Source organism: Arthrobacter sp. CG_A4 (assembly GCF_035985125.1).
Classification (GTDB): domain Bacteria; phylum Actinomycetota; class Actinomycetes; order Actinomycetales; family Micrococcaceae; genus Arthrobacter.
Map to the genome: position 1 here is coordinate 1 of NZ_JAXCID010000031.1, position 51,132 is coordinate 51,132.

48 protein-coding genes and 1 tRNA gene are annotated in these 51,132 nt (G+C 66.4%); 11 read left to right on the plus strand and 38 right to left on the minus strand.

Annotated features, from left to right (window positions below):
• Positions 1-246: 246 nt before the first annotated feature.
• From RCH07_RS13255 to RCH07_RS13380, 26 genes are all read right to left on the minus strand, one after another.
• On the minus strand, positions 247-1,599 hold the full coding sequence (locus RCH07_RS13255) for an ABC transporter substrate-binding protein (RefSeq protein ID WP_326967944.1): 1,353 nt from the start codon (positions 1,597-1,599) through the stop codon (positions 247-249).
• Positions 1,600-1,789: 190 nt separating this feature from the next.
• Positions 1,790-2,203, minus strand: a complete 414-nt coding sequence (locus RCH07_RS13260) for an MmyB family transcriptional regulator (protein ID WP_326967945.1) — start codon at positions 2,201-2,203, stop codon at positions 1,790-1,792.
• Positions 2,204-2,330: 127 nt separating this feature from the next.
• Positions 2,331-3,140 carry a hypothetical protein gene (locus tag RCH07_RS13265; protein ID WP_326967946.1) on the minus strand — a complete coding sequence of 270 codons (810 nt, stop codon included), beginning with the start codon at positions 3,138-3,140 and terminating at the stop codon, positions 2,331-2,333.
• Positions 3,141-3,704: 564 nt separating this feature from the next.
• Positions 3,705-3,781 (minus strand) — tRNA-Leu (locus RCH07_RS13270).
• Positions 3,772-4,773, minus strand: a complete 1,002-nt coding sequence (locus tag RCH07_RS13275) for an N-acetyltransferase (RefSeq protein ID WP_326967947.1) — start codon at positions 4,771-4,773, stop codon at positions 3,772-3,774. Before RCH07_RS13275 ends, RCH07_RS13270 begins: the two co-directional genes overlap by 10 nt.
• Before the next feature lie 135 nt (positions 4,774-4,908).
• A complete protein-coding gene (locus tag RCH07_RS13280; protein WP_326967948.1) occupies positions 4,909-6,378 on the minus strand; it encodes an NAD(P)/FAD-dependent oxidoreductase in 1,470 nt (489 codons plus the stop codon).
• Positions 6,379-6,416: 38 nt separating this feature from the next.
• Positions 6,417-7,841 (minus strand): S8 family serine peptidase, encoded by a 1,425-nt coding sequence (locus tag RCH07_RS13285; protein ID WP_326967949.1) that lies wholly within the window; start codon positions 7,839-7,841, stop codon positions 6,417-6,419.
• A gap of 116 nt (positions 7,842-7,957) precedes the next feature.
• Complete coding sequence (locus tag RCH07_RS13290; RefSeq protein ID WP_326967950.1) at positions 7,958-8,902, minus strand: Ppx/GppA phosphatase family protein; 945 nt, start codon at positions 8,900-8,902, stop codon at positions 7,958-7,960.
• On the minus strand, positions 8,899-9,678 hold the full coding sequence (locus tag RCH07_RS13295; protein ID WP_442784830.1) for a DUF501 domain-containing protein: 780 nt from the start codon (positions 9,676-9,678) through the stop codon (positions 8,899-8,901). The genes RCH07_RS13290 and RCH07_RS13295 overlap by 4 nt, the downstream gene beginning before the upstream one ends.
• A 95-nt stretch (positions 9,679-9,773) precedes the next feature.
• Entirely contained in the window at positions 9,774-10,463 is a 690-nt protein-coding gene (locus RCH07_RS13300) for an FtsB family cell division protein (protein WP_326967951.1), read from the minus strand.
• 178 nt (positions 10,464-10,641) lie between these two features.
• Positions 10,642-11,922: a phosphopyruvate hydratase gene (eno, locus tag RCH07_RS13305; protein ID WP_326967952.1), complete on the minus strand. Its 1,281-nt coding sequence runs from the start codon at positions 11,920-11,922 to the stop codon at positions 10,642-10,644.
• A gap of 118 nt (positions 11,923-12,040) precedes the next feature.
• Positions 12,041-12,706, minus strand: coding sequence for a MazG nucleotide pyrophosphohydrolase domain-containing protein (locus RCH07_RS13310; protein WP_326967986.1), 666 nt, complete (start codon positions 12,704-12,706; stop codon positions 12,041-12,043).
• Positions 12,707-12,785: 79 nt separating this feature from the next.
• Positions 12,786-13,952 (minus strand): adenosine deaminase, encoded by a 1,167-nt coding sequence (locus RCH07_RS13315; protein WP_326967953.1) that lies wholly within the window; start codon positions 13,950-13,952, stop codon positions 12,786-12,788.
• 76 nt (positions 13,953-14,028) lie between these two features.
• On the minus strand, positions 14,029-14,808 hold the full coding sequence (locus tag RCH07_RS13320; protein ID WP_326967954.1) for a DedA family protein: 780 nt from the start codon (positions 14,806-14,808) through the stop codon (positions 14,029-14,031).
• Positions 14,809-14,905: 97 nt separating this feature from the next.
• Complete coding sequence (locus tag RCH07_RS13325) at positions 14,906-15,538, minus strand: DedA family protein (RefSeq protein ID WP_326967955.1); 633 nt, start codon at positions 15,536-15,538, stop codon at positions 14,906-14,908.
• Positions 15,539-15,670: 132 nt separating this feature from the next.
• On the minus strand, positions 15,671-16,993 hold the full coding sequence (locus RCH07_RS13330) for a thymidine phosphorylase (protein ID WP_326967956.1): 1,323 nt from the start codon (positions 16,991-16,993) through the stop codon (positions 15,671-15,673).
• Entirely contained in the window at positions 16,990-17,421 is a 432-nt protein-coding gene (locus RCH07_RS13335; protein WP_326967957.1) for a cytidine deaminase, read from the minus strand. Before RCH07_RS13335 ends, RCH07_RS13330 begins: the two co-directional genes overlap by 4 nt.
• Positions 17,418-18,761 carry an ABC transporter permease gene (locus tag RCH07_RS13340; protein WP_326967958.1) on the minus strand — a complete coding sequence of 448 codons (1,344 nt, stop codon included), beginning with the start codon at positions 18,759-18,761 and terminating at the stop codon, positions 17,418-17,420. Before RCH07_RS13340 ends, RCH07_RS13335 begins: the two co-directional genes overlap by 4 nt.
• Complete coding sequence (locus RCH07_RS13345; RefSeq protein WP_326967959.1) at positions 18,758-20,161, minus strand: ABC transporter permease; 1,404 nt, start codon at positions 20,159-20,161, stop codon at positions 18,758-18,760. Before RCH07_RS13345 ends, RCH07_RS13340 begins: the two co-directional genes overlap by 4 nt.
• Positions 20,154-21,773, minus strand: coding sequence for an ABC transporter ATP-binding protein (locus tag RCH07_RS13350; protein ID WP_326967960.1), 1,620 nt, complete (start codon positions 21,771-21,773; stop codon positions 20,154-20,156). The genes RCH07_RS13345 and RCH07_RS13350 overlap by 8 nt, the downstream gene beginning before the upstream one ends.
• Before the next feature lie 168 nt (positions 21,774-21,941).
• Positions 21,942-23,051, minus strand: a complete 1,110-nt coding sequence (locus tag RCH07_RS13355; protein ID WP_442784829.1) for a BMP family lipoprotein — start codon at positions 23,049-23,051, stop codon at positions 21,942-21,944.
• 361 nt (positions 23,052-23,412) lie between these two features.
• Complete coding sequence (locus tag RCH07_RS13360) at positions 23,413-24,447, minus strand: NADP-dependent oxidoreductase (RefSeq protein ID WP_326967961.1); 1,035 nt, start codon at positions 24,445-24,447, stop codon at positions 23,413-23,415.
• A complete protein-coding gene (locus RCH07_RS13365) occupies positions 24,444-24,875 on the minus strand; it encodes an organic hydroperoxide resistance protein (protein WP_326967962.1) in 432 nt (143 codons plus the stop codon). The genes RCH07_RS13360 and RCH07_RS13365 overlap by 4 nt, the downstream gene beginning before the upstream one ends.
• 186 nt (positions 24,876-25,061) lie before the next feature.
• A complete protein-coding gene (locus RCH07_RS13370) occupies positions 25,062-25,511 on the minus strand; it encodes a MarR family winged helix-turn-helix transcriptional regulator (protein WP_326967963.1) in 450 nt (149 codons plus the stop codon).
• Positions 25,512-25,966: 455 nt separating this feature from the next.
• A complete protein-coding gene (locus tag RCH07_RS13375; RefSeq protein WP_326967964.1) occupies positions 25,967-27,166 on the minus strand; it encodes an amidohydrolase in 1,200 nt (399 codons plus the stop codon).
• Positions 27,167-27,276: 110 nt separating this feature from the next.
• Positions 27,277-28,410, minus strand: a complete 1,134-nt coding sequence (locus RCH07_RS13380; protein WP_326967965.1) for a mannose-1-phosphate guanylyltransferase — start codon at positions 28,408-28,410, stop codon at positions 27,277-27,279.
• Positions 28,411-28,676: 266 nt separating this feature from the next.
• Between RCH07_RS13380 and sdhC the strand changes: the two genes are divergently transcribed.
• The 4 genes from sdhC (at position 28,677) to RCH07_RS13400 (ending at position 32,307) form a co-directional block, all read left to right on the plus strand.
• The gene (sdhC, locus tag RCH07_RS13385; protein WP_082576094.1) at positions 28,677-29,057 is read left to right on the plus strand and encodes a succinate dehydrogenase, cytochrome b556 subunit; all 381 of its coding nucleotides are present in this window, start codon (positions 28,677-28,679) and stop codon (positions 29,055-29,057) included.
• Between the two features lie 3 nt (positions 29,058-29,060).
• Positions 29,061-29,549 (plus strand): succinate dehydrogenase hydrophobic membrane anchor subunit, encoded by a 489-nt coding sequence (locus RCH07_RS13390; protein ID WP_326967966.1) that lies wholly within the window; start codon positions 29,061-29,063, stop codon positions 29,547-29,549.
• 165 nt (positions 29,550-29,714) lie between these two features.
• A complete protein-coding gene (sdhA, locus tag RCH07_RS13395; protein WP_326967967.1) occupies positions 29,715-31,523 on the plus strand; it encodes a succinate dehydrogenase flavoprotein subunit in 1,809 nt (602 codons plus the stop codon).
• 1 nt (position 31,524) lies between these two features.
• Positions 31,525-32,307 carry a succinate dehydrogenase iron-sulfur subunit gene (locus RCH07_RS13400; RefSeq protein WP_326967968.1) on the plus strand — a complete coding sequence of 261 codons (783 nt, stop codon included), beginning with the start codon at positions 31,525-31,527 and terminating at the stop codon, positions 32,305-32,307.
• Between the two features lie 90 nt (positions 32,308-32,397).
• Here the strand turns inward: RCH07_RS13400 and RCH07_RS13405 are convergent, their stop codons facing one another.
• The 11 genes from RCH07_RS13405 to glyA all read right to left on the minus strand — a co-directional run bounded on the left by RCH07_RS13405 (position 32,398) and on the right by glyA (position 42,634).
• Positions 32,398-33,579: a YihY/virulence factor BrkB family protein gene (locus tag RCH07_RS13405; RefSeq protein ID WP_442784831.1), complete on the minus strand. Its 1,182-nt coding sequence runs from the start codon at positions 33,577-33,579 to the stop codon at positions 32,398-32,400.
• Positions 33,509-34,186 (minus strand): 2'-5' RNA ligase family protein, encoded by a 678-nt coding sequence (locus RCH07_RS13410; RefSeq protein ID WP_326967969.1) that lies wholly within the window; start codon positions 34,184-34,186, stop codon positions 33,509-33,511. The genes RCH07_RS13405 and RCH07_RS13410 overlap by 71 nt, the downstream gene beginning before the upstream one ends.
• Positions 34,187-34,190: 4 nt before the next feature.
• Complete coding sequence (trpS, locus tag RCH07_RS13415) at positions 34,191-35,234, minus strand: tryptophan--tRNA ligase (protein WP_326967970.1); 1,044 nt, start codon at positions 35,232-35,234, stop codon at positions 34,191-34,193.
• 21 nt (positions 35,235-35,255) lie between these two features.
• Positions 35,256-36,089, minus strand: a complete 834-nt coding sequence (locus RCH07_RS13420) for an exodeoxyribonuclease III (RefSeq protein ID WP_326967971.1) — start codon at positions 36,087-36,089, stop codon at positions 35,256-35,258.
• A gap of 10 nt (positions 36,090-36,099) precedes the next feature.
• Positions 36,100-36,666 carry a hypothetical protein gene (locus tag RCH07_RS13425; RefSeq protein WP_326967972.1) on the minus strand — a complete coding sequence of 189 codons (567 nt, stop codon included), beginning with the start codon at positions 36,664-36,666 and terminating at the stop codon, positions 36,100-36,102.
• A gap of 418 nt (positions 36,667-37,084) precedes the next feature.
• Complete coding sequence (locus RCH07_RS13430; protein ID WP_326967973.1) at positions 37,085-37,441, minus strand: VOC family protein; 357 nt, start codon at positions 37,439-37,441, stop codon at positions 37,085-37,087.
• 23 nt (positions 37,442-37,464) lie between these two features.
• Positions 37,465-38,310 carry an ABC transporter permease gene (locus RCH07_RS13435; protein ID WP_326967974.1) on the minus strand — a complete coding sequence of 282 codons (846 nt, stop codon included), beginning with the start codon at positions 38,308-38,310 and terminating at the stop codon, positions 37,465-37,467.
• Entirely contained in the window at positions 38,310-39,125 is an 816-nt protein-coding gene (locus RCH07_RS13440) for an ABC transporter permease (protein ID WP_326967990.1), read from the minus strand. Before RCH07_RS13440 ends, RCH07_RS13435 begins: the two co-directional genes overlap by 1 nt.
• Before the next feature lie 109 nt (positions 39,126-39,234).
• Complete coding sequence (locus RCH07_RS13445) at positions 39,235-40,185, minus strand: ABC transporter ATP-binding protein (protein WP_326967991.1); 951 nt, start codon at positions 40,183-40,185, stop codon at positions 39,235-39,237.
• A gap of 192 nt (positions 40,186-40,377) precedes the next feature.
• Entirely contained in the window at positions 40,378-41,322 is a 945-nt protein-coding gene (locus tag RCH07_RS13450) for a bifunctional methylenetetrahydrofolate dehydrogenase/methenyltetrahydrofolate cyclohydrolase (RefSeq protein WP_326967975.1), read from the minus strand.
• Positions 41,323-41,326: 4 nt separating this feature from the next.
• Positions 41,327-42,634, minus strand: coding sequence for a serine hydroxymethyltransferase (glyA, locus tag RCH07_RS13455; protein ID WP_326967976.1), 1,308 nt, complete (start codon positions 42,632-42,634; stop codon positions 41,327-41,329).
• A 314-nt stretch (positions 42,635-42,948) separates the two neighbouring features.
• On the opposite strand from glyA, the gene purU reads away from it, so the two are divergent.
• The 7 genes from purU to RCH07_RS13490 all read left to right on the plus strand — a co-directional run bounded on the left by purU (position 42,949) and on the right by RCH07_RS13490 (position 50,419).
• Entirely contained in the window at positions 42,949-43,809 is an 861-nt protein-coding gene (gene purU / locus RCH07_RS13460; protein WP_326967977.1) for a formyltetrahydrofolate deformylase, read from the plus strand.
• Between the two features lie 21 nt (positions 43,810-43,830).
• Positions 43,831-44,292, plus strand: a complete 462-nt coding sequence (locus tag RCH07_RS13465; RefSeq protein WP_326967978.1) for a class I SAM-dependent methyltransferase — start codon at positions 43,831-43,833, stop codon at positions 44,290-44,292.
• A gap of 99 nt (positions 44,293-44,391) precedes the next feature.
• Positions 44,392-44,910, plus strand: coding sequence for a gamma carbonic anhydrase family protein (locus RCH07_RS13470; RefSeq protein WP_326967979.1), 519 nt, complete (start codon positions 44,392-44,394; stop codon positions 44,908-44,910).
• Between the two features lie 128 nt (positions 44,911-45,038).
• The gene (locus RCH07_RS13475) at positions 45,039-46,229 is read left to right on the plus strand and encodes an ROK family transcriptional regulator (protein WP_326967980.1); all 1,191 of its coding nucleotides are present in this window, start codon (positions 45,039-45,041) and stop codon (positions 46,227-46,229) included.
• Positions 46,230-46,361: 132 nt separating this feature from the next.
• A complete protein-coding gene (gene mmsA, locus RCH07_RS13480; protein ID WP_326967981.1) occupies positions 46,362-47,918 on the plus strand; it encodes a multiple monosaccharide ABC transporter ATP-binding protein in 1,557 nt (518 codons plus the stop codon).
• A gap of 55 nt (positions 47,919-47,973) precedes the next feature.
• On the plus strand, positions 47,974-49,242 hold the full coding sequence (mmsB, locus tag RCH07_RS13485; RefSeq protein WP_326967982.1) for a multiple monosaccharide ABC transporter permease: 1,269 nt from the start codon (positions 47,974-47,976) through the stop codon (positions 49,240-49,242).
• 79 nt (positions 49,243-49,321) lie between these two features.
• On the plus strand, positions 49,322-50,419 hold the full coding sequence (locus RCH07_RS13490; RefSeq protein WP_326967983.1) for a sugar-binding protein: 1,098 nt from the start codon (positions 49,322-49,324) through the stop codon (positions 50,417-50,419).
• A gap of 121 nt (positions 50,420-50,540) precedes the next feature.
• Here the strand turns inward: RCH07_RS13490 and RCH07_RS13495 are convergent, their stop codons facing one another.
• The gene (locus RCH07_RS13495) at positions 50,541-50,969 is read right to left on the minus strand and encodes a hypothetical protein (protein WP_326967984.1); all 429 of its coding nucleotides are present in this window, start codon (positions 50,967-50,969) and stop codon (positions 50,541-50,543) included.
• Positions 50,970-51,132 lie beyond the last annotated feature (163 nt).

Genomic DNA, 51,132 nt, shown 5'->3' on the forward strand with positions numbered 1-51,132 from the left:
TGCCACAACCTGCTCAAACTCTTCAGCTACCGGACCCAAACCGCCTGACCACCCCGGGGACGCGGCCACGGGATCGAAGCGGCAGGACCCGAACCCCACCCCACAGGGGCCTTCCAGGCTTCCTATCGCGAAAATGCCAGGAGGCCGGGCCCCCTTCCAGAAAGGAGACCCGGCCTCCGCGCCGTCACGACGCAAACCTGCGGAACCGGCGAACCGCTACCGACCCACGCACCTAGGAAACCGGCTCTACAGCTTGCCGAATTCTTCCTTGACCGCCTTGTAGGTGTTGTCATCCTGGAACTCGTAGATGCCGACGTAGGCTTCCGTGGGGTCCCCGGCGTCGGAGAACGTTACGGGGCCGGACTGGCCGTCGTAGTCGATGTCCTTGCCGTTGCGGAGCAGGGTGACGCAGGACGGGAAGGTGTTGCACTTCTCGCCGACTTCGGAGACCGCCTTGAGCTGCTTGGCGATGTCCACACCCTTGGTGCTCTTGGCAGCCTCGGAGGCCAGTGCGATCAGGTTCACGGCGTCGTAGGACTCGCCGGAGTAGCTGTAGTCCTTCAGCGCGGGATCGATCGCCAGCAGCTTCTTCTTGAAGTCATCCTTGGCGAAGGTGCCCGGGATGGTGCCCTGGGCGCCCTTCAGGGTTCCTGCCGTGAAGTCCTTGCTGTAATCGGACATGTTGCCGTCCACGAGGAAGAGCTGCGTGGGCTTGATGCCCTTGCCCGTCATCAGCGGAACGATGCTCTTGGCCTGGTCGAAGGTGATCAGGGCAATGGCGTCCGGCTTGGCCGCAATGACCTTGTCAACCTGGCTGCTGAACTGGGAATCACCTTCGTTGAAGAGTTCCTCTGCGACAACCTTGCCGCCTGCTGACTCAAACGCCGACTTCACGTTCTTTGCAAGGCCGGTTCCGTAGGCGTCGTTCAGGACGATCATGCCAACGGTCTGGGCGCCACAGGTAGCCATGTAGTTTCCGAGGACCTTGCCCTGAAGAACGTCCGAGGGTGCGGTGCGCCAGTAGAGGCCCTTGTCGTCCCAGGCGGTAAAGTCCGGCGAGGTGTTGGCCGGGGAGAACTGGATGACGCCGGCGCCGGTGATCTGGCTGATCACGGTCTTGGAGACGCCCGATGAGGCGGCACCCACGATTGCGCTGACACCTGAGCCAAGCAGTGCCGTGGTGGACTGGGTGGCGATATCGGTCTTGGTGTCACCGGAGTCGCGGTGCGTGACCTCAACAGGCTTGCCCAGCACGCCGCCGGCATCATTGACTTCCTTGATGCCAAGGTTGACGCCAGCGATTTCGGGCGGGCCGAGGAAGGCAAGCGACCCGGTGGTCGGCAGAAGCGAGCCGATCTTCAGCGCGGTGGGGGTGGTTGTGGTGGCGGCCGGGACAGGACCGGCGTTGCCGGCGGCCTGGGTGCTGGCTCCGGCGCCGGCACCGGGGGCCGGGCAGGCGATGCCCGCTGCCTTGACGGTGGCGGATCCTGTCGACGTCGGGGTGGACGTGCCACCACAAGCCGTAGCCAGAAGGGCGACGCCGATGCTAAGCGCTGTCAGCTTAGCGATGCGGGGCGCCACCTGGGGGAATGAAGTCATTGACAATCTCCTCGATCTAAAGGTGCGAACGGCCTTTGATGCGAATGATCAGGTGTTCCTGAGTTACCTTCAAGCTATTGCAAATCCGCCCCGAACGTAAGTGACTACGGTCACATCCTTATAACAGTCGTTGCATAGAGGAAATCTAGTCGGCGCGGTTGGGGGTCGACGACGGCGCCTGCCCTCGGGGTCAGGTCCCGTCGGTGTCGGGCTGGACAAGTGGCGGGCTCGACAACAGGCGGAGCCCGCCGGTGATCGAGTTGTGAAAGTGCTTCACGCCGGTGACGTGCTGGCGCACGTTGTGTTCTGCTCTCCGGGTGCGGACCTCGTGGCTGCGGATGGATTCACCGACCAGCCCTGTCAGGGCACGGTTGTTGGGGTTCCGGCCGGCTCCAGTGCGCAGGATCGCGGCGGTGCCATGGGCTGCCCGGGCCCAGTTTGCAGCGAACAGGCGGGGCGGTGCTCGGACTGGATGAACCGGGGCGTGGTGGGCCGGACGTGCCGGGTTGGCGTACATGTCGAGTGCGAGGCGTAGCCGAGCCGCTGGGGCGGGGGCTTCGGCGGGGTGTCTGCGGGACGTGGCCCTGTCCGGACGCAGGTCCATACTCTGGTGCTGCCGCAGGACAGAGTAAAGGCCCCCGATTCCCCTGGAGCTAAGGGAGAATCGGGGGCCTCTCCTCGTGTGCTGTGAGGTGTGGCATTTCATTGAGTCATATTCGCTCCGAAGCCTCTCACTTGGCGCCGGAGCTGTCTGTCGCAACCTCGGCATTGGGGGTCCTGGCGTAGTCGGTGCTGACCTGGTACGCGTGCTGGTCGAGTATCAGTGCCTGCTGGTTGATGTCCCTCAGCTGGGCGTCGGAGAGTTTTTCCGCCTTGACAAGATCCAAGGTCTCCTGTTTGTCGCCGCCCACGGCCGTCACTTTCACCAGACCCGTGCCTGCCGAATAGAACTTCTGCTGGTGGCCTACCGCCGGTTCCAGCGGATTGTGCTCATCAATAACCAGCACATCGTCGTAGCACCCGGTGGGAACACACACCCGCTGATTCTCCTGAACCGCGCCCCCGCAGTCCAGGAAATTCACCGCAGGCGCATGAGCCTGCACGTAACTCGGCGTGCCGGCCCGGGGGGCGGCCGGCATCGCTATCCCCGCCTGGGCTCCGGACAAGCCGCTGAGAAAGGTGGCAGGCGCGCCGGTGAATTCGCCGTTTTCGAATTCTTCAGGATATTCCCCGAAGAGCCAGACGACTCCACGATCCGTCTGGGCGAAAAAAGCCAATTCGGATTCCACCAGCTCTCCATCGGCGTAGTCGCGGTCCCACATCACCTGGGTTTTGACGCCGTCTATCAACTTGGTAAGTCCGGTCACAGAGTGGGTCACGGTGCGCGCAGTAGTGCCTTCCGCGCCGATCACCGTGCCCGTCGTCGTGTACTGCATGCCGGGCGTCAGCGGAAACCACTTGTTGTCTATCGTCGGTGACGCCGGGAAGGCGCTGCGGTCGAAGGTGAGGGCGGTCCCTGGCCCGCAGAGCCCTGCGAGCACCGGCGCCACCGTTGGCGTGGGCGTGGGCGTCGGTGTGGCAGTGGCAGTGGCCGGGGGCGGGGCCGGTGTGGCAGTGGCCGGGGCCGCGTTTGGTGCGGTACAGGACGCCACCGTGGACATTGTCAGTCCCAGTATGAGAGCGGAACCCAGCGCGTTTAGTCGTTCGTGTGAGCGGAACATCTAAGTAGCCTTTCGCTGTTGGAATGTTGTGGCTTCCAGCGGCTGACCCGGCAACGTTATGGAGCCGATCTGCAGGGCAACGCTGGCGAACCGCACCTCTGCCGAGCTGAACGAAATCACTCGAACGGCACGCGGATTGCGATCTCACGGGGTGATCACCGGGGAAAGGATATGAAGGTGGGTTCAGCCTCCTCCCCTCAACATGAGACCGCTGCCAATTCCGGACCGGCTTAGCCTGAATGATGGCCTTCTTCCGGCCGTTTGAGAAGCCCGCTGCCGCGAAAGTTTGGCCAGAGCCGGACCCTATCGGCCTGACGGGCCGCCGGCCTGTCCACATTGAGACGCCGACAAGGGTATGGCCGTCACGGAATCCGTGACGGCCGTTGGTGCCCCAGGTGGGACTCGAACCCACAACACGCGGATTTTAAGTCCGCTGCCTCTGCCAATTGGGCTACTGGGGCGCCCGGTCAATGCTATCCCGTCGCGCTGCCCCGTCCGCCACAACCGGCGGCGTGCCGAACGGCCCGGCGTAGCGGAAGGTCCCGCTCACGCCGCCGGGCCAGACGGCCAGCGGAAGCAGCTGGAAGTGTGGACCCCAGGCAGGGTCCGGGGCCTCGACGCCGAGCGAGGTGGACGCCACGAAGCCGAAGCGCGCGTAGTACTCCGGACTGCCCAGCAGCCCGATCCCCCGCTCCCGCGCGGCGTTGGCCCGGCCAATCATTTCCTTCATAAGTGCGGATCCAATGCCGTGGCGCTGCAGCCGCGGCACCACTCCGAGGGGGCCGAGCCCCAGCAGCGCCAGCTCGCCCGCCCAGCCGCGGGTGCTGATCACGTGCCCGACAATCTCGCCGTCGAGTTCCGCCACGAGGCTGAGCCCGGGCAGGTAGTCCCCGCACTCGAAAAGCCGGGCGAGGAGCTCAACCTCCTCCGGCTGGCCCTCGACGGGCAGTCCGGTGACAGGCGAGACGGCAAACGCCGCGGCGGTCAGGGCCAGGATGGCGGGCCGGTCCGCGGGCTGTTCGTTGCGCAGCACGAGCTCCGGTGCCGGCGTGTGCCCGCCACTGGCGCCTACCAGTTCGTGCAGCACCTCCAGCGCGCGGTCGGCATCAACCACGGGAACCAGCAGGTGGTCGTGGTGAAAGCCGGCCAGGACGTTGCAGCTGATCCTGGCCTCGGTCAGGGCGCCGCTGACCGCAGCGGTCAGGCCCACCGCTTCGAGGGAGGAATGCGCCTGGAGGGTGATCCAGGCCCCGACGAAGTCATAGGACAGCCCCAGGCTGTCCGCTTCGTCCCGCGGCAGCACGACCGTGAGCCCCTCGGCCTCACGGACGGCGGCTTCGATGGCTCCGGTCAGGGGTCTGCCGGCCGGCCACACGACATAGACGAATTCGCCGTCGCGGAGCTCGGGTCGCATACTGGCCAGCAGAGTGTGGAGGTCCTTTTCAGCTGTCATGGAGCCAGTCTATTCGCGGACCCGACGCCGGGCGCCGGACTCCCCGGGAACGACGCCGGGCGTCCGACTTCCCGGGAACGACGACGGCGGCCGTTCCCCCGGAAGGGAACGGCCGCCGTCGAATACTGTTGCGGGCTACTTGGAGTCGGCCGGGACAGCTTCTTTGGTCTCAGCCCTGGCAGCCTCGGCGGCCGGCCTCGGAGCCGGAGAGGCGGCCGGAACCGCGGCCGGCTTCGGAGCCGGAGTCGCGGCGGAGACGAACGCACCGCGCGGGTTGTCCAGGTCGATCAGCTGGGTGGTGTCGCGTCCCAGGAAAAGGGCCCAGAACCAGCCGGACACAACGCGGATCTTCCGCTCAAAGGTGGGCATGGCCAGGCCGTGGTAGCCGCGGTGCGCGAGCCAGGCGAGGGGACCCTTGAGGCCGATGCGGCCGATCAGGCTGATGTTGGCCACCCCCTTCCATTCGCCGAAGCCTGCGACGGCGCCCAGGTTCTTGTGCTTGTAGTCCTTGAGCGGCTTGTCCCAGCGGGAGGCCCACAGGTTCTTGGCGAGGCGCTTGGACTGGCGCAGGGCATGCTGGGCGTTCGGGACGCAGGTACCGTCCGGCAGGCCGCTGCCCGTGATATCCGGTACGGCCGCAATGTCTCCGGCGGCCCAAGCGTTCTCGACGATGCCTTCGTCCCCGGCGATGCGCAGGTCCGGGAGGACCCGGACCCGTCCGCGGGGCTCGAGCGGGAAGTCGGTGGAGCGGATCATCGGGTTCGCCTGCACGCCGGCGGTCCAGACCAGCGTGTCCGCCTCGAATTCCTGCGCCGGGGTCTTGTCCGGCAGGTTGATCAGCTTCAGGGACCCTTCGGCGTTGTCCAGCGAGGTGTTGAGCAGAACCTCGATGCCGCGGCTGCGGAGGTGCTCCACCACCCATTCGGCCTGCGCAGCGGTGACCTCGGGCATGATCCGGCCCATGGCCTCGACCAGGACGAAGCGGACTTCCTCCTGCTGGATGCGCGGGTTCTTCTTGACCGCGGCCCGGGCCAGGTCTTCCATTTCAGTGATGCACTCGATGCCGGCGAAGCCGCCGCCGACGACGACGAATGTCAAGGCGCGGGCGCGGGCCACCGGGTCCGCCATAAGCGAGCCGGCTTCAATCCGCTCGAGGACACCGTTGCGCAGGGCGACGGCTTCCTCAATGGTCTTGAGGCCGATGCCCTTGTCCGCGAGTCCCTTGATCGGGAAGGTGCGGGTGATCGCGCCAGCGGCCACCACGACGTCGAAATACGGAACTTCAAAGTTCTCGCCGCCGTCGGCCGGGGCAACCACGGCCGTGCGGTTGGCGTGGTCGATCGAGGTAACGCGGCCCTGGATGAGTTCCGTCTGCGTGAGGTGCTTGCGGTGCGATACGACAGCGTGGCGCGCCTCGATGTTGCCGCCGGCAACTTCGGGAAGGAAAGGCTGGTACGTCATGTAGGGCAGGGGATCCACGACGGTGACGATGCCGCCGGCGTTCGCGATCTTCTTCTGCAGTTTGAGGGCCACGTACAGGCCGACGTACCCGCCGCCGACGACGAGTACCCTGGGACGGTCCTGGAGCTGGGGTGAGGATGCCATCCCCCAAGAATACCGTAGTTTGTGAAAAACTTCACTAACTAGGGTTTGCCGTCTGGGTCCACCGCATCCAGGACTCCTGTTTCGGGCCCGCCGGGGCCGTCCGGCCCCCCCGTCGGTGGCGTCCGGCCGGCCCGCCGAAGCTGGAAACCGGCAGTCCCCAGGATGCCCAGGAACAGCCCGCCGAAACCCAGGACGACCATCGCCGGGACGGCGCTGTCCAGCTGCGAGGGCGGCTCTGCCACCGGCACGGTGGCCTCCGGCAGCGCCGGCGCGGCACTGGACGGGGTGGCCGCGGGTGCGGCCGGCGGCGTCACCGGGTTTCCGCGCCGGTGGACCCGGACCCAGTCCGAAATCGAGCCCAGCGGGTTGGCCTTGGTGTCAGGGACATCGGCCTTGAGGGCTGCCTCGGCGTTGAGGATCCCGAAGCCGTACAGCGGGTCCTTCCCCGGCGCCCCGGCGTCCCTTGTGGTGCTGACAATCCGGTTGATGACCTGGCTCGCCGTCATCTCCGGCCATTTGGAGCGGATCAGGGCGGCAACGCCGGCGACGATCGGCGTGGCTCCCGAGGTGCCGGCCCATTCGGCGTAGCCGCCGGCGGGCATGCCCCCGATGAGGTTTTCCGCGGGGGCCGCCACGCCGATGCTGATGCCCTGGGAGGACGAGTCGATGCTGGCAGCCCCCTTGCGGTCCAGCCCGGCGACGGTCAGCACACCGGGAATGGTGGCCGGCGCCCCCACCTGCACATTGCCGCCCACCCGGTTTCCCGCGGCGGCGACAATCACCACGTCCTTCTGTTCGGCGTACAGGAAGGCCGCGTCCCAGCTCTGCGGCCACTCCGGGGAGGTGCTGCCGAGCGAGATGTTAATGACGCGGGCACCATTGTCCACGGCCCAGCGGACCGCCTGCGGAATCTGGTCCTGATCGCTCTTGCCGCCGGGGTTGGCCGAACCGAGCCAGGTGGAGACGGACAGCAGTTGGGCCTCCGGCGCCACGCCTACGATCCCGTCCGGGCCGACGGCGGGACCGGGGGCGGCGCTGGGGGTGGCACTGGGGGTGGCACCGGGGCCGGGACTGGCGGTAGGACTGGGGCTGGGGGGCTGGTGGCCGCGGCCGGCAAGCATTGTGGCCACCAGGGTCCCGTGCTCGGGTCTGGCGCCGATGCTTTTCTGGCCGTCCGGGCTGCCGGCTCCCGAGATGTCGACTCCCCCGGCCATCACACCGGCCAGGTCAGGGTGTTTGCCGTCCACTCCGCTGTCGATCACGGCGACCTTGACGTTGGCTCCCTTGGAGACTTCCCAGGCCTTGGCGATGCCATACTCGGCCAGCCAGTATTCTTTGTCGCGCCAGCCGTCCGCGTGGGCGGCGGGGGCAGCAGTCAGCGCTGCCGAAAGGCTGCCTGCAGCCAGGGCTAAGGCCATCATCGCGGAGGCGGTCCGGCGGGGCCGGGCTGTTGCTCTGGTCATTCGGGTCCTATCGGCGGTATGGCTGGTGGGCTGGCGCCGCGGTGGGGCAGCGGCAAGGATGGTTGGTTCCGCTCGATCGAGCTGATGCTGCTGGTTGATGCGGCTGGCTGGTGCTGCTAGCTAATACTCAGGGCAATGCCGTCCAGAATATCGTGTTCGCTGGTGACTGCCGTGGTGATCCTGCCTTCCGTGACCTCGGCCAGTCGTTCCAGCACGCGCCGCCAGACGAGTCCTCCTGCCCCGATCACGTCCACACGGCCCGGGTGCATGTAGGGCAGGGCCGCCCGTTCTGCGCGGGACATTTCGAGCAGCTCGGTGCAGGCGCGCCGTACGTGTTCCAGCGGCAGCTCCGTGCCGTGAATGGCCTGCGGCAAGTATTCCGGCAGGTCCAGGGCGTGCGCGGTGATGGTGGTGACGGAGCCTGCCACACCAACGACGGCGGTGGTCCGGTCCAGGGGGACGGTCTTCGCCGCCTCGCTGATGGCGGCGTCGACGTCGGCCTCCGCCGCGGCGATCTGCGCCGCCGTCGGCGGGTCGTCGCGCAGGTGCCGTTCGGTCATCCGGACGCAGCCGACATCGACGGAGAAGGCGGCCGTAACACCGTCGGCGTTGCCCAGGACGAATTCGGTGCTGCCGCCGCCGAGGTCCACCACGAGCACCGGGTCCTGTCCGCGGGACGGCAGCACGCTGCCCGCGCCGGCGAAGGACAGGGCTGCTTCCTCGTCCCCGGTGATGACCTCGGGTTCGACGCCGAGAAGTTCGCGGACGCCGTCAATGAAGACCTGCCGGTTGCGCGCGTCCCGGGTGGCCGAGGTAGCCACGAAGCGGACCTTGCGGGCGCCGTGTCGGCGGATCAGCTCCGCGAAGTCGGCCGTCGCCGCCAGGGTGCGGTCCAGGGCCTCCTGCGCGAACTCTCCGGTGGCATCGACGCCCTGGCCAAGCCGGACCACCCGCATTTCGCGGACGATGTCCGTCAGCCGCGGCGTTGCCCCGGGCTGGACGTCGGCGATCAGCAGCCTGATGGAGTTGGTGCCGCAGTCGATCGCGGCCACACGGCTCATTGGCCGGCTCCGGCGGCTTCGGTTTTGGCGGTCGCGGTTTTGGCGGTCGCGGTTTTGGGGGTCGTGCTTCCGGCGTCCATGCCGTCGGCGGCCGCGGTGCGGGACGTCCGGACCGGGGCCGGCCGGCCCACGATCTCCGGCAGGCCCTGCGGTCCGTGCCTGCTGAGGTCCTGCGAGGGAACGTTTCCGCCGGTGTCCCAGGCGCCGTCGCAATAACAGCGGTCCCTGGTCCACCATTCGCTGATGGCCTCGAGGGCCTCGTCGCCGAGCGGGTTGACGCCGGGTCCGGCCGCGAGGGTGTGGCCCACCAGAACGTGCAGGCATTTGACGCGGGTGGGCATTCCGCCGGCGGAGATGCCGTCGATCTCCGGCACGGCGCCGATCCCGGAGCGGGCGCCGATTTCGGCGCGGGACGCCAGGTAGGCCCCGTGCGCGGCGCGGTAATCGTCGGCCAGCGCGTCATCGCCGCCGAGCCGGACGTTCATCTCGTTCATCAGGCCTGCAGCCTCCAGCCGGGATACGGCGGAGGTGATGACCGGGTGGGTCAGGTAAAACACCGTGGGGAAGGGTGTCCCGTTGCCGAGCCGCGGCGAGGTGGCCGCCACCAGCGGGTTGCCGCAGAGGCAGCGGGCCGGGATCTCGACGACGTCGCGCACCGGTCGGCCGAGCTGTCGGCTCAGGACGTCGAGGTCGTGCGGCGAGGGCCGGCGGGACTCCGCCGGCGTCCCTGCCGTGCCCGCTGCCGCGGGATCCCCTGCGGCTGGGCTCTCGTCCACTGGGTTCTCGTGCACTGGGTTCTCGTCCACTGGCGCGGCGCCTTCCTGCCCTGTATGGAGTGTCCGGCGGACAGTCCTGCGGCGGGCGCCGCGTCTTAGTCTGTTGCCGAACGCCGGATGGAGTCCCAGAGGGAGTCCACCCACGGCAGCTCGGCCGGGTCCTGTGCGGACCCAGCCCCGGCCGCGCCATCGGGCTGTCCGGCGGGAAGATCGCTGCCGAAGACCCAATAGCCCGTCTCTCCGGGCATAACCATGTTAATCCGGTCGCGGGCCTGCTGCTTCACGTAGTTCGGATCCTGCCAGCGGGAGACCTGGCGTAACAAGTCTGTCTGCTTCGACTGTTCAGCGGAGATATCCGCCTGCAGCCCGGCGATTTCGGCGCGCTTCTCGAAGAAAATCTTCACCGTGGGGGCCAGCATGATGGTGATGGCAATCATGACGACGAGCAGGGCCAGCATGCGGCCCGAGAACGCCTTGGCGGGGACAGGACCGAGGTTTTCTTCCGCCCCGGCGGAGTCCTTGGCCCGGGTGGCGGTGCCGGGCAGGGACGTGCCCTGCCTGGACGTGCCGGGCTTGCCCGGTGCCGCCTTGCCGGCGGCATGGGAGTCGGCGGAGGCTGTGCCGGCCGCGGTCGTGGCCGGACCCAGCCGGGCTCCGGCCGGGGTGCCCGGCGTGCCACGCGGGACGCCGAAGTCAGCCAGGATGACGTCGCCGCCGTCGCCCGTGCCGGAATGCTTCCGGGCCGCTGGCGTCGCCCGGGGAACCTTGGGTCGGCGGGTAGCCATGTCACTCCTGTCATGCCCGGCCCCTGCCGGGCTGGCGTGCTGCTTTCCTGCTGACAACCGCGGCCTTGACCGGCGTTACCGGCCGGGGTCAACCGTCGCCAGCTGCGGAGGGGCCGCAAACGGAACCGGCGGCCATGGTCCTTCAACCATAGCCACCGGTTCGTCGTTTGTGCGGCTGCTAGCCCTTGAAACGCGGGAAAGCGCTCCGGCCGGCGTAGCGTGCGGCGTCGTCGAGTTCCTCTTCGATGCGCAGCAGCTGGTTGTACTTGGCGACGCGCTCGGAACGGGCCGGGGCGCCGGTCTTGATCTGGCCGGCGTTGGTGGCAACGGCGATGTCGGCGATCGTGGTGTCCTCGGTCTCGCCGGAGCGGTGCGAAGTGATGGTCGTGTAGCCGGCGCGCTGGGCGAGGGACACGGCGTCCAGGGTCTCGGTCAGGGAACCGATCTGGTTGACCTTCACGAGCAGCGAGTTGGCGGTGCGGGAGTCGATGCCGGTCTGGAGCCGCTCCGGATTCGTCACGAAGAGGTCGTCGCCGACGATCTGGACCTTGTCGCCGATGGCGTCGGTGAGGGTCTTCCAGCCGTCCCAGTCGTTCTCGTCCAGCGGGTCCTCAATGGACACCAGCGGGTAGTCGGCGACCAGCTCGGCGTAGTAGGCGCTCATCTCGGCGGAGCTGAGGGCCTTGCCTTCGAACTGGTAGGCGCCGTCGGTGAAGAACTCCGATGAGGCAACGTCCAGGGCCAGGGCGATGTCCTTGCCCGGGGTGTAGCCGGCATTCCTGATGGCTTCCTGGATGAGGTCCAGGGCCGCCCGGTTGGACGGCAGGTTCGGCGCGAAGCCGCCCTCGTCGCCGAGACCGGTGGACAAGCCCTTGGCCTGCAGCACCGCCTTGAGCGCGTGGTAGACCTCTACGCCCCAGCGCAGGCCCTCGGAGAAGGTCTCGGCGCCGAGCGGGACAACCATGAACTCCTGGATGTCGACGTCGGAGTCGGCGTGCGAGCCGCCGTTGAGGATGTTCATCAGGGGCACCGGCAGGACATGAGCGTTCGGGCCGCCCAGGTACTTGTAGAGCGGCAGGTCGGCGGAGGCCGCTGCGGCGTTGGCGACGGCCAGGGACACGCCCAGGATCGCGTTGGCGCCGAGCTTGCTCTTGTTGGCGGTGCCGTCCAGATCGATCATCGACTGGTCGATGCTGCGCTGGTCCGTGGCGTCGAAGCCGATGAGCGCCGGGGCAATCTGGTCAATGACGGCGTCGACGGCTTTCTGGACCCCCTTGCCAAGGTAGCGGCCCTTGTCGCCGTCGCGGAGTTCAACGGCCTCGTGCTCGCCGGTGGAGGCTCCGGAGGGAACTGCCGCCCGGCCGATCTGGCCGTCCGAGAGCAGGACTTCAACTTCTACGGTGGGGTTGCCACGGGAATCGAGGATCTCGCGGGCGTGGATGGCATCGATAAGCGCCATGGATAGGCTCCTTTTAGGTGAAGCGATCTGCTGGGAATCTGAATGGAAATCAAGCTGGGAATCAAGCTGAAAAACCGACGTCCTCGTCGCTACCCAGCCTAGTCGAGAGTGGGATCAGTTACAGAAACCTATCCGGTACACGGACGTCACCGTCGCCGGATATACCGGACGACGGCGTAGGCGGGCTTTCCTGGAAGCGGCGGATCGCACCGCGCAGGGCGCGTTCGGCGTCGAGCCCGTCCTCCCGGGCTGCTGCGGCGATGCCGAAGAGAAAATTGCCGAGTTCCTCTTCGGTAGACGGTATCCCGACGGCGGTTTCCCTGCCGGCCGCCGGGAGGCCGGCGCGTTCTGCCCGGTCCAGGAGTTTCTGGGCCCGGGCCAGGGCGGGCAGCGCCGCAGGAACGCCCTCAAAGGTGTCACCGCGGTGGCCGGTTCCGGCGTGGGGCGCCCCGGAGTGCAGGACCTTCTCGGCGCGCTTGACAGCGTCCCAGGTCCGGACGATCTCCTCGACCGTCGCCGGGAAGGAATCCTGCAGCGTTCCGTCGGGGCGGAAGACGTGCGGGTTGCGCCGGACCATCTTCGCGGACAGGCCGGTGGCGACGTCGCCGAGGTCAAAGGCGCTGCGCTCCTCGGCGAGCCGGGCATGGAGGACCACCTGAAGCAGGACGTCGCCCAACTCGGCCTTCAGCTCGGCGTCACCACCGGCCGTCTCAATGGTTTCCGCCACCTCATAGGCCTCCTCGAGGAGGTACTCCACGAGGGATTCATGGGTGAGGGCGCCCATCCAGGGGCAGTGCTCGCGCAGTGCGGCGATCGTTTCGACCAGCTCTGCCAGCTGCCCCTGGACGGGTGGGATGTCCTCGTTAGCCAAGGTCGGCGTAGGCCTCGTTGATGTATTCGACAAGTGCTTCCTTCTCCTCGAGCGGCAGGAAGGCGGCCTCGGCGGCGTTGAGCGTCAGCTCCAGCAGATCGTCGAGATCGTAGTCGAAGGTCTCCACCAGCAGTTCGAACTCGTCCGTCAGCGTCACCCCGCTCATGAGCCGGTTGTCCGTGTTGATGGTGACGTTGAAGCCGAGCTGGTAGAGCATGTCCAGCGGGTGGCTTTCGATTCCCTCGCCGAAGCCCGCGACGGCGCCGGTCTGCAGGTTGGAAGAGGGGCAGATCTCCAGGGCGATGCCGCGGTCGCGCACCCAGCTGGCGAGCTCACCCAGGGTCACCAAACCGATGCTGTCGTTGACCTCGTCGCTGCTGTCGTCGAGTTCGGCAGCCCCTTCGTCGTCGTCGAATTCAACGGTGACGTCCTCGGCGATCCGGACGCCGTGGCCGAGCCGCAGGGCACGGCCGTCGACGAGGGCGGACTGGATGCTTTCCAGGCCGGCGGCCTCACCCGCGTGGACGGTGGCCGGGAAGTTGTGCTGGGCCAGGTAGGTGAAGGCGTCCTTGAAGCGTGCGGGCAGGAAGCCGTCCTCGGCACCTGCGATGTCAAAGCCGACGGCGCCGTTGTTGCGGTGGCGGACCGCTAGTTCGGCGATCTCCTGGCCGCGGTCGGCGTGGCGCATGGCCGTGATCAGCTGGCCGACCTGGATATCGCGGCCGGTCTCGGCGACGGCGTCCACGCCGGCTTCGAGGCCCGCCTGCACCGCTTCGACCACTTCGTCCAGGCTCAGGCCCTGCTGCAGGTGCTGCTCGGGGGCCCAGCGGACTTCGCCGTAAATGACGCCGTCGTCGGCCAGGTCCTCCACGAACTCCTTGGCGACGCGGAACAACCCGTCCTTGGTCTGCATCACGGCGATGGTGTGGTCGAACGTTTCGAGGTAGCGGACCAGGGACCCTGAGTCGGCTGACTCGCGGAACCACTCCCCCAGCGCGACGGGGTCCGTCGAGGGCAGGGTGTGTCCCGCGGCCTCGGCAAGTTCAATGATGGTGGCCGGACGAAGTCCGCCGTCCAGGTGGTCGTGAAGGGAAACCTTGGGGAGGCCCTTCAGGTCAAAGTCGAGGTCAGGGGCAGCGTCAGGAATAGTCTCAGTCACGTTCCAACCTTAGGGTCGGAGGGCGTGCAATGCCAGCCAGAGAAATGCCCGATCGGGATTTGCCCGAAGAGCGGACTCAGGCGTCGGCGTCGGCCTGGGCCGGCACGGGCGGGTGCAACGGCGCGGACGAATGCGCCGGTGCCGGCGAATGTGCGGCCGCCGGTGCGGGCGCCGGCTCGGGGTGCGCCCCGGAGTGGGCGGCCTTCGCGTCGGAGGCGTGCCCGGCGGCCCGGCTGGTGGCCGCGGCGGCGCCGCGGGTGTCGCGCCAGCGGTGCAGCCAGGTCAGCAGGTGGTCGATCACGATGCCGAGCACGATGGCGAAGGCGACGGCGATCCCGACGCCGAGCAGGGGGTGTTCGTGGACCCAGTTCCCGGCCAGGATGCCGATGCCCGCCGAGTAGGCCACCCAGGTGATGGAGGCAAAGAAGTCCAGGACGATGAAGCGCCGCCGGGGGTAGCCGGTGGTGCCGGCAATCCAGTTGACGGCTACGCGCCCCACCGGAATATAGCGGGCCGTGAAGATCAGCATTGCGCCGCGTTTGTCGAGCTCGTAACGGGCCCAGTGCAGGGTCTTTTGAACCTTGGGTTTGCGCATCCAGCGGAAGCGCTCGACGCCGACGTGCCGGCCCAGCAGGTAGGCCATATTGTCACCGGCGATGGCCCCAAGGGCGCCGGCGGCCATGACCAGCCACATATTGGGTTCCCCGGACGTCACCGAGAGGGCGCCCAGGGCGACGATCAGGGTTTCGCTCGGCAGAATGGGCACGAAGCCGTCAATGAAGCAAAAGACCAGGAGAACCGGATAAATCCACCATTGTCCCGCGGCATGGAGGATAGCCTCATTGATGAATTCCACGCGGGGAGTGCTCCTAGGGAAGTGTCGGTAAGCGCTCTTCAGTGTCCCACGGCCGGGAAGTATCCGCTACGTTCCGGCCGCGGAATTCAGTCCGCTTTTAGGGCTCCGACGGCGGGACGGGCTCCGTGTCCTGCGGGAGCTTCCCGCGCACCCTGCTGATGACAAGGTCCAGCGCGATGCCCAGGCCAATCGCGCACACGACAGCGACGATGACGCCCAGCAGATGGTTCTCCTCGAACCACTGGCCGAAGAAAAGCCCGATCGCCACGGAGTAGCTCGCCCAGAGCACCGCCGAGAGCACCGTCAGCCCCACGAACCGGGCCCGCGGGTAGTGCGTGGCGCCGGCCGTCAGGTTGACCGCAACCCGGCCGACCGGCACGAACCGGGCCACGAGGATCAGCGACGCCGGCCGCTTGCGCAGTTCGGCACCGGCCCAGCGGAAGGCCCTCTGGATCCGGGGCCCGCGCATCCAGGCCCAGCGCTGCGTTCCGGTGCCGCGGCCGATCAAATAGGCCGTGTTGTCGCCCAAAAAGGCCCCGGCCGCGGCAACCGCCGCCAGGAGCAGCGGGTTGGGAACGTCGGCCGTGGCGGCCACGGCCGCCAGCCCGACGACCACGGATTCGCTGGGGATCGGCGGAAAGAAGCCGTCAATCACGCAGCAGGCGAAAACGACCAGCAGCACCCAGGGCTGGCCTGCGGCGGCCAGAATGAAATCGTTGATTGCCTGCACTGTTTCCTAACGAACACCGGGAGCATTGCCGTGGGGACAAGTGTACTGCCGGCCGCTGACTGGTTGCCCTATCACTTGTGGCGGCCAAACCAGGGGTTTGGGGACCACAAGTGATAGGGCAAGCCGGGTTTCTTAGGCGATGCGGTCGATGATGAGCTGCTGCGCCGGGCGGGAGCCCTCCGGGGCAATCACGACGGCGTGTTCCAGCGCTTCCTTGGCCCGCTCGAACTTCTCCGGGGTGTCCGTCAGCAGGGTCATAAGCGGTTCACCGGCCCGCACCAGGGCGCCCGGCTTGGCATGCATGCGAACGCCCGCACCTGCCTGGACCTGGTCTTCCTTGCGGGCGCGCCCGGCGCCGAGACGCCAGGCCGCGACGCCGACGGCCATGGCGTCGAGTTCCACCAGGACGCCGTCGGCCGGGGCGTAGATGACCTCGGATTCCCTGGCAACCGGCAGCTTGGCGCGGGGATCCCCGCCCTGCGCCTCGATCATGCGGTTCCAGACGTCCATGGCCCGGCCGTCCTTCAGGGCTGCCCGGGGGTCGGCGTCGTGGACACCGGCGCAGGCGAGCATCTCTTCGGCGAGCCGGACGGTGAGTTCGACGACGTCTTCCGGGCCTCCCCCGGCAAGCACCTCGACCGATTCCTCGACCTCGATCGCATTGCCCGCGGTGAGGCCCAGGGGCGTGTCCATGTTGGTCAGCAGCGCCACCGTGTTGACCCCGGCATCCTTGCCCAGGGCCACCATGGTCTCGGCCAGTTCCCGGGCCCGCGCCACGTTCTTCATAAACGCCCCGCTGCCCACCTTGACGTCCAGCACCAGCGAACCGGTGCCTTCGGCGATCTTCTTACTCATGATCGAAGAGGCGATCAGCGGTATGGCCTCGACCGTGCCGGTGACATCGCGCAGGGCATAGAGCTTCTTGTCGGCCGGGGCCAGTCCGGCGCCCGCGGCGCAGATGACCGCGCCCACGTCCTGGAGCTGGGCCAGCATTTCCTCGTTGCTCAGCGCCGCACGCCAGCCCGGAATCGATTCGAGCTTGTCCAGGGTGCCGCCGGTGTGGCCCAGCCCGCGGCCCGAGAGTTGGGGCACGGCGACGCCGAAGACCGCCACGAGGGGTGCCAGCGGGAGGGTAATCTTGTCCCCTACGCCTCCCGTGGAGTGCTTGTCGGACGTGGGCTTGACGCCGCCGTCGGGCCGGCGCAGGCTGGAGAAGTCCATCCGTTCCCCCGAGGCGATCATCGCTGCGGTCCAGCGGGAGATCTCGGCCCGGTCCATGCCGTTGAGCAGGATGGCCATGTTCAGGGCGGCCATCTGCTCGTCGGCGATGGCGCCGCGGGTGTAGGCGTCGATGGTCCAGTCGATCTGGGCGGGGCTGAGCACGCCCTTGTCCCGCTTGATGCGGATGATGTCGACGGCGTCGAACGCTTCGGTCGGGTTTGAAGTTTGTGTCACTGGGGTTCCTCCAGGTGTTGGGGTCCAAAGGCGTCGGGAAGGACCTGGTCCATGGTCCTGATTCCCTGGGTGGTCATAAGCTCCATGTCAGGGGCCCGGAATTCGTAGAGCAGCTGCCTGCAGCGTCCGCACGGCATCAGGACGTTGCCGCCGGCGTCCACGCAGTAGAAGGCGCGCAGCAGGCCGCCGCCGGTCATCTGCAGGTCGCCCACGAGGGCGCACTCGGCGCACAGAGTCAGTCCGTAGCTGGCGTTTTCAACATTGCAGCCGCTGACGATCCGGCCGTCCGCGGTGAGGGCTGCTGCCCCCACCGCAAACTTCGAATACGGTGCGTAGGCGTTGTTCATGGCGTGGACCGCGGCGGCTTTGAGGGCGCCCCAGTCGACGCCGGTGCGCTGGTCTCCGGCCCCGCCGTCGTCCGCCGTCATCCCTTGACGTACGGTATGCCGCTGGCGGCGGGCGGCCTGGAGCGGCCGACGAGTCCGGCCACGGCAAGCACCGTCACGAGGTACGGCAGCATGGCCATGAACTGGCTCGGTACCGGGGTACCGATGATCGTCACGATGCTCTGCAGGTTGTCGGCAAAGCCGAACAGCAGTGCGGCGAAGAACGCGCCGATCGGGTTCCAGCGGCCGAAGATCAGCGCGGCAAGGGCGATGAACCCGCGGCCGCCGGAAATCTCCTTGGTGAAACTGTCGATCGCCACGAGGGTGAAGAACGAACCGCCGATGCCGGCGATCGCGCCGCCCAGCGTGACGTTCCAGAAGCGGGTCGCGTTGACCTTGATGCCCATGGTGTCAGCGGCCTGCGGGTGCTCGCCCACGGCCCGGACGCGGAGGCCCCATTTGGTCTTGAACAGCCCCACCCACACCACGATGACCGCGATGTACATGAGGTAGCCCACGACGGACTGCTTGAACAGGATGGGGCCGAGCACCGGGATGCTGGACAGGACCGGGATGTCGATGATGGGGAGCCGGCCGGGCGAGTTGAACTGCGCCTTGTCCGCCTGCATCACGGTGCTGAACAGGAAGCCGGTGACGCCGGACACCAGGACGTTCAGCACGACGCCGACAATGATCTGATTGACCACGTACTTGATGCTGAACAGTGCCAGCACCATGGACACGGCCGCGCCGGCAATGGCAGCCGCGATCAGGCCGAGGAACGGACTCTTCGTCAGGGTGGCCACAATCGCGGCAGTGAAGGCGCCGCCCAGGAGCTGGCCCTCGATGGCGATGTTGACGACGCCGACGCGTTCACACAGCACTCCCGAGAGGGAACCGAAGACCAACGGCACGGCAAGGGTCACGGAACCCGCGATGAGGCCGGCCAGCGAGATGCTCGGGGTGCGGGCCCCGCCGACAACCCAGATCAGGAACGCGGCCACAAACAGGACTATGAACGCGATCTGCAGCCAGCCCGGCGGCAGCTGGTTTTTTGTTTTCAGGGCCACGGCGTAGCCCGCAAGGCCCAGCATGATCACGGAAAGCAGAATCCCGGCGAGGAAGGCAGGCACTTCGATCGCGGGCAACTGGAAAAAGTCGCCGCTGGAGGAGATGCCGAATTTCGCCGTCTGGTTCGGGCCGAGCAGGCCGAAGAAGATGAACGCCACGACGCCCAGCACCAGCAGCGTCACCGGCAACTTCCACGTCACGGGCTTGGCGGAGACCGCCGGAGTGTGGTCCCGGGCTGGCCGGGACATGCCCTGCTGGGGCTTTCCCGGCTGGGGCTTTCCCGGAACGGGCGATGTTGCTGTTGTGCTCATGCTGCACCTCCGGTGGTTGCTGCCTTCTGGGATTTCCCTGCGGACGCGGCCTTCTTCTTTCGCGGGTTCAGCCCGAAGACCGCACGCACCAGCGGAGGGGCGGCGATGAAGAGCACGATCAGCGACTGGACCACCAGCACAATGTCGATCGGGGTGCCGGTCTGGATTTGCATCTGGACGGCGCCGGCGCGGAAGGCGCCGAACAGCACACCGGCGGCAAAGGTGCCCCACGGCGTCGAGCGTCCCAGCAGTGCAACAGTGATGGCATCGAAGCCGTAGGTGGCGGCGACGCCGTCGGTGAGCACCTTCTCGGTGCCCGCCACCTGCGCGACGCCGGACAGCCCGGCCAGGCCCCCGGCGATGGCCATCACCAGGATGGTGGCGCGGGGAACGTTGATGCCGGCGGTCAGTGCTGCCTGGGGGTTGGCGCCGACGGCCCGGAATTCGAAGCCCACCGTGGAACGGTTCAGCAGCCACCAGACGAACACGGTGGCAGCGATCGCCAGCAGGAACCCGAGGTGCAGGCGGTACTGGCTGCCCAGGATCTGCGGGTAGACGGCGGTCGCATCGAGGATCGGGGAGATCGGGGTGGTCTCCCCCGGCCGCTGGAACGCCGGGGTGTCGAGCAGATACCGCACCAGGTAGAGCGCGATGTAGTTGAACATGATGGTCACGATGACCTCGTGGGCTCCGGTCCTGGCCTTGAGCAAGCCGACGATACCGCCCCAGACGGCGCCGCCGACGACGCCGGCGAGGAGAACCAGCAGCAGGTGCAGACCCAGCGGCAGGTGCAGCGCGAAGCCCACCCAGGACGCCAGGATGCCGGCCATGATGATCTGTCCCTGCGCACCGATGTTGAACAGGCCCGCCCGGAATGCCAGGGCGACCCCCAGGCCGGCGGTGATCAGCGGGGTGGCGATGGTGAGCGTTTCCATCAGCGGGGCGAACTGCCCGGCCACTGTCGCCCCGCGGGGGTTGAACACGGATCCCTGGAAGAGCGCCACGTAGGAGCGGGTGGCGGCTGACCAGACGGCGGACAGGAAGTCGCCGGGCCGGGCAAAGAGGTAGCCGGCCGTGGCACCGACCTGCTTGTCGGTGCTGGCAATGAGCAGGCCGCCGAGGATCAGGGCGAGCAGCACCGCGAGGACGGAGACCATGCCGCTGCCGGTGAAGATCTTGCGCAGTACGGAGTCCGGGCCGCCGGGAATGGTTCCGCTCTGGCCGGAGACCGGGACCGCCGACGGGCGCATGGCGCCGCCTGCGGTATCGAGCGAGGTGGCGTTGGCAGCACCGGCTGCCGCCGCCTCCTGCCCGGGGACGTGTGCTTCCGGTGCCGGCGTTTCCTGGGATTCGCCCGGACCCGGGTCAGCCGGGTGTCCCGGCGGGTTCTTGTCAGTCAAGGTCGTCTCCTACGGCGCTGGCGGTGGGATCCTGCGCGGGGTGGGCGGCGGCCGCCGGGATCGGGGCCGGGGCGGTTGCCTGGTTCCTGGTGGCGCTGTCGGCATGGGCATCGTCCGGGGACAGCCCGGCCATCATGAGGCCTAGGACGTCGCGGCCGGTGCCGGCCGGGACAATTCCGACCAGCTTGCCCTTGTAGAGCACGGCGATCCGGTCGGCGAGCTCGATCACCTCGTCCAGTTCGGTGGAGACGATCATGACCGGGGTGCCGTGGTCCCGCTCCGCCACGATGCGCTTGTGCAGGAACTCAATGGATCCCACATCCACGCCCCGGGTGGGCTGGGAGGCGATAAAGAGCCGCAGCGGCCGGGAAAGCTCCCGCGCCATCACCAGCTTCTGCTGGTTGCCGCCGGACAGGGTCCCGGCGGCCAGCGAACCGGACGGCGTCCGCACATCGAACTCGTCGATCCGGGTCTTCGCGTTCTCCAGCACCCTGGCCGGGTTCATGCTGATGCCTTTGGCGAAGGGTGCCTGGTCATAGCGGTCCAGGATCAGGTTCTCCGCGATGGAAAACGTGCCGATCAGGCCGTCGACGGAGCGGTCTTCGGGCACGAAGCCGACGCCTGCCTTGAGGACATCCTTGACGCTGCGGCCCAGCAGTTCCTCGCCGTCCAGCAGGATGGAGCCGTGGACGCGGTCCTGCAGGCCCAGGATGGCCTCGGTCAGCTCCGTCTGGCCGTTGCCCTGGACACCGGCTATGGCCAGGATCTCGCCGCGGGCGATGTCGAAGCTGATGCCGTCCACGACGTGCTGGCCGCTCGGCGCAATGACCGTGAGGTCCTGGACCTGGAAGGTCTTTTCCTGCGGCTGGGCCGGCGCCTTGTCCAGGGTCAGGTTGACCGCGCGGCCCACCATCATGGACGCGAGTTCCGTCGTCGAGGCCGCGGGACTGGCAGTGCCGACCACCTTGCCGCGCCGGATCACCGTGATGGTGTCGGAGACGGCCTTGACCTCGCGGAGCTTGTGCGAAATGAAGACGATGGAGGTTCCGTGGCTCTTGAGCTGGCGCATAATGTCCAGCAGCTCATCGGTGTCCTGCGGGGTCAGCACGGCCGTGGGCTCATCGAGGATGAGCACCTTGGCGTCGCGGACCAGGGCCTTGATGATTTCGACGCGCTGCTGCACGCCGACGGGCAGGTCCTCGATCAGGGCATCGGGATCGACGTCGAAGCCGTACCGGTCTGAAATCTCCCGGATCTTCCGGCGGGTGTCCGCCAGATTCAGGAATCCGCCGGCTTTGGTGGTTTCCGCACCGAGGGCCACATTTTCGGCAACGGTGAAGACCGGTACTAGCATGAAGTGCTGGTGTACCATGCCGATGCCGGCCGCCATGGCGTCCCCCGGCCCGCGGAAGGTGACGGGCTTGCCGTCGACGAGGATCTGTCCCTCGGTGGGTTCGTACAGTCCGTACAGGACGTTCATCAGCGTGGACTTGCCAGCGCCGTTCTCACCGAGCAGACAGTGGATCTGCCCGGGTTCAACGACCACATCGATGTGATCGTTGGCTATCAGGGAGCCGAAGCGTTTGGTGATCCCCTTGAGTTCAAGTTTCAAAACTCTGACCAATCTCGAAGTGTCCGGACGACGCGGCCCGGACGGGACGTGGGGCTGCAGCACAAGCCTAGTGCCTGCGGCCGGGCGAGGGCCGGAGCCCGCTCAACGAAAAGCGCCACAGCCCGTACGGTAAATGACCGGACGGGCCGTGGCGCTGAACGGAGGAGGCTAGGCCTTCGGGCTTGCTGCGGAGTCAACCTTCAGCTTGCCGTCGGCAATGTCCTTCTTGATCTGGTCCAGCTCCGTCTTCAGCTCAGCCGGAACGGCGGACGCCTGATCGTGGAACGGAGCCAGCTGCACGCCGTCGTTCGCGAGGGTGCCGACGTACGGGGTGTTGGTGAACTTGCCGTCCTTGTCTTCCTTCACAACGGCCTCAACGGCCTCGCCCATCTGCTTCATAACGGAGGAGAGCATGATGTCCTTGTAATCCGGTGCCGTGAGGAAGCCGTCGGAGTCAACCCAGATGAGCTTGACGTCCTTGCCTGCTGCTTTGGCTTCCTTCAGCGCCGCGCCGGCACCCTTGCCCACCGGACCGGCGACGGGCATCACAATGTCCGCACCCTGGTCCAGGAAGTTCTGGGTGAACTGCTTGCCCTTGTCCTGCTTCTCGAAGTCACCGGTGAAGGAGCCGTCCTGCTTGGCCTTGTCCCAGCCGAGAACCTTGACGCTCTTGCCCTTTTTCTCGTTGTAGTACTTCACACCGTCGGCGTAGCCATCCATAAAGATGGTGACCGTGGGGATCTTGATACCGCCGAAGGTGGCGACCGTTCCGGTCTTGGTGGTGCCTGCCGCGAGGTAGCCGGCCATAAAGGCGGCCTGGGCCGTGTCGTAGATGATCGGCTTGACGTTGCTGACTGCGGGATCGTAGCTGAAGTCAACGATGGCGAAGCGCTTGTCCGGGTTCGCCGTGGCCTGGGCCTTGGTGGCGTCGCCGAGCAGGAAGCCTACCGTGACGGTCAGGTTGCAGCCGGCCGTGACCATGGCGCGCAGGTTGGGCTCGAAGTCGTTGTTGGTTTTGGACTCGGCCTCGTTGACTTTGATGCCCAGGTCCTTCTCAGCCTTCTTCAGGCCTTCGTAGGAGGACTGGTTGAACGACTGGTCGTCAAATCCACCGGAGTCGGACACGATGCAGCCCGTGTAGTTGCTGGCCGTCTTGCTGGCGCTGCTGCCCGCGTCGGGGGCGGCTCCGCAACCGGTGAGCAGGAGAGCAGCCGCACCGGCGGTGGCGACGCCGGTCATTGAACCGCGCTTGAAGGTTGCACGCAGTGAGTTCTTCAATTTTCCTCCAGGAAGAAAGAGTAGGCGCTGCGACAGGGGTTCAATGAGTGTCTGTTGGCGGTATTGCCGCTGAAACGCTGTTTTCACTGATGAAGTTCGCAGCACTGCGCCGAGGCGCACTGATGCAAGCTACTTTAGTGTCCCAGGACACGTCCAAGTAGCAGAGTTCACTGTGAGTCCCCAGATTGTTGAGAACTTGTTACCAAGCGGTAGCCGCCGCTGCTTCGTCCGCGAATGCACAAGCGCCCCCGGCGCGGGATCCTTGGAGGAAACGGGGCCGGGGGCTGCGCCGTGCGGTTTGGGGGCTTTCGCCAGGCGGCCGGCTTCGTTGGGCCGGCTTCGTTGGGCCGGCTTCGCGGTATTAGATCCGGACCAGCATCTTGCCGGTGTTCGCGCCGTCCAGCAGATCCATAAAGGCCTGCGGAGCGTTGTCCAGCCCGTCCACCACCGTCTCGTCGTAGCGCACGGTTCCGTCGTCCAGCCAGCCGGACATAGTCCCGACATACTCGGCCATGTGCTGCCAGTAGCCGCCCACCAGGAAGCCCTTGAGCGTCAGCTGCTTGCCGATGGCCTGCATCAGGTTCCGCGGGGCCGGGGTGGGTTCGGTGGAGTTGTACTGCGAAATGGCGCCGCACATCGCTACCCGGCCGCCAACCGTGAGCGTCCCCAGTGCGGCTTCCAGGTGTTCCCCGCCGACGTTGTCGAAGTACACGTCGATGCCGCGTTCCCCGGCGGCCCCGGCGAGCTGCTCGGCAACGGGTCCGTCGTGGTAGTCGAATGCGGCATCGAAGCCCAGTTCCAGGAGGCGGGCCACTTTTTCCGCGGAGCCGGCGCTGCCGATGACGCGGGAGGCGCCCTTGGCCTTGGCGATCTGCCCCACCAAGGAACCGACGGCCCCTGCGGCACCGGAGACGAAGACCACCTCGCCGGACTTGAACTCGGCGACCTTGAGCAGGCCGGCGTAGGCGGTGAGGCCGGTCATGCCGAGCGCGCCGAGGAAGGCGGACGCCGGGGCGAGATCGGTGTTCACCGGAGACGTTGCGGCCGCATCGAGCACGGCGTATCCGCGCCAGCCCAGCGCATGGACCACCGTGTCCCCCACCGTGCGCTCGCTCGAGCGGGAGGCGATGACCTCGCCCACGGCGCCGCCCTCCATCGCTTCGTCCAGCTTGAAGGGCGCCGAGTAGGATTTCACGTCGTTCATCCGGCCGCGCATGTAGGGGTCTACCGAGATGTAGAGGTTGCGGACCAGGACCTGGCCGTCCTGCAGCTCCGGCAGGTTGGTTTCCGTAAGCCGGAAGTTCGCCGGCACGGGGCGGCCGTGCGGCCGGGATGCCAGCTGGATCTCCCTGGTGAGGGCGGGAATCGTGGCGGTTTCTCCGGTATTGGCGCTCATGCTGCTACCTCCAGGATGGTGATGTCGACTGCCATGTTGCCACGGGTGGCGTTGGAATAGGGGCAGATCTGGTGTGCCTTGGCCACGAGGGATTCCGCGGTGCTGCGGTCCACGGCGGGCAGCGCGATCTCGAGTTCGGCGGCGAGCCCGTAACCGGCGCCGTCGGGGAGGGCACCAAAGTGGATCTTGGCGGCGACGGCGGAATCCGTCAGGTCCGCTTTCTCCTTGCGTCCGACGAGCCGCAGCGCGGAATGGAAGCACGCCGCGTAGCCCGCGGCGAACAGCTGCTCGGGGTTGGTCCCTTCGCCGTTGCCGCCGAGTTCCACTGGGCTGGCCAGGGTCACGTTGAGTTTGCCGTCCCGGGTGCGGGCGTTGCCGTCCCGGCCTTCGCCCGAGGCGAGTGCTTCTGCGGTGTAGAGAGTCTTCAAGGGGTTCCGATCTGTTGGGGAAAATCTGCTGGGGCCAAGGTGTTGAGCGTGGCACTCGCCGGAAGCCTGCTGCATCGCGCTAAGCGTCCGGCGATTTGACGCGCCTCCCACGATCACGACGCCGGCCGCGCCAGGGGTGCCGGCCGCGTCGGCGGTGCAGGCAGGGAGGCGGTCAGCGCGGGGTAGTCAGCGCGCGCTGTGCAGCGCCGCGGTGAGCCGGCCGAGCGTCTCGCGGAGCTGGTCCAGTTCGGCGGTCGAGAGTCCGGCGGCGTCGGCGAGTCTTTGCGGGACGGCGGCGGCGCGGGCGCTCAGCGCGGTGCCGGCCGCCGTCAGGAAGACCTCAACCCGACGCTCGTCGGCGGCGGACCGCCGTCGTTCGACGAACCCGAGGGCTTCGAGCCGCTTGAGCAGCGGGGAGAGCGTGCCGGAGTCCAGCCCCAGCTCCTCCCCCAGTTCCCGGACGCCGCGGGGCTGGTCTTCCCAGAGCACCAGCATCACCAGGTACTGCGGGTACGTCAGGTTGAGTTCGTCGAGCAGTGGACGGTAGGCCGCTGTGGCGGCACGCGAGGCCGAGTACATGGCGAAGCAGACCTGCCGGTTGAGGCGGGGCGTGCTGGGGCGGGGGGCGTCGGTCATAACCCAACCATAGCCCGCAATTGAATTGTGCACAACCGAGTTGCGGCAGGATGCGCTGAGGTGAGACTTCGCGCCCATGATTCTCGGCACCATGGGCGCGAACTCTCACCTCGGCGGCAACAGGCGCCGGTCCCACCCTGCGGATTACGCTCGAGTGGCCGCGACGGGCGGCGAAGGGCGGCAAGAGGTGGCGGGGTGGCGAAGGGCAGCAAGGGCGGCGAGTGGTGGCAAAGTGGCGAATGTGGCGAGGCCCGCGACACCGATGCGCAGTTGCTTTGGTGTGGAACGCCTACGACCCGACACAGAACCGCCGTCGAGCGTTCCTTCAGCGGAGTGACAGGCCGCCGCCGTCCGGCGCCGAGGTGAGACTTCGCGCCCATGGACCGTTCAACAATGGGCGCGAAGTCTCACCTCAGCGCCGCCAGACCCGGCACATACGGCACCGGCGGTGGGGGCTAGAGGTCGCGGAGGGACCGGAGGGCCGCGGCTGTCAGGACCCGGATCCCCAGTCCCAGGGCGCGTTCGTCGAGGATATAGTCTCCGCGGTGCAGATCGTACTCTTCGCCGCCGCGGGTCTTGGTACCTAGCCGCATCATGGCGCCCGGAAGATCCGCGAGGAACCAGGCGAAGTCCTCGCCACCCATGGACTGCGGGGTCAGGACCACGGCGCCTTCGCCGATCTCGGCGCGCGCGGCGGCCTCGATCAGGGCAGTTTCATGTTCCGAGTTCACCACCGGAGGCACGCCGCGGGTGTGTTCGAGGTGCACGTCGACGCCGTAGGGTGCCGCGATCTGCTGCACGACGTCGTCGAGGATTTTCCCGGCGCTGTGCCAGGCGTCGCGGTCCAGGCAGCGCATGGTGCCGGCCATGTAGCCGCTGGCCGGAATGGCGTTGGGTGCCGAACCGGCGGAGATCTGGCCCCAGACCACGGACACGCCGCTGCGGACGTCCACCCGGCGGGAAAGCACCGCCGGGACGTTGACCGCGATCTGCGCAAGGGCGAAGACGAGTTCCTCGGTCAGGTGCGGCCGTGAGGTGTGGCCGCCGCGTCCGGTCAGTTCTATCTTGATCGTGTCCGAGGCTGAGGTGATGGCGCCGATCCGGGTTCCGATCCGGCCCACGTCGATCCGGGGGTCGCAGTGCAGGGCGAAGATGCGGGGCACGCCCTCGAGGACCCCCTGCTCGATGCAGGCCTGGGCGCCGCCGGGCATGGTTTCCTCGGCCGGCTGGAAGATAATCCGCACCGAACCTTGCAGCGGTGCCTGCTCGTGCATGCGCTGCAGGATCAGGGCGGCACCGAGCATGGTGGTGGCGTGGACATCGTGGCCGCAGGCATGCGTGACGCCGTGGTTCTTCGACGCAAACTCGAGGCCGGTTTCCTCGATGATGGGCAGGGCATCGATGTCGCCACGGAGGGCGGTGGCGATGGGGCCGTCGCCGATATCCACTGTCAGGCCGGTGCCTTCGAGCCGGCGGGGCCTGAGCCCGGCTTCCTCGAGCCGCTTCACGAGTTTGTCCGTGGTGCGGAACTCTTTGAACGACAGCTCCGGGTGCGCATGCAAGTCTCGGCGGAAAGCGATCATCTCCGGCAGGATCGGCTCCAGCCACGGCCCCACCAAAGGGGTGGGCTCGGCTTCAGTAGTGTAATTGCGCACGGCATAACTCTAGCGAGCACACAACAAATAGCGGCATCGCGTACGGCGCGTTACGGGTTGCGGAACAGCCGGCGCCGGCCCGGCGCTCCTCACATCCACCCGGCGCGGATTTAAAGGACGTCGGTGTCGCCGCTGGCCTTGAGCGCGTCCACGGCCTGCTTCACGCGCTGGGAGTGTTGCTTGGTGGTGACCAGCAGGGCATCCGGGGTGTCGACAATGACCACGTCCTTGATGCCGATCAGGGCTATCACGCGCTTGGTGTCGGAAACGACGACGCCGCTGGCGTTTTCGGAAAAGACGCGGGCGCCCTCGCCGATCACGGTGACGTCATCGACTTCCTTGGCGCTGTTGAGCCGGCCCACCGAGGCGAAGTCCCCGACGTCGTCCCAGCGGAAGGTTCCGGGGACCACCGCGACGTCGCCGGCGGCAGCGGCCGGTTCTGCGACGGCGTAGTCGATGGCGATCTTGGGGAGGGTCGGCCAGACGCGGGCCGTGACCTCGTCGCGCTGCGGCGTGTCCCAGGCCTTGGCGATTTCCTGCAGCCCGGCGAAGAGTTCGGGCTGGTTGGCTTCCAGGTGCTTGAGCATCAGCGAGACGGGGGCGACGAACATGCCCGCGTTCCAGAGATATTCGCCGCTGTCCACGTACTGCTGGGCGACTTCCTCGCTCGGCTTCTCCACGAACTCAACGACGGCTTGAGCGCTCGGGGCGCCGGGCACACTGAGGTTCTGGCCCGCCCGGATGTAGCCGAAGCCCGTGGACGGGTGGGTCGGCTTAATCCCGATGGTGACGATCTTGCCGGCCGCGGCGGTGTGGATGGCCTCCCGGACGGCATCCTGGAAAAGGTTGTCCGGGCTGATGACCTGGTCCGCGGCGAAGGAGCCCATGATGGCGTCCGGGTCCCGCTCATGCAAAATGGCCGCGGCAAGGCCGATAGCCGCACCGGAATCCTTCGGCTCGCTTTCGAGCACCAGATCGGCGTCCTGGATCTCGGGAAGCTGACGGCAGACGGCCGCGCGGTGGGCGGTTCCGGTCACCACGAGGACGCGTTTGCCGGCCAGCGGCTCAAGGCGGTCGTAGGTTGCACGCAGCAACGTGCTGCCCGACCCAGTGAGGTCGTGCAGGAACTTGGGGGCAGCGGCCCGCGACAGGGGCCAGAGGCGGGTCCCCACGCCTCCCGCCGGAATCACCGCAATAAAACGGCTCAGGGGTGATTCTTGGTTTGTCGCTTTGTCAGTAGTCATCACCGCCACTTTAGCCGAACGGAATTCGGACGCCTTAACTTGGCCCCGGACACCGCCGCAGGACCCCCGCACCCCCAGAGGAATGTGGCGTTCGTCTCAAAATCGGGCGAAAACCCCGCCGGTCGCCGTCACCAACGGGTGGCTGAATTGAATAAGCTGTGGGCGGAGCCTAGATTTAGGCTTGAGCTTACGAGTGCTCTCGCAGCAGGCGTTCCCCCCGCGTGGATCCCATGCCAGCGCCGCTGTGTTGCAGGGAGGTTTATTCAGTGCCGACAAAACCAGCTGGCACCTTGTATCGCGGCCGTGAAGGCATGTGGTCCTGGGTTGGACACCGTATTACCGGTGTAGTGATTTTCTTCTTCTTGTTGGTCCATGTGCTGGACACCTCATTGGTGCGTGTGTCCCCGGAGGCCTACACCGCCGTGATCGGTGCCTACAAGAACCCCCTGATGGCCCTGGGCGAAACGGGCCTTGTCGCAGCGATTGTGTTCCATGCCTTCAACGGACTGCGGATCATCGCCGTCGATTTCTGGAAGAAGGGCGCCAAGTACCAGCGCCAGATGCTGTGGACGGTTCTGGCCCTCTGGGTCGTCGTTATGGTGGGCTTTTCCATCCGCCACCTTTCCCTCGCCCTCGGAGGTCACTAAGCCATGAGTGCAACTGAAATCCAGAGTCCCCGCAGCGCAGCGGCTAAGGTCGGCAGCGACCGGATTGCTCCGCAGTACCGCCGCAACGGCGCCTCCCGGGGCAACTTCGAAATGATCGCCTGGCTCTTTATGCGGCTGTCCGGAGTGGTGCTGGTGGTCCTGATCTTCGGGCACCTGACCGTCAACCTGCTCGTGGGTGAAGGCATCAAGGCCATCGACTTCGGCTTCGTGGCCGGCAAGTGGGCCGATCCGTTCTGGCAGGCCTGGGACCTTGCCATGCTGTGGCTGGCGATGCTGCACGGCACGAACGGCGTCCGCACCATCATCAACGACTACGCCGAGAAGGACGCGACACGTCGTGGGTTGAAGATCGTGCTCTATGCGGCCACCACTGTCATCATCCTCCTGGGCACCCTGGTCATCTTCACCTTCGACCCGTGCCCCGTGGTCAACGGCGTCCAGCTGCCCGGCGGCTTCTGCCCCGCGCCGTAGCCGCGCCGTAGCCGCGCCGCAGCGGCACCGCCGGCCGGGACATCCCGTACTGCGGGGCCCCGCACGGCAACCGATCCGGCCTGCGACGCGCAGGCGGAGGTTTCACCGGGCAGGCTCCGCCTGCCGGTGGTTTGTTAGCGAATTTTGAGAGAAAGAGCGTCTGGTATGCAGGTCCATAAGTACGACGTCGTCATCGTCGGTGCCGGTGGCGCCGGGATGCGCGCGGCGATCGAATCAGGTCAGCGCGCGCGAACAGCAGTACTGACCAAGCTTTACCCCACCCGCTCCCACACCGGCGCGGCGCAGGGCGGCATGTGTGCAGCGCTTGCCAACGTCGAGGAAGACAACTGGGAGTGGCACACCTTCGACACGATCAAGGGCGGCGACTACCTGGTTGACCAGGACGCCGCCGAGGTCATGGCGAAGGAAGCGATCGACGCCGTCCTGGACCTGGAAAAGATGGGCCTGCCGTTCAACCGCACCCCGGAGGGCCGGATTGACCAGCGGCGTTTCGGCGGCCACACCCGCGACCACGGCAAGGCTCCGGTCCGCCGCGCCTGCTACGCTGCCGACCGCACCGGCCACATGATCCTGCAGACGCTGTACCAGAACTGCGTCAAGCACAACGTTGAGTTCTACAACGAGTACTACGTCCTGGACCTGCTGACCGTCGAGGAAGACGCTGTCCGCGAGGACGGCACCCCGTACAAGCAGAAGCGTGTTGCCGGCGTCGTCTCCTATGACCTCGCCTCCGGCGAGCTGCACGTCTTCCAGGCCAAGTCCGTGGTGTTCGCCACCGGCGGCGCCGGCAAGGTCTTCAAGACCACCTCCAACGCCCACACCCTCACCGGTGACGGCATGGGCATCGCGTTCCGCCGCGGCATTCCGCTGGAGGACATGGAGTTCTTCCAGTTCCACCCGACAGGCCTCGCCGGCCTGGGCATCCTCCTCTCCGAGGCCGCCCGCGGCGAAGGCGCGATCCTGCGTAACTCCGAGGGTGAACGCTTCATGGAGCGCTACGCCCCCACCATCAAGGACCTCGCCCCCCGCGACATTGTGGCCCGCTCCATGGCCAACGAAGTGCGTGAGGGACGCGGCTGCGGCCCGAACAAGGACTACGTCCTGCTGGACCTGACGCACCTTGAGCCCGCGCACATCGACGCGAAGCTGCCGGACATCACCGAGTTCGCCCGCACCTACCTGGGCGTGGAGCCGTACACCGAGCCGGTCCCGGTCTTCCCGACGGCGCACTATGCCATGGGCGGGATCCCCACCAACATCAGCGCCGAGGTGCTCCAGGACAACAACACGGTTGTCCCGGGCCTTTACGCCGCCGGCGAGGTGGCCTGCGTGTCCGTGCACGGCTCCAACCGGCTGGGCACCAACTCGCTGCTGGACATCAACGTCTTCGGCAAGCGCGCCGGCATCGCCGCCGCGGAGTACGCCAAGACCGCCGATTTTGTGGAACTCCCCGCCGACCCGGAGGCCTCCACGCTGGAGCTGCTGGAGCACGTCCGGACCTCGGACGGCACCGAGAAGGTCGCCGCAATCCGCAAGGAACTGCAGGACACGATGGATGCCAACATGCAGGTATTCCGCACCGCGGACACACTGAACCAGGTCCTGACGGACATCGCGTCCTTCGAGGAGCGGTACCAGCGCATCAGCGTCCAGGACAAGGGGAAGCGCTTCAACCTGGACCTGCTGGAGGCCGTGGAACTGGGCTTCCTGCTGGAGCTCGCCAAGGTCATGACCGTGGCTGCCCTGCACCGCGAGGAATCCCGTGGCGGCCACTTCCGCGAGGACTTCCCCGAGCGCGACGACGAAAAATTCATGAAGCACTCCATGGCGTACAAGGATGAGCAGGTTCCGGCTGCAGGGGCGGCGGGGACCGCCGCAGTCACCGCCGGGATCCGGCTGGCCACCAAACCCGTGGTCTTTACCCGTTACGAGCCGATGGTGAGGAAGTACTAAGATGACCGCCGAACTTGCTGAGCCAGCCTCCAAGATTGAACTGCCCGCCCACATCGGGGGTGGCGGCGACATTCCCTCCTTCGACGTGCACCTGCGGGTGCGCCGCTACAACCCGGAGGTCTCGGACGAGTCCACCTGGGATGACTTCAAGGTCACCATGTACGGCACGGACCGTGTCCTCGACGCCCTGCACAAGATCAAATGGGAAATCGACGGCAGCGTCTCGTTCCGCCGCTCCTGTGCCCACGGTGTCTGCGGTTCCGATGCCATGCGCATCAACGGCCGCAACCGGCTCGCCTGCAAGACCCTGCTGAAGGATCTGGACACGTCCAAGCCCATCACGGTGGAACCGATCAAGGGCCTCCCGGTGGAGAAAGACCTGATCGTGGACATGGAGCCGTTCTTCCAGTCCTTCCGCGAGGTTATGCCCTTCCTGATCAACCGGGGCCACGAGCCCACCAAGGAACGCCTGCAGTCCGCCGAGGACCGCGAACGGTTCGACGACACCACCAAGTGCATCCTCTGCGCCGCGTGCACCTCGTCCTGCCCGGTGTTCTGGACCGACGGGCAGTATTTCGGCCCGGCGGCAATTGTGAACGCGCACCGCTTCATCTTCGATTCCCGCGATGATGCCGGCGATATGCGCCTGGAGATCCTCAACGACAAGGAAGGCGTGTGGCGCTGCCGCACCACCTTCAACTGCACCGAGGCGTGCCCCCGCGGCATCCAGGTGACGCAGGCGATCGCCGAGGTCAAGCAGGCAATTCTGTCCCGCAAGATCTAACCACTGCACCTCCGGAACCGACGAACCACGACGACGGCGCTCCGCACCTTTTCAGGTGCGGGCGCCGTCGCCGTTTTCCCGCTTCGACGACTATTTCGGCGTGGACCGGGCAGCACCTCGACGCCTGAACCCGGCTGCTGTCGGCCGTTTCCGGTCGCCGGACTCCACGGGCGTCTTGCCAGGCTGCACCTGGCGGGCGCCCCACCCCGTTGTCCTGTTTGCGGGCTCCGTCTTGAGGTCTTCATTCCTGATCGCCGCCCACGCGGCGGCGATCAGGTAGACCTGGCTGACCAGGTTGAACCAGATCAGCAGGCCGATGATGATGGCGAAGGGTGCCAGCAGAGGGTTCCGTCCGGCGTTGGCCAGCAGTTCGGCGCTGAAGACCTGCAGCACAGCTGTGCCCACCGCAGCGAGGATGGTCCCTTCCAGCAGGGCCCGCCGGGCCAGCCTCAGCCCCGCGGCGAGGCGGAACATGATCAGGGCCGTGGCCCAGCCCAGCAGCAGCGGCACGGCGATCTTGACGGAGGTGGTCAGCGGCCCGGCCAGCAGCGGGTCCAGGCTCAGCTGCTCGGTCACCCAGCCCGCGGCTGTGCCAAACACCAGCGAGGCTCCGGCGCTGATCACGAGGGTGACGCCCAGCAACAGCAGGGTCCCGGCGTCGTGCAGCCTGAGCAGGACCGGGTTGATCTTCAGCGGGCCGAGCTGCATCATGGCGCGCACGCCGTCGCGCAGTCCGTCGATCCAGCCCAGCGAGGTCACCACGGTCACCACGGCGGCGATGACGGCGGCCCAGCCGAGGCCGCTGGGGTTCAGCAGATCCTGCGGATCCACCAGCCCCTCGCTGCCGTCGACTTTCAGGAGGCCGGGCGCGTTCGTGGCCACGCTGCTGACCACGCGCTCCAGCAGGGCCGGCTGGCCGCGGAGGACCAGGCCGGCCAGCGAGAAGCCGGTGGCCAGCAGACCCGTGATGGAGAAGAACATCCGGAAGCCGATGCCGGCGCTCATCAGCGGACCGTGCTGGCGCCCGTAATGCTGGACGGCGCGCACCGGCCGGAAGGCGTTGAGCCGGGCCAGCAGCCACGGCATCATGGCCAGGAGCGCAGCCGGCCCGCCGCTGCCGGAGCGGCGCGCCTTTCCCCAGTCGACCTTCTTGCGGATTACTTCCAGTTTCAGCTGGGCCAGATCGCTCGGCGGCGGAGGCTCAGCGGGCGTCTGTTGCGCCGTCTGGGCCGTCAGGGCCGCCGCCGCCGTCGTCGTTGGGTTCGATACCAAAGTCAAGCTCTTCCCGTAGCTGCCAAATGCCGTTGTCGTCGTGCTCGTAGAGTCCCATGCTAGCCACCGGGAACGTGGCCCTATAATCTTTCAGCACCGTTTCGGCCTCATCGAGGCTTTCCGGGGCCACATCGTGCGCAACGGTGACATGCGGGTGATACGCGAAGGGAAGTTCACATTCCAGCGGCCCGGCCTGCAGCTGCTGGTGCAGGCTCACACAGTCCCCGAAGCCGTCTTCGACGTTCAGGAAGACCACCGGCGAAACCGGACGGAAGGACCCGGTGCCCGCGATGGTGACGGTGAACGGTTCCTGCCGGCGTGCGACCTCGCGGACGTGACTCCGCGTCGCTTCCCAGTCCCGGGTCATCGTGGTGGTCACCAGCGTGATGTGGGCCGGGACGACGCCGGCCAGCGGATCACCGAAAGACGCCCGCCAGCGCTGGAGTTCCGCCGCGATCCTCGTTGGGAACCCGAGAATGACGCCGATGCTGATAACCTCGCTCCGCTGTCCGCCTGCCGAAGATTCCAGGGGGTCCTGGGTGTCCGGAGCTGCGTTGCTGCCGGCACGCGCAGCGTGGTTCGTAACGGCTCTGCTGACGGAGGACATTGGCCTAGCGGACTCCTGCCAGGCTCAGTGACGGCAGGAATCCCATGCGCTCGTACACCTGCGCCAGCGTGACCGACGCAATTTCGCGGGCACGATCGGCACCCTGGGCCAGCAGCCTGTCCAGCTCGGCCGGATCCGCCATCAGTTCGTGGGTGCGGTTCCGCAGCGGCGTGATGAACTCCACCATCACATCTGCCAGATCCGCCTTCAGATGGCCGTACATCTTGCCCTGGTATTCGGTTTCAAGGTCCGGCACCGACTTACCGGTCAGGGTGGAGTAGATGGCCAGCAGATTGGACACGCCGGGCTTGGCCTCCGCGTCGAACCGGATTTCCGTGCCGGTGTCGGTGACGGCGGACTTGATGCGTTTGGCTGCGATCCTGGGGTCTTCCAGCAACTGAATGGAGCCGTTCGGTGACTCACCGGTCTTGGACATCTTGGCCGTGGGGTTCTGCAGGTCGTAGATCTTGGCGTTTGCCTTGAGGATGGTGGCCTCGGGCACGGTGAAGGTTTGCCCGTAGCGGGTGTTGAAGCGCTGCGCCAGGTTGCGGGTCAGCTCCAGATGTTGCCGCTGGTCCTCGCCCACCGGAACCAGGTCCGTCTGGTAGAGCAGGATGTCGGCAGCCATAAGAGTGGGGTAGGCAAACAGCCCCAGAGTCGCCGCGTCGGCGCCGGACTTCTGGGTCTTGTCCTTGAATTGTGTCATGCGGGAGGCTTCGCCGAATCCGGTGATGCAGTTAAGCGCCCAGGCCAGCTGCGCATGCTCGGGAACGTGGGACTGCACGAAGAAAATGCACTGGTCCGGGTCAATGCCTGCGGCGATGTACTGGGCTGCCACCACCCGGGTGCGCTTGGCAAGCTCGGACGGTTCGAAGTCCACTGTGATCGCGTGGAGATCGGGGATAAAGAACACGGCGTCGTATTCCGACTGCATGTCCACCCAGTTGCGGACAGCGCCGATGTAATTGCCGAGGTGCAGCGAATCCGCGGTGGGCTTCGCTCCCGAGAGAATGCGCTTCTTGGTACCAGGAGTGATCGGGCTTGTCATGATGTGCAGACCTTCAGGGGCTTAGAGCCGGTAGTCCGCTACCAGCGGGGCGTGGTCGGAGAAGCGTGTGTCCCAGGACGGTGCCCGGTCAACAACGGCCGACACCGCGGCGGCAGCGAGCGCGGGCGTGGCCATCTGGTAGTCGATCCGCCAGCCGGTGTCGTTGTCAAAGGCCTGGCCCCGTTGCGACCACCACGTGTAAGGGCCATCGACGTTACCAGCCAGGCCCCTGTGGACATCCTTCCAGCCGATATCTGCGCCGAAGAAGCGGTCAAAGTATGCGCGCTCCGCGGGAAGGAAGCCGGCACGTTTGACGTTGCCTTTCCAGTTTTTGATATCCAGCTCGGTGTGGCCGACGTTGAGGTCGCCCACCACGAGGGCGTGGTCGCTGTGTTTAGCCAGCTCTGGCAGCCGGTTGAGCAAACAATCGAGGAACCGGAACTTGTCGTCCTGTTTGGGGGTGCCGGCCTCGCCGGAGTGCACGTAGGCGCTGACGACCGTCAGCTGCGAGGCGTCGCCCGCAGCGTTGCGCACGGTGTAGTCGGCTTCGACCCAGCGTCCGGCGGTGGCGAAGTAGTCGTCGCCGATGCCCACCCGGGTGGCCAGGGGCTCGTCGCGGGAGGCAATGGCGACGCCGGCGCGGCCCTTGGCCTCGGCTTCCGCGTGCAGGATATGCCAGCCCTCGCCGAGCAGCTCCCGGACGATCGCGTCAGGCGCGCGGACTTCCTGCAGGCAGAGGATGTCCACCTCGCGGGGTTCCAGCCACGCCGCCATGCCATTCTTGTAGGCGGCGCGTAGGCCGTTGACGTTGACTGATGCGATGCGAAGGTGGTCCTTCTTCAATGCCGAGCTCACCGGATCCACTCTAGACGATGGTTCCGGTGACGGGCTCGTCAGTACCGCCGGCGGATTTGATCATGTCCCGCGCGTTGGTTGCCGTGATCTCGATGGTTTCCAGCGCCCGGCGGATCGTGTCCTGGTCCGCGGCTGTGCCCTTGGCGCGCTCCTGCTCCACCACGCGGACCTGCACCTGGACGATTTTGAAGGAGTGATCCAGTTTCAGGTCGCGGACCTCGTCGGCTTCGCGGCGGATCTCCGTCCGGCGGGTGCCGCCGGCGTCGGTGCTTACCGACGACGGCGCCCGGCCGGTGGCCGCGTTGAAGGCGTTCTGCGCCTCATTGAGTTTGGCGCCGGCCTTCTTGGCGGCCTTCTGGATGCTGAAGACGACGAAGGCCGCCAGGGCGAGCCAGAATCCGGCGATGATCGCCACGACCCAGCCCACGACGTCGTTCTGGTTGGCCGCAAAGATGACAGCGACGACGAAGGCGACAATGAAGACCATCATCGCGGGTCCGCTGATGCGGAGCATGGAGAACTTGCCTTTGGCGGAGTTGTACGCGGACGGCCTGGAAGAGTTGCCCAAAGATTGCATGATTCCATTATCGCAAACCCCCGCTGTGCCCCGGGCCGCTTCCACCCCGGGCGAACGTTTCCGCACCAGCGCCGCTGTCCGGTCCGGGGGACATGCCCATTCTTCGCACCCGGGACCGGGCATAATGGCACTATGTCCGCCCGCTGGCCCCGGCGCGGGGCATGTCCCTCCGGGCCGGTTTCCAGTCCAGCGGGACATGCCCATTCTTCGCACCCGGAACCGGGCATAATGACACTATGTCCACCCGCTGGCCCCGGCGCGGGGCATGTCCCTTCGGGCCGCTCTCCAGTCCAGTTGTCCAGTCCAGCGGGACATGCCCATTCTTCGCACCCGGGACCGGGCATAATGACACTATGTCCGCCCGCTGGCTCCGGCGCGGGGCATGTCCCCGTGGGCGGAGGCGTCCGGTCCGGGGGTTTTAGGACAGCACCAGGCAGAACGGGTGGCCGCTGGGGTCCGCGTAGACTCGGAAGCTGGCCGTGCCGGCGTCGAGGCTGGTGGCGCCGAGCCGGAGCACTTCTGCTTCGGCAGCGTCGAGGTCCTCGACCAGCACGTCCACGTGCATCTGCTGCGGGTGCTCGGCGTCGGGCCACTCCGGACGGACCAGCCGGTCCACCCGTTGGAAAGCCACAGCGGGCCGGTCGGCGGCGTCGCCGATGGAAATCCAGCCGTCGTCCTCCTGGACCCGGATCATGCCCAGCAGCTCCTGGTAGAATACCGCCAGGGTGTCCGGGTCCTCGCAGTCGATGACGAGGGCTTGCCATATGCCAATCATGGTTCTCCTTTTGCGGGGGCAGGCTACTTGAGGAACAGCCGGCGGAGCCGTCCGGTGGTCAGCAGCAGACCGAGGGCGATCATCACCAGGTAGTAGCCGATGTGCAGCGCCGTTGCCGGGGTGAACACCCCCACGCTGATCTGGCGCAGCAGCTCCACGCCGTGCCACAGCGGCATGGCCTGGATGAACCACTGGATGTACTGCGGGTAGACGCTGAGCGGGTAGAAGGTGGCGCTGAAGAGGAACATCGGCAGCATCACGAAGTTGATCCAGTCCATCTGCTGGAACGTCTTCATGAAACTGGTGATGCCCATGCCGAAGCTCGCGAAGCCGAAGGCGATCAACACCGCGGCCGGGATCATCAGGACGGCCCACGGCGTGGTGATCAGCCCCATAATGCCCATCACGGCGGTGAACCCGGTGGCGTACATCAGGCCGCGCAGCAGGGCCAGGAAGATTTCGCCCATCGCCACGTCCAGCGGGCCGAGCGAGGTGTAGAGCATGCCCTGGTAGAGCTTGGCGAAATTCATCTTGAAGAAGACGTTCCACGTGGAGTCGTAGACGGCACCGTTCATCGCGGAGACGGCCAGCAGTGCGGGGGCGATGTAGGCGGCGTAGGAAATCTCTCCGCCGCCGGGACCCTGCACCGAGCCGACGATCGAGCCCAGGCCCACGCCCATCGAGATCAGGTACAGCACCGGCTCGAAGAAGCCCGAGAGCATGACCATCCAGTTGCTGCTCTTGGTCGCCATCAGCCCGCGGGCGACGACGGCGCGGACGTTGCGGGAGTAGAGCGGTCCGAAGCGCCGGTTGCGGGCGTCGTCGGTGACGCTGGAGCCGGATTCCCGGCTTCGGGTGACTGCGCCCATCAGCCCATCCTCTTCACGAACTCGCGCTTGGTGAGGACCCAGCCGGCGGCGGTGAGGGCCAGCAGGAACACCAGGTGCACCGCCGTGAGCAGCGGGGCCTCCTGGTAGCCGTAGCTGAACACCCGGCCCAGCTCGGTGCCGTGCCAGATCGGGGAGATCCAGCCGATCCACCGGATGGCCAGTGGCAGAGTGTCCAGCGGGAAAAACGTGCCGGAAAACAGGAACAGCGGCGTCACGATGAAGCGCATGACCATGGCGAACTGGCCCTTGTCCTCCTTGATCGATGCCGCGTAGGCCATCAGCGGCAGCCCGAAGGACAGCCCGGTGAGGGTGGCAACCAGGATCGAGACCCAGCCCCAGCCGCTCGGGGATGCCCCGAACAGTGCCACGACGGCGAAGTAGATGGCCGACTGCAGAAAGAAACGGACCGTGACGGCGATGATCTGTCCGAGGGCAATCTGCTCCGGCGTCAGCGGCGAGGCATGCGGGCCGTAATAGACCCGGCGCCACTTGAAGCCGTCCATCACCGGGAACGTGAACTCGTTGGCGGCCGTCATGACCGCGGCCGAGATCAGCAGGGCCGGGGCGATGAACGTCAGGTAGCTGACGCCGCCGAAGATCGACGTGCTGTTGGTGTCCACCAGCGTGGCAAGTCCGACGCCCATGGCGAACAGGTAGGCGACCGGCTGCCCGACGCCGTACATGACGATGGTCCAGCCGTAGCCTTTCATCACCCGCAGGACCTGCTCGGCGTAGTAGAAGGCCCCCCACTTCCGCGCCCGGGCAGCCGATACTGGCGGCGAGTGGGCGCGCAGCGGCGATGCCGCCGTCGTGGTGCCCGACGTCGGGGTGCCCGACGTCGGGGTGCCCGACGTCGAGGTGCCCGCCGCCCCGGTGACCGCGTGCCCCGTTGGTCCGGACTGCTCAGTCAACGAGGCTCCTGCCGGTCAGGCGCAGGAAGACGTCTTCCAGCGAGGACCGGCGCACCAGGGAGGTGACCGGCCGGAGTCCCCGGGCGGTCACCTGCTCGAGCGCTGCTTCGCCGTCGTGCGCATAGATCAGGACCCGGTCCGGCAGGGTTTCCAGCCGCTCGCCGATACCTTCGAGCTCGGCTCCGACGGTGCCGTTGCGTTCGGAACCGAAGCGCAGTTCCAGGACCTCGCGGGTGGAATACTCGCGGATCAGGCTGGCGGGCGAACCCTCGGCCATGATCTTTCCCTTGTCCACCACGATCAGGCGGTCGCAGAGCTGCTCGGCCTCGTCCATGTAGTGGGTGGTGAGGATCAGGGTGACGCCCTGCTCCTTGAGCCGGAACAGCCGGTCCCAGAGGATGTGCCGGGCCTGCGGGTCCAGCCCGGTGGTGGGTTCGTCGAGCAGCAGGATGCGGGGCTCATTGATCAGGGAGCGCGCGATGGTGAGCCTGCGCTTCATGCCGCCGGAGAGCGCGTCCACCTTGGATTTTGCCTTGTCCGTGAGCTGGGCGAACTCCAGCAGCTCGTCGGCCTTGGGCTTGAGGTAGCTCATGGGCAGACCGAAGTAGCGGCCGTAGACCAGCAGGTTGTCCCGGACCTTGAGCTCCTCGTCCAGGTTGTCCTGCTGCGGGACGACGCCCAATTGCGCGCGGACTTCCGGGCCGTGCTGGTCCGGATCCAAGCCCATGATGCTGAGTTTTCCGGAGGAACGCTGGGAAACGCCGCCGATCATCTTCATGGTGGTGGATTTGCCGGCCCCGTTGGGTCCGAGCAGGCCGAACGCCTCGCCGGCGGGCACAGAAAAGGAGATGCCGTCGACGGCGGTGACCTCGCCGTAGCGCTTGGTCAGGTTTTCGGCGGTGATGACGTACTGCGGCGGGCCGGTGTTGGCAGGGCTGTTCAACGGCGCTTCCTTGGGTGCGGCTTCCTGGCGTGAGGTTTGCTTCGAGACGAGTTCAGGCACCCGAACACGGTAATGGAAACGGTCGAACTATGAAAGAGTTAATTCGTAAAAAATCCAGACGTTTGCCGTTCTGTTATGCCCGGGGCTGTGTCCGGGGCTACGTCCGTCTGCTAAGTCCTTGGCTTAAGTGGCTCACGCGGCGCCGGAGCTGCCTTCCGCTGCCGCGTGGCGTTCCGCTGTTTCCACCACGTTTGCCAGCAACATGGCCCGGGTCATGGGGCCCACTCCCCCGGGATTAGGCGAAAGCCAGGCGGCGACGCCGTCGGCGGCGGGTTCAACATCTCCGGTGACCACGGCCTTGCCGGAGCCGTCGTCCACCCGGCTCACGCCGACGTCGAGCACTATCGCGCCGGGCTTGAGGTCCGCCGCCTTGATCATGTGCGGCTGGCCGGCTGCGGCGATCACGACGTCGGCCTGCCGGAGTTCGGCGGGCAGGTCCACGGTGCCGGTGTGTGCCAGGATGACAGTGGCGTTGACGTCCTTGCGGGTGAGCAGCAGCCCCACCGGGCGGCCGATGGTGACGCCGCGGCCCACCACGAGCACACGCTTGCCGCTGAGGCTGATCCCATGCCGGGTCAGCAGCTCCACGCAGCCCTTGGGCGTGCACGGCAGCGGGGACTTCATGGGGCCGCTGACGTTGGCCACGAGCCGGCCGAGGTTCATCGGGTGCAGGCCGTCGGCGTCCTTGTCGGGATCCATGGCCTCCAGGATGATGTCCTGGTCGATGTGCCCGGGCAGCGGCAACTGGACGATGTAGCCGGTGCACTCCGGGTTCGCGTTGAGCTCCCGGACCACGGCCAGGAGCTCCTCCTGAGTGGTTTCCGCCGGCAGGTCACGGCGGATGGAGGTGATGCCCACCTCCGCGCAGTCCTTGTGCTTGCCGCCAACGTACCAGGTGCTTCCCGGGTCCGAGCCGACCAGAACGGTGCCGAGGCCGGGCAAAATGCCCCGGGCTTTCAGCGCGGCGACGCGCCCGGCCAGCTCGGCCTTGATCGTGGCGGCGGTGGCCCTGCCGTCCAGAATCCTCGCGGTGTGGCCGCTGTCTGATGTCGCCGTGCCGGCGGTGTCAGTCGTCATCCGGTCACCACTGCTCGTGCTGCGGGTACAGCGGGAAGTCGGCGGCGAGCTTGTCCACGCGGGCCTGCAGGGCTTCAACATTGACGCTGCCAGCGGTGCCCCCTACCAGCGCGGTGGCGATGATGTCGGCCACCTCGGTGAACTCCTCGGCGCCGAAGCCGCGGGTGGCCAGGGCCGGGGTGCCGATCCGCAGGCCGGAGGTGACCATCGGCGGGCGGGGGTCGAAGGGCACGGCATTGCGGTTCACGGTGATGCCCACGGAGTGAAGCAGGTCTTCTGCCTGCTGGCCGTCCAGCCGGGAGTTCCGCAGATCCACCAGGACCAGGTGCACATCGGTGCCGCCGGTGAGGACGGAGACGCCAGCGTCGGACACATCGGCCTGGTTCAGCCGCTCGGCGATGATCCGGGCGCCTTCCAGGACACGCTCCTGGCGTTCCTTGAATTCCTCCGTGCCGGCGATCTTGAAGGCAACGGCCTTGGCGGCGATCACGTGCATGAGGGGTCCGCCCTGCTGGCCGGGGAAGACGTTGGAGTTGATCTTCTTGGCCCATTCCTGCTTGGCCAGGATCACGCCGGAGCGGGGACCCGCGAGGGTCTTGTGCACGGTGGAGGTCACGACGTCGGAGTGCGGCACGGGGCTGGGGTGCAGCCCGGCGGCCACGAGGCCGGCGAAGTGTGCCATGTCCGTCCACAGCAGGGCGCCGACCTCGTCGGCGATCGAGCGGAAGGCCGCGAAGTCGAGCTGCCGCGGGTAGGCGGACCAGCCGGCGATGATGACCTTCGGCTTCTCGGCTATGGCCTGTTCGCGCAGTTTGTCCATGTCGATCCGGAAGTGATCTTCCTCGACCTGGTAGGCGGCAACCTGGTAGAGCTTGCCGGAGAAGTTAAGCTTCATGCCGTGGGTCAGGTGGCCGCCGTGGGCCAGCGACAGTCCCAGGATCTTTTCCCCCGGGGTGATCATGGCCGAGAGCGCCGCGGCGTTTGCCTGCGCGCCGGAGTGCGGCTGCACGTTGGCGTATTCGGCGCCGAAAAGGTCCTTGACCCGGTCGATCGCGAGCTGTTCGGCAACGTCGACGTATTCGCAGCCGCCGTAGTAGCGGCGGCCGGGGTAGCCCTCGGCGTATTTGTTGGTCAGGACCGAGCCCTGGGCTTCCATCACCGCGCGCGGGGCGAAGTTTTCGGAGGCGATCATTTCCAGGGTGCCGCGCTGGCGGCCCAGTTCCTGCGCCAGTACGGCGGCGATTTCGGGATCAAGTTCGGCCAGCGGCTGATTGCTCACGGCGGCTGAGGTGAGACGGACGGAAGTAGTCACGGAAAACTCCTGGTTTGGCAACGGGCACAGCTTTTAAGGTCAGGTTACCGGCTGGCCCGCTGCGTCGCCCCTAGATTACGGCCCCGAAGACTGGCACACGCAAGACGGGGCGCACTCCAAGGATCAGCACCCCCGCGGGAGGACCGACGACGGGCCGGCAGCCAGGCTGCCAACCGGCAAAACATGACCCTCGGCCCAGGCGTACGATCCGTGGTCTTCGTGCGTGCCGCTCCCTGGTGGTTAGCCACCCAACGCCAGTTGCGACCGTTCAAGACTAACCCAGTCCCTGCCCGCGCGCGGGTAGGGTGGTCATCGTGACTGACCAGAACCTTACTGCTTCCTACATCCTGACCCTCTCCTGCCCCGACCGGCCCGGAATCGTGCACGCCGTCGCCGGCGCGCTCCTCGTGGCTGGCGGCAATATTACGGACTCCCAGCAGTACGGCAGCCAAAGTACCGGCACATTCTTCATGCGGGTGGAGGCCACGACGGCGGCGTCCCTGATTGAACTCCACGCGGCGCTGGAGCCTGTGGCGCGGGCGTTCGGCATGCAGTGGAGCCTCAACCCGGAAGGCCGGAAGGTCCGCACCCTGTTGATGGCGAGCACCTCGGCGCACTGCCTCAACGACCTGCTCTTCCTGCAGCGTTCGGGCACCCTGCCGATTGAGATCCCGGCCATTGTGTCCAACCACAAGGATCTTGCCGGCCTGGCCGAGTTCTACGGCATCCCCTTCCACCATATTCCAGTCACCCCGGACACCAAGGTCCAGGCCGAGGACAAGCTGCGGGCCCTAATGGCGGAGCATGACATCGAGCTGACGGTGCTGGCCCGCTACATGCAGATCATCTCCAACGAACTCTGCGACGAGTTGACGGGCAAGGCCATCAACATCCATCACTCCTTCCTGCCGTCCTTCAAGGGCGCCAGGCCGTACCACCAGGCGCACGCCCGCGGTGTCAAGCTGGTCGGCGCCACGGCGCACTATGTGACGGCCGCCCTCGACGAGGGCCCGATCATCGAACAGGAAGTCATCCGGGTGGACCACCGGCGCACCGCCGAACAGTTCGTCCAGATGGGACGCGATGTGGAGGGCCGCACGCTCGCCCAGGCCGTGCAGTGGCATGCCGAGCACCGCGTGCTGCTCGACGGCAACCGGACGGTTGTCTTTAACTGACGTAGGTCATTGACTAGAGCCATGGCACCTCTACAGGAGAACCAGCTGGCGGAGTTCGTGGCCCTGCTCAAAACCGAGGGCCGGAGGTCCGTGCTCGGCCTCGATTGCGGCCCGGGCGCGGATGGGCTGCGCTTTGTCCGGGCCGGCATCCATTTCACCGGGGTGGACCCGTCCGAGGAGAACATCCATTCGGCGCGCGCCCGGGGCCTTGAGGCAACAGTGGCGCACGCCGGGTCGTTGCCGTTCGCAGACTCCGCTTTCCCTGCGGTGTGGGCGGTGGGCGCCCTGGCCGGCCTGCCGCCGGAGCAGCGGGACGACGTGGTCCGCGAACTGGGCAGGGTCACGGCGCCCGGCGGCCCGATCGCCGTCGTACTCCCCGAAGAGGGCCTCCCCGAACCGGATCCGCACGGACAGGGCCTCCCCGAACCTGGCCCGGGCGACGAAGAGGACGGGGGCTTCACGGTCCTCCGTTCCCCCGCCTGAAGAAACTCCCGTTGCGCTATCACTTGTGGTCGTTTCCAGCCCCTCAGAAGGACTCCAACTGATAGCTCAACGGGAGGTGGTGTGTCCTAGGCTGGAGGCATGGCTCCCCTTTACGCTTTCGCCGGCGACACCCCGGCCGTCCACCCCTCCGCCTTCATCGCCCCCACCGCCTCGGTGATCGGCAAGGCAACCCTGGCCGAGGGCTCCAGCGCCTTCTACGGCGTGTCGGTCCGCGCCGACACCGCCGCGATCACCGTCGGCGCCGGCACCAACCTGCAGGACAACGTGGTGCTGCACGCGGACCCCGGCTTCCCTTGCACCGTCGGCGCCCGGGTCAGCGTCGGCCACAGCGCCGTCGTGCACGGCTGCACGGTAGAGGACGACTGCCTGATCGGCATGAGCGCCACGATCCTCAACGGCGCGGTGATCGGCGCCGGCTCCCTCATCGCCGCCGGCGCGGTGGTGCTGGAAGGGACCGTCGTACCGCCCCGCTCGCTGGTCGCCGGCGTGCCCGCAAAGGTCCGGCGCGAACTGAGCGACGAAGAATTCGCCGGTGTCCAGCAGAATGCCGCGCACTACCGGGAACTGGCCCGGGCGCACCATGAACTGCACGGCTGACGTTCCCTCCGCCGCCTCCAGCAGCCGGCGGCCGTGGCGGACACGACGGCGGCCCTTTCAGCGGACTTCCCGACCCGCCTTGCGTTAACTTCTTGACTGCAAGCCTGGAATGCGTCACGCTTCATGTCATGCCCTCACCAACGCGCTCAACGAGGAGCCGAACCAAAAACCCCGGATCACAATCCGCACTCCGGCACCTGAACCAGCAGCGGATCATCGAATGCCTTCTGGCCGGCCCCTCCACACAGGCCGAACTGGCACGTCAGACCGGCCTCTCCACCGCCACGGTCTCCAACATCGTCAGGATCATGCAGGACGCCGGACTGGCGTCAACCGAGCCGATCACCAGTTCCGGACGGCGAGCACTGAACGTCCGGCTCAACAGCAACGGGGCCGTGGCCGTCGGTATCGACTTCGGCCGCCGGCACCTGCGCGTGGTCCTTGCCTCGCTCAGCTACCACGTGATCGCCGAGGAATCCGTCCTGCTGCCGCTCGGCCACCACGCCGAGGAAGGCATCAGCGCCGCCGTCGGGGTGCTGGACCGGCTGCTGGCGGACAGCGGCGTCGAACGCAGCGCCCTGGTGGGCGCCGGCGTCGGCATCCCCGGCCCCATCAACCGCCGCACGGGGACCGTGGCGCAGGGTGCCATCCTGCCTGAATGGGTAGGCATCAATATCCAGCAGCGACTGGAGGAAGCCCTGAATCTCCCTGTTTTTGTGGACAACGACGCCAACCTCGGCGCGCTGTCCGAGGTCACCTGGGGGCCGCACAGCGGCATCGGCAACCTGATGTTCCTCAAGATCGGTTCAGGCATCGGCGCCGGGCTGATCCTCAACGGGGTGCCCTACTACGGCAATGTCGGGATCACCGGCGAAATCGGCCACGCCACCATCCACGAACACGGGCTGGTCTGCCGTTGCGGCAACCGGGGCTGCCTGGAAACCATCGCGTCCACCACCACCATGATCGAGCTATTGAGCCGCGGCGAAGACAGGCCGTTGACGCCGGAGGACATTGTCCGCAAGGCCCTCGTCAAGGACTCCGCAACTCTGCGCGTGGTGGACGACGCCGGACTCGCCGTCGGACGTGCGCTGGGCAATGTGGCGAACCTGATCAACCCGGAAGTGATCGTGGTGGGCGGCCCGCTGGCCGGACTGGGAGAGCTGCTCCTGGACCCGATCCGGCGGGGTCTGGTCCGCCATGCCGTACCGGTCATCGGCGAGACCACCACGCTCACGATGTCCTCGTTGGGAAACCGGGCGGAGGCCCTGGGCGCCACCTCACTCGTCTTCCAACATGCCGGAATCCGGCGCAACTAAGCTATTTGTTACCGCTCCGTTGCGTTAAAGACTTGACGACAAGGGCTGTGATCCAGTTTACTTTTTCATCAGACGGCCCTGCGGTTTGCAGGGGCCCGACAACGAAGTCATGCATTGGAGGCGTAAGGGCAGATGACGTCCCTCAACACGCACAGCGATCCGGTAATTCTCGAGATGCGCTCCATCACCAAAGAGTTCCCCGGCGTTAAGGCACTGTCCGACGTGACCCTGCGGGTGAAGGCCGGTGAAATCCACGCCATCTGCGGTGAAAACGGCGCCGGAAAGTCCACGCTGATGAAAGTCCTCTCCGGCGTCTACCCCTACGGCAGCTACACGGGAGACATCGTCTACCAGGCGGAAGTCCAGGAATTCAAGGACATCCGGGCCAGCGAGCACGCCGGAATCGTGATCATCCACCAGGAGCTCGCCCTAATCCCGGAACTGTCGATCATGGAGAACATCTTCCTCGGCAACGAACCCACCAAACGCGGCGTGATCGACTGGGCCCAGGCCCGGACCCGCTCCACCGAACTGCTGGCCAGGGTGGGGCTCCGCGAGGATCCGCAAACCCCGGTGAAGGAAATCGGCGTCGGCAAGCAGCAGCTCGTCGAAATCGCCAAGGCGCTCAACAAGTCCGTGAAACTCCTGATCCTGGACGAGCCCACCGCCGCGCTGAACGAATCCGACTCCCAGCACCTGCTGGATCTCATGCTGGGCCTCAAAGGCCGTGGCATCACCTCCATCATCATTTCCCACAAACTCAATGAGATCGAGCAGATCGCGGATTCCATCACCATCATCCGCGACGGAAAGTCGATCGAGACGCTCGACGTCAAGGCGGACGGCGTCGACGAGGACCGCATCATCAAGGGCATGGTGGGCCGGACGCTGGAATCCCGTTTCCCGGACCACGAGCCCAAGATCGGCGAGGTGTTCTTCGAGGTCAAGAACTGGAACGTTGGCCACCCGCAAATCCAGGACCGCCTGGTCTGCAAGAACTCGAACTTCTTTGTCCGCCGCGGCGAGATCGTCGGCGTCGCCGGGCTGATGGGGGCCGGGCGCACCGAACTTGCGCGCTCCGTCTTCGGCCGCTCCTACGGCCGCTTCATCTCCGGCCACGTTTACAAGGACGGCAGGGAGATCAGCCTCCGCAGCGTCAAGCAGGCTATCGACGCCGGGCTGGGCTACGTGACCGAGGACCGCAAGTCCCTCGGGCTGAACCTGCTGGACGACATCAAGGCCACCACGGTGTCGGCCGCGCTGAAGAAGATCAGCAAGCACAACATCGTGGACGCAAACCAGGAATTCACCGTCGCCGAGCAGTACCGCAAGTCATTGCGGACCAAGGCGCCGTCCGTGGAGGAGGGGGTGGCCAAACTGTCCGGCGGCAACCAGCAGAAGGTGGTGCTGGCCAAGTGGATGTTCACCGACCCGGACCTCCTGATCCTGGACGAACCCACCCGCGGGATCGACGTCGGCGCCAAGTATGAGATCTACGGCATCATCCAGCAGCTGGCCAACCAGGGAAAGGGCGTCATCGTCATCTCCTCGGAGCTGCCCGAGCTGCTGGGCCTTTCGGACCGCATCTACACCATCTTCGAGGGCGCCATCACCGGCGTGCTCGACAAGGACGACGCCAGCCAGGAGAGCCTCATGAAACTCATGACGTCCGCCCGCAAGACCGCCTGACCCGCTGGGACCATCCAGAACACTCCGATCACTGACGGAAACAAGGACTGAAACAATGAACGCGCTCAAGAAGCTCTTTGGCGGCAACACCCGTCAATTCGGCATGATCTTCGCCCTGGTTGCGCTGATCGTCTTCTTCCAGATTTTCACAGAGGGCCGCACGCTCACCCCGGGCAATGTCATCAACCTCTTCAACGGCAACTCCTACATCCTGATCCTTGCGATCGGCATGGTCCTGGTGATCATTGCCGGCCACATCGATCTCTCCGTCGGCTCGGTGGCGGCCTTCGTGGGCGTCAGCGTGGCGCTCATGGTCCGGGACTGGGGCATCCCGTGGTACCTCGGCGTCCTCCTCGGGCTGCTGCTGGGCGTGCTGATCGGCGCCTGGCAGGGCTTCTGGACGGCCTATGTGGGCATCCCGGCGTTTATCGTCACACTGGCCGGCATGCTCTTGTTCCGCGGCTTCAACCAGTTCGTCGGCAAGTCCAACACCATCCCGGTTCCGGCTGACTTCCAATACATCGGGTCCGGCTATCTGCCCGAGCTCGGACCCGACACCGGCTTCAACAACCTGACCGTTCTGCTGGGCCTGCTCGCTGTTGCCTTCGTGGTCTTCAGCGAACTTCGTTCCCGCCGCACGGCCAAGGCACTGGGCGCGGAGGTGCCCGAAAACTGGGTCACCATCACCAAGCTGGTCCTGGTCTGCGGCGCCATCCTCTACGCCACGTACCTGTTCGCCACCGGCCGCCCGGGCACGTCCTTCCCCATCCCGGGCCTGATCCTCGCGGTCCTGGTCATCATCTACGGCTTCATCTCCGCCAAGACCATCATCGGCCGCCACATCTACGCGGTGGGCGGCAACCGGCACGCCGCGGAGCTCTCCGGCGTGCAGTCCAAGAAGGTCAACTTCCTGGTCATGATGAACATGTCGATCCTGGCCGGCCTCGCCGGCATGATCTTCGTCGGCCGCTCCACCGCCTCGGGCCCGTTCGACGGCGTCGGCTGGGAACTGGACGCCATCGCGGCCGTGTTCATCGGCGGCGCCGCCGTGACCGGCGGCGTGGGCACCGTGATCGGCTCGATCGTCGGCGGCCTCGTGATGGCCGTGCTGAACAACGGCCTGCAGCTCCTCGGCGTCGGCGCCGACCTCACCCAGATCATCAAGGGCCTGGTGCTCCTGATCGCCGTCGCCTTCGACGTGTACAACAAAACCCAGGGCAAGAAATCGATCATCGGCCTGATGATGAAGAACTTCGGCCGCAACAACGAGATCAAGCCTGACGAGACCACGTCCACCAAAGAGGTCATCTCCAAGGGAGCCTGAGCGGCTCCCCTGGTCCCGGATCCCCGGTCCCGCCTCCCGAATATTCTCCGCACACCATCTAGAGAAAGTGAACCAAGCAATGCAACTGATTGGTAAAGCAGGAAAGGCAGCAGCGATCGCTGCTATTGCAGCACTGGCGCTGACAGCCTGCGGCCGTTCCGAAACTACGACCGGTGGATCCACCGCCGGCGGCGAGGCGTTCCCCAAGAACTCCTCGATCGGCGTCGCGCTCCCCCAGAAAACCAGCGAAAACTGGGTCCTGGCCGAGAAGCTGTTCAACGACGGCCTCAACGGTGCCGGCTTCAAGGCAGATGTGCAGTTCGCCAACGGCGGCGTCTCGGAGCAGCAGAACCAGATCAGCGCCATGGTCACCAAGGGCGCCAAGGTCATCATCGTCGGCGCCATCGACGGTGCTCAGCTGGGTACCCAGCTGCAGCAGGCCAAGGAATCCGGCGCCACGATCATCGCGTATGACCGTCTGCTGCTGAACACCGCCAACGTGGACTACTACGTGGCCTACGACAACTTCAAGGTCGGCGAGCTCCAGGGCCAGGCCCTGCTGGACGGCATGAAGGCCAAGAAGCCCTCCGGCCCGTACAACATCGAGCTGTTCGCCGGATCCCCGGATGACGCCAACGCGAAGGTATTCTTCGACGGCGCCATGAGCATCCTGAAGCCGAAGATCGACGACGGCACCCTCAAGGTAGTCTCCGGCCAGACGTCCTTCGAGCAGGCAGTCACCCAGGGCTGGAAGGCAGAGAACGCCCAGCGTCGTGCCGACACCCTGCTGACCGGCAGCTACGGCACTGCAACCCTGGACGGCGTGCTGTCCCCGAATGACACGCTCGCCCGCGCAGTCCTGACCTCGGTCAAGGCCGCCGGCAAGCCGCTTCCGGTGATCACCGGTCAGGACTCCGAGGTTGAATCCGTCAAGTCCATCCTCGCCGGTGAGCAGTACTCCACCATCAACAAGGACACCCGCAAGCTCGTGGAGCATGCAATCACCATGGTCAAGGACATCCAGGCCGGCAAAAAGCCCGAGATCAACGATGACAAGTCCTACAACAACAAGGTCAAGACCGTTCCGGCCTACCTGCTGGAGCCGGTCATCGTGACGAAGGAAAACGTCAAGACCGCCTACGCCGACGATCCGGTACTCGGACCGCTGACGAAGTAATACCTACTACCGACACAACCGCTTGAGGCGCTAAGCCCCGGGTAACAAGAGAGAGCCCCGGCTCCCCCGCAAGGGAGTGCCGGGGCTCTTCTGCGCCCTCTCAGCAGGGCTGCCACGGCCCTCACCGGCCTGTATCCGGGGCGTCCGGCTCAGCTGTGCGGTCAAGGAAAGTCCCAGCCCGCTTGAAGTCGCGGACAATAAACATGATCCCGATCAGCTGGACAGCCACGCCAACAGCCATGACCCACGGGATGAACCCGTCTCCCCGAAAGATCTGCGGAATGAACACGAGCGGGGACACGGACATCCAGATGAGCGGTGTGGCGAGATTCTTTCGTAGCTGCACTGCGGCAGCCCGAGTGATGACGAGGTGCTTCGGATCAACGGCCGTCTTCCCGAAAATCTGCCGGCGGATGTCCTTTCGTTCCGCATCCTCCAGCGAAAGGAGCACATCGATCCTGCCCACCTCGGCTGACGGCAGGATTTTCTTCGCGTTATAGACGAGCCCCCCAATCCCGACGCCCAGCACAGCAAGGAAACACCAAAACACCAAGAAAGACGGCCAATCCGTCGGGGCGCCCCCGAAAGCCAAGATCCCGCTCACAGTGACCGCTGCGGCTAGTACTACAGTCGCGTTTGTGGGACGTGACCGCGGGCCTTGTAATGGCATTGCTGGGCGCGGTGTTGGTGTTTTCGTCGCCAGAGGGAGCAGT

Coding starts and splice junctions, on each gene's coding strand:
- RCH07_RS13255 (WP_326967944.1), bottom strand. CDS start 1,599: ATGACTTCATTCCCCCAGGTGGCGCCCCGCATCGCTAAGCTGACAGCG.
- RCH07_RS13260 (WP_326967945.1), bottom strand. CDS start 2,203: ATGGACCTGCGTCCGGACAGGGCCACGTCCCGCAGACACCCCGCCGAA.
- RCH07_RS13275 (WP_326967947.1), bottom strand. CDS start 4,773: ATGACAGCTGAAAAGGACCTCCACACTCTGCTGGCCAGTATGCGACCC.
- RCH07_RS13280 (WP_326967948.1), bottom strand. CDS start 6,378: ATGGCATCCTCACCCCAGCTCCAGGACCGTCCCAGGGTACTCGTCGTC.
- RCH07_RS13285 (WP_326967949.1), bottom strand. CDS start 7,841: ATGACCAGAGCAACAGCCCGGCCCCGCCGGACCGCCTCCGCGATGATG.
- RCH07_RS13290 (WP_326967950.1), bottom strand. CDS start 8,902: ATGAGCCGTGTGGCCGCGATCGACTGCGGCACCAACTCCATCAGGCTG.
- RCH07_RS13300 (WP_326967951.1), bottom strand. CDS start 10,463: ATGGCTACCCGCCGACCCAAGGTTCCCCGGGCGACGCCAGCGGCCCGG.
- eno (WP_326967952.1), bottom strand. CDS start 11,922: ATGGCGCTTATCGATGCCATCCACGCCCGCGAGATCCTCGATTCCCGT.
- RCH07_RS13310 (WP_326967986.1), bottom strand. CDS start 12,706: ATGGGCGCCCTCACCCATGAATCCCTCGTGGAGTACCTCCTCGAGGAG.
- RCH07_RS13335 (WP_326967957.1), bottom strand. CDS start 17,421: ATGACGGCGGACGACGGCGGGGCCGGAGACCAGCGCACCGGCGTCGAC.
- RCH07_RS13340 (WP_326967958.1), bottom strand. CDS start 18,761: ATGAGCACAACAGCAACATCGCCCGTTCCGGGAAAGCCCCAGCCGGGA.
- RCH07_RS13360 (WP_326967961.1), bottom strand. CDS start 24,447: ATGAGCGCCAATACCGGAGAAACCGCCACGATTCCCGCCCTCACCAGG.
- RCH07_RS13370 (WP_326967963.1), bottom strand. CDS start 25,511: ATGACCGACGCCCCCCGCCCCAGCACGCCCCGCCTCAACCGGCAGGTC.
- RCH07_RS13380 (WP_326967965.1), bottom strand. CDS start 28,410: ATGACTACTGACAAAGCGACAAACCAAGAATCACCCCTGAGCCGTTTT.
- RCH07_RS13390 (WP_326967966.1), top strand. CDS start 29,061: ATGAGTGCAACTGAAATCCAGAGTCCCCGCAGCGCAGCGGCTAAGGTC.
- sdhA (WP_326967967.1), top strand. CDS start 29,715: ATGCAGGTCCATAAGTACGACGTCGTCATCGTCGGTGCCGGTGGCGCC.
- RCH07_RS13400 (WP_326967968.1), top strand. CDS start 31,525: ATGACCGCCGAACTTGCTGAGCCAGCCTCCAAGATTGAACTGCCCGCC.
- RCH07_RS13410 (WP_326967969.1), bottom strand. CDS start 34,186: ATGTCCTCCGTCAGCAGAGCCGTTACGAACCACGCTGCGCGTGCCGGC.
- trpS (WP_326967970.1), bottom strand. CDS start 35,234: ATGACAAGCCCGATCACTCCTGGTACCAAGAAGCGCATTCTCTCGGGA.
- RCH07_RS13425 (WP_326967972.1), bottom strand. CDS start 36,666: ATGCAATCTTTGGGCAACTCTTCCAGGCCGTCCGCGTACAACTCCGCC.
- RCH07_RS13430 (WP_326967973.1), bottom strand. CDS start 37,441: ATGATTGGCATATGGCAAGCCCTCGTCATCGACTGCGAGGACCCGGAC.
- RCH07_RS13435 (WP_326967974.1), bottom strand. CDS start 38,310: ATGGGCGCAGTCACCCGAAGCCGGGAATCCGGCTCCAGCGTCACCGAC.
- RCH07_RS13450 (WP_326967975.1), bottom strand. CDS start 41,322: ATGACGACTGACACCGCCGGCACGGCGACATCAGACAGCGGCCACACC.
- RCH07_RS13465 (WP_326967978.1), top strand. CDS start 43,831: ATGGCACCTCTACAGGAGAACCAGCTGGCGGAGTTCGTGGCCCTGCTC.
- RCH07_RS13470 (WP_326967979.1), top strand. CDS start 44,392: ATGGCTCCCCTTTACGCTTTCGCCGGCGACACCCCGGCCGTCCACCCC.
- RCH07_RS13475 (WP_326967980.1), top strand. CDS start 45,039: ATGCCCTCACCAACGCGCTCAACGAGGAGCCGAACCAAAAACCCCGGA.
- mmsA (WP_326967981.1), top strand. CDS start 46,362: ATGACGTCCCTCAACACGCACAGCGATCCGGTAATTCTCGAGATGCGC.
- mmsB (WP_326967982.1), top strand. CDS start 47,974: ATGAACGCGCTCAAGAAGCTCTTTGGCGGCAACACCCGTCAATTCGGC.
- RCH07_RS13490 (WP_326967983.1), top strand. CDS start 49,322: ATGCAACTGATTGGTAAAGCAGGAAAGGCAGCAGCGATCGCTGCTATT.